This is a genomic window from Pseudomonas sp. 300, from assembly GCF_055803035.1.
Genome location: NZ_JAVLRV010000002.1, coordinates 2,009,372 through 2,057,164, shown reverse-complemented (window position 1 = coordinate 2,057,164; position 47,793 = coordinate 2,009,372). Strand labels below are relative to the sequence as shown.

43 protein-coding genes and 1 pseudogene are annotated in these 47,793 nt (G+C 60.1%); 20 read left to right on the top strand and 24 right to left on the bottom strand.

What is annotated here, in order from left to right; genetic code table 11:
* Positions 1-66: 66 nt before the first annotated feature.
* Both Q7W83_RS15825 and Q7W83_RS15820 read right to left on the bottom strand, forming a co-directional pair.
* Positions 67-3,159, bottom strand: coding sequence for a multidrug efflux RND transporter permease subunit (locus Q7W83_RS15825; protein WP_473656323.1), 3,093 nt, complete (start codon positions 3,157-3,159; stop codon positions 67-69).
* 15 nt (positions 3,160-3,174) lie between these two features.
* Positions 3,175-4,332, bottom strand: coding sequence for an efflux RND transporter periplasmic adaptor subunit (locus Q7W83_RS15820; protein WP_473656322.1), 1,158 nt, complete (start codon positions 4,330-4,332; stop codon positions 3,175-3,177).
* Positions 4,333-4,626: 294 nt separating this feature from the next.
* Here Q7W83_RS15820 and Q7W83_RS15815 point away from each other — a divergent pair, with 294 nt between their 5' ends.
* Both Q7W83_RS15815 and Q7W83_RS15810 read left to right on the top strand, forming a co-directional pair.
* On the top strand, positions 4,627-5,328 hold the full coding sequence (locus Q7W83_RS15815; protein ID WP_109631796.1) for a response regulator: 702 nt from the start codon (positions 4,627-4,629) through the stop codon (positions 5,326-5,328).
* A gap of 4 nt (positions 5,329-5,332) precedes the next feature.
* Positions 5,333-6,634 carry an ATP-binding protein gene (locus tag Q7W83_RS15810; RefSeq protein ID WP_150629794.1) on the top strand — a complete coding sequence of 434 codons (1,302 nt, stop codon included), beginning with the start codon at positions 5,333-5,335 and terminating at the stop codon, positions 6,632-6,634.
* 27 nt (positions 6,635-6,661) lie between these two features.
* On the opposite strand, the gene Q7W83_RS15805 is transcribed toward Q7W83_RS15810, so the two are convergent.
* The gene (locus Q7W83_RS15805; RefSeq protein WP_473656321.1) at positions 6,662-7,369 is read right to left on the bottom strand and encodes an RHS repeat-associated core domain-containing protein; all 708 of its coding nucleotides are present in this window, start codon (positions 7,367-7,369) and stop codon (positions 6,662-6,664) included.
* Positions 7,370-7,925: 556 nt separating this feature from the next.
* Here Q7W83_RS15805 and Q7W83_RS15800 point away from each other — a divergent pair.
* On the top strand, positions 7,926-8,204 hold the full coding sequence (locus Q7W83_RS15800; protein ID WP_150639018.1) for a hypothetical protein: 279 nt from the start codon (positions 7,926-7,928) through the stop codon (positions 8,202-8,204).
* A 122-nt stretch (positions 8,205-8,326) separates the two neighbouring features.
* Here Q7W83_RS15800 and Q7W83_RS15795 read toward each other — a convergent pair whose 3' ends face one another.
* The 3 genes from Q7W83_RS15795 to Q7W83_RS15785 are packed head-to-tail and all read right to left on the bottom strand — an operon-like array spanning position 8,327 to position 10,165.
* Complete coding sequence (locus Q7W83_RS15795; protein ID WP_150629790.1) at positions 8,327-9,094, bottom strand: anti-sigma factor family protein; 768 nt, start codon at positions 9,092-9,094, stop codon at positions 8,327-8,329.
* A complete protein-coding gene (locus Q7W83_RS15790) occupies positions 9,091-9,588 on the bottom strand; it encodes an RNA polymerase sigma factor (RefSeq protein ID WP_473657632.1) in 498 nt (165 codons plus the stop codon). Before Q7W83_RS15790 ends, Q7W83_RS15795 begins: the two co-directional genes overlap by 4 nt.
* 46 nt (positions 9,589-9,634) lie before the next feature.
* The gene (locus Q7W83_RS15785) at positions 9,635-10,165 is read right to left on the bottom strand and encodes a tetratricopeptide repeat protein (protein WP_150629788.1); all 531 of its coding nucleotides are present in this window, start codon (positions 10,163-10,165) and stop codon (positions 9,635-9,637) included.
* A gap of 173 nt (positions 10,166-10,338) precedes the next feature.
* Here Q7W83_RS15785 and Q7W83_RS15780 point away from each other — a divergent pair.
* A pseudogene (locus Q7W83_RS15780) lies at positions 10,339-10,587 on the top strand (class I SAM-dependent methyltransferase); the annotation flags it as partial.
* Between the two features lie 106 nt (positions 10,588-10,693).
* Here Q7W83_RS15780 and Q7W83_RS15775 read toward each other — a convergent pair.
* The 6 genes from Q7W83_RS15775 to Q7W83_RS15750 form a co-directional block, all read right to left on the bottom strand.
* Positions 10,694-11,647 (bottom strand): D-2-hydroxyacid dehydrogenase family protein, encoded by a 954-nt coding sequence (locus tag Q7W83_RS15775; protein ID WP_473656320.1) that lies wholly within the window; start codon positions 11,645-11,647, stop codon positions 10,694-10,696.
* Between the two features lie 13 nt (positions 11,648-11,660).
* Positions 11,661-12,686, bottom strand: a complete 1,026-nt coding sequence (locus tag Q7W83_RS15770) for an alpha/beta fold hydrolase (protein WP_473656319.1) — start codon at positions 12,684-12,686, stop codon at positions 11,661-11,663.
* 84 nt (positions 12,687-12,770) lie between these two features.
* The gene (locus Q7W83_RS15765) at positions 12,771-13,205 is read right to left on the bottom strand and encodes a YqaA family protein (protein ID WP_150629782.1); all 435 of its coding nucleotides are present in this window, start codon (positions 13,203-13,205) and stop codon (positions 12,771-12,773) included.
* On the bottom strand, positions 13,205-13,654 hold the full coding sequence (locus tag Q7W83_RS15760; RefSeq protein WP_150629780.1) for a DUF411 domain-containing protein: 450 nt from the start codon (positions 13,652-13,654) through the stop codon (positions 13,205-13,207). The genes Q7W83_RS15765 and Q7W83_RS15760 overlap by 1 nt, the downstream gene beginning before the upstream one ends.
* Positions 13,655-13,873: 219 nt before the next feature.
* Positions 13,874-15,865, bottom strand: a complete 1,992-nt coding sequence (locus Q7W83_RS15755) for a methyl-accepting chemotaxis protein (RefSeq protein ID WP_150629778.1) — start codon at positions 15,863-15,865, stop codon at positions 13,874-13,876.
* 180 nt (positions 15,866-16,045) lie between these two features.
* Entirely contained in the window at positions 16,046-17,041 is a 996-nt protein-coding gene (locus Q7W83_RS15750; RefSeq protein WP_150629776.1) for an aldo/keto reductase, read from the bottom strand.
* Between the two features lie 118 nt (positions 17,042-17,159).
* Between Q7W83_RS15750 and Q7W83_RS15745 the strand changes: the two genes are divergently transcribed.
* Positions 17,160-18,086: a LysR family transcriptional regulator gene (locus tag Q7W83_RS15745; RefSeq protein ID WP_473656318.1), complete on the top strand. Its 927-nt coding sequence runs from the start codon at positions 17,160-17,162 to the stop codon at positions 18,084-18,086.
* 333 nt (positions 18,087-18,419) lie between these two features.
* The gene (locus Q7W83_RS15740; protein WP_059405111.1) at positions 18,420-18,608 is read left to right on the top strand and encodes a hypothetical protein; all 189 of its coding nucleotides are present in this window, start codon (positions 18,420-18,422) and stop codon (positions 18,606-18,608) included.
* A gap of 19 nt (positions 18,609-18,627) precedes the next feature.
* On the opposite strand, the gene Q7W83_RS15735 is transcribed toward Q7W83_RS15740, so the two are convergent.
* Positions 18,628-18,999: a fe2+ zn2+ uptake regulation protein gene (locus Q7W83_RS15735; protein ID WP_150629772.1), complete on the bottom strand. Its 372-nt coding sequence runs from the start codon at positions 18,997-18,999 to the stop codon at positions 18,628-18,630.
* A gap of 227 nt (positions 19,000-19,226) precedes the next feature.
* Here Q7W83_RS15735 and pvdQ point away from each other — a divergent pair, with 227 nt between their 5' ends.
* Positions 19,227-21,572, top strand: a complete 2,346-nt coding sequence (gene pvdQ, locus Q7W83_RS15730; protein WP_473656317.1) for a bifunctional acylase PvdQ — start codon at positions 19,227-19,229, stop codon at positions 21,570-21,572.
* Between the two features lie 55 nt (positions 21,573-21,627).
* Here the strand turns inward: pvdQ and Q7W83_RS15725 are convergent, their stop codons facing one another.
* Both Q7W83_RS15725 and Q7W83_RS15720 read right to left on the bottom strand, forming a co-directional pair.
* Positions 21,628-22,629: a FecR family protein gene (locus Q7W83_RS15725; RefSeq protein WP_150629768.1), complete on the bottom strand. Its 1,002-nt coding sequence runs from the start codon at positions 22,627-22,629 to the stop codon at positions 21,628-21,630.
* A gap of 97 nt (positions 22,630-22,726) precedes the next feature.
* Entirely contained in the window at positions 22,727-27,583 is a 4,857-nt protein-coding gene (locus Q7W83_RS15720) for a dermonecrotic toxin domain-containing protein (RefSeq protein ID WP_473656316.1), read from the bottom strand.
* A gap of 183 nt (positions 27,584-27,766) precedes the next feature.
* Between Q7W83_RS15720 and Q7W83_RS15715 the strand changes: the two genes are divergently transcribed.
* A complete protein-coding gene (locus Q7W83_RS15715; protein WP_150629764.1) occupies positions 27,767-28,807 on the top strand; it encodes an Ldh family oxidoreductase in 1,041 nt (346 codons plus the stop codon).
* Between the two features lie 90 nt (positions 28,808-28,897).
* Here the strand turns inward: Q7W83_RS15715 and Q7W83_RS15710 are convergent, their stop codons facing one another.
* Positions 28,898-29,215 (bottom strand): ElaB/YgaM/YqjD family protein, encoded by a 318-nt coding sequence (locus Q7W83_RS15710; protein WP_150629763.1) that lies wholly within the window; start codon positions 29,213-29,215, stop codon positions 28,898-28,900.
* Positions 29,216-29,380: 165 nt separating this feature from the next.
* Here Q7W83_RS15710 and Q7W83_RS15705 point away from each other — a divergent pair, with 165 nt between their 5' ends.
* Positions 29,381-29,632: a hypothetical protein gene (locus tag Q7W83_RS15705; protein WP_007937833.1), complete on the top strand. Its 252-nt coding sequence runs from the start codon at positions 29,381-29,383 to the stop codon at positions 29,630-29,632.
* A gap of 9 nt (positions 29,633-29,641) precedes the next feature.
* On the opposite strand, the gene Q7W83_RS15700 is transcribed toward Q7W83_RS15705, so the two are convergent.
* On the bottom strand, positions 29,642-30,550 hold the full coding sequence (locus tag Q7W83_RS15700) for a LysR substrate-binding domain-containing protein (RefSeq protein ID WP_150629761.1): 909 nt from the start codon (positions 30,548-30,550) through the stop codon (positions 29,642-29,644).
* Positions 30,551-30,634: 84 nt separating this feature from the next.
* Between Q7W83_RS15700 and Q7W83_RS15695 the strand changes: the two genes are divergently transcribed.
* Positions 30,635-31,558 carry a carbon-nitrogen hydrolase family protein gene (locus tag Q7W83_RS15695; RefSeq protein WP_458377379.1) on the top strand — a complete coding sequence of 308 codons (924 nt, stop codon included), beginning with the start codon at positions 30,635-30,637 and terminating at the stop codon, positions 31,556-31,558.
* Between the two features lie 12 nt (positions 31,559-31,570).
* Here the strand turns inward: Q7W83_RS15695 and Q7W83_RS15690 are convergent, their stop codons facing one another.
* The 3 genes from Q7W83_RS15690 to Q7W83_RS15680 form a co-directional block, all read right to left on the bottom strand.
* Entirely contained in the window at positions 31,571-32,044 is a 474-nt protein-coding gene (locus Q7W83_RS15690; protein WP_150629757.1) for an LEA/WHy family protein, read from the bottom strand.
* Positions 32,045-32,101: 57 nt separating this feature from the next.
* Positions 32,102-33,574, bottom strand: coding sequence for a nucleobase:cation symporter-2 family protein (locus Q7W83_RS15685; RefSeq protein ID WP_150653453.1), 1,473 nt, complete (start codon positions 33,572-33,574; stop codon positions 32,102-32,104).
* Between the two features lie 103 nt (positions 33,575-33,677).
* Positions 33,678-34,571, bottom strand: coding sequence for a LysR family transcriptional regulator (locus tag Q7W83_RS15680; protein ID WP_150629753.1), 894 nt, complete (start codon positions 34,569-34,571; stop codon positions 33,678-33,680).
* A 101-nt stretch (positions 34,572-34,672) separates the two neighbouring features.
* On the opposite strand from Q7W83_RS15680, the gene Q7W83_RS15675 reads away from it, so the two are divergent.
* Positions 34,673-35,764, top strand: coding sequence for a polyamine ABC transporter substrate-binding protein (locus Q7W83_RS15675; protein ID WP_473656315.1), 1,092 nt, complete (start codon positions 34,673-34,675; stop codon positions 35,762-35,764).
* Between the two features lie 21 nt (positions 35,765-35,785).
* Positions 35,786-36,745 (top strand): agmatinase, encoded by a 960-nt coding sequence (gene speB / locus Q7W83_RS15670; RefSeq protein ID WP_473656314.1) that lies wholly within the window; start codon positions 35,786-35,788, stop codon positions 36,743-36,745.
* A 114-nt stretch (positions 36,746-36,859) separates the two neighbouring features.
* Here speB and Q7W83_RS15665 read toward each other — a convergent pair whose 3' ends face one another.
* Positions 36,860-37,912 (bottom strand): aldo/keto reductase, encoded by a 1,053-nt coding sequence (locus Q7W83_RS15665; protein ID WP_150629745.1) that lies wholly within the window; start codon positions 37,910-37,912, stop codon positions 36,860-36,862.
* A 202-nt stretch (positions 37,913-38,114) separates the two neighbouring features.
* Here Q7W83_RS15665 and Q7W83_RS15660 point away from each other — a divergent pair, with 202 nt between their 5' ends.
* The 5 genes from Q7W83_RS15660 to Q7W83_RS15640 all read left to right on the top strand — a co-directional run bounded on the left by Q7W83_RS15660 (position 38,115) and on the right by Q7W83_RS15640 (position 41,594).
* Positions 38,115-38,831 carry a helix-turn-helix transcriptional regulator gene (locus Q7W83_RS15660; RefSeq protein WP_150629743.1) on the top strand — a complete coding sequence of 239 codons (717 nt, stop codon included), beginning with the start codon at positions 38,115-38,117 and terminating at the stop codon, positions 38,829-38,831.
* A 52-nt stretch (positions 38,832-38,883) separates the two neighbouring features.
* Entirely contained in the window at positions 38,884-39,225 is a 342-nt protein-coding gene (locus Q7W83_RS15655; RefSeq protein WP_150629741.1) for a nuclear transport factor 2 family protein, read from the top strand.
* A 30-nt stretch (positions 39,226-39,255) separates the two neighbouring features.
* A complete protein-coding gene (zapE, locus tag Q7W83_RS15650) occupies positions 39,256-40,374 on the top strand; it encodes a cell division protein ZapE (protein ID WP_150653450.1) in 1,119 nt (372 codons plus the stop codon).
* 18 nt (positions 40,375-40,392) lie between these two features.
* Positions 40,393-40,974 carry a DinB family protein gene (locus Q7W83_RS15645; RefSeq protein WP_150639010.1) on the top strand — a complete coding sequence of 194 codons (582 nt, stop codon included), beginning with the start codon at positions 40,393-40,395 and terminating at the stop codon, positions 40,972-40,974.
* Between the two features lie 128 nt (positions 40,975-41,102).
* Positions 41,103-41,594 (top strand): GNAT family N-acetyltransferase, encoded by a 492-nt coding sequence (locus tag Q7W83_RS15640; RefSeq protein WP_150629735.1) that lies wholly within the window; start codon positions 41,103-41,105, stop codon positions 41,592-41,594.
* Between the two features lie 106 nt (positions 41,595-41,700).
* Here Q7W83_RS15640 and Q7W83_RS15635 read toward each other — a convergent pair whose 3' ends face one another.
* From Q7W83_RS15635 to Q7W83_RS15625, 3 genes are all read right to left on the bottom strand, one after another.
* A complete protein-coding gene (locus Q7W83_RS15635; protein WP_150629733.1) occupies positions 41,701-41,901 on the bottom strand; it encodes a hypothetical protein in 201 nt (66 codons plus the stop codon).
* Between the two features lie 180 nt (positions 41,902-42,081).
* Positions 42,082-43,821: a phosphoethanolamine transferase CptA gene (locus Q7W83_RS15630; protein WP_473656313.1), complete on the bottom strand. Its 1,740-nt coding sequence runs from the start codon at positions 43,819-43,821 to the stop codon at positions 42,082-42,084.
* 197 nt (positions 43,822-44,018) lie between these two features.
* Entirely contained in the window at positions 44,019-44,201 is a 183-nt protein-coding gene (locus Q7W83_RS15625) for a DUF6026 family protein (protein WP_150629729.1), read from the bottom strand.
* 270 nt (positions 44,202-44,471) lie between these two features.
* Between Q7W83_RS15625 and gnd the strand changes: the two genes are divergently transcribed.
* From gnd to Q7W83_RS15610, 3 genes are read left to right on the top strand one after another with little or no spacing between them, the layout of a single operon-like run.
* Positions 44,472-45,452 carry a phosphogluconate dehydrogenase (NAD(+)-dependent, decarboxylating) gene (gnd, locus tag Q7W83_RS15620; RefSeq protein WP_150629727.1) on the top strand — a complete coding sequence of 327 codons (981 nt, stop codon included), beginning with the start codon at positions 44,472-44,474 and terminating at the stop codon, positions 45,450-45,452.
* Positions 45,449-46,972 (top strand): glucose-6-phosphate dehydrogenase, encoded by a 1,524-nt coding sequence (gene zwf, locus Q7W83_RS15615; protein WP_150629725.1) that lies wholly within the window; start codon positions 45,449-45,451, stop codon positions 46,970-46,972. Before gnd ends, zwf begins: the two co-directional genes overlap by 4 nt.
* Positions 46,969-47,790 carry an HAD family hydrolase gene (locus tag Q7W83_RS15610; protein WP_473656312.1) on the top strand — a complete coding sequence of 274 codons (822 nt, stop codon included), beginning with the start codon at positions 46,969-46,971 and terminating at the stop codon, positions 47,788-47,790. Before zwf ends, Q7W83_RS15610 begins: the two co-directional genes overlap by 4 nt.
* Positions 47,791-47,793: the final 3 nt, after the last annotated feature.

The window sequence follows — 47,793 nt, the reverse complement described above, 5'->3', positions numbered from 1 at the left end:
AAGCCAACAGAAACGTAAAGGATGTCCCCGGTTTCAATCGTAAAGGATGTGTCCGTTTCTACACAGCTAGAGATGCCGTTTGCGGACGAGCTTCATCACCACCACAAAAAACACCGGCACAAACACCACCGCCAGTGTCGCGGTGATCATTCCGCCAATCACGCCGGTGCCAATGGCTTGCTGGCTCGCGGAGCTGGCGCCCGTGGCGATTGCCAGGGGCACGACGCCGAGGATGAACGCCAGGGACGTCATGACGATCGGCCGCAAGCGCAGGCGTGCGGCTTGCAGCGTGGCGTCAATCAGGTCGTGGCCTTCGTCGTACAGGCTCTTGGCGAACTCGATGATCAGGATCGCGTTCTTCGCCGACAGGCCGATGATGGTGATCAGCCCGACCTTGAAGAACACGTCGTTGGGCATCCCGCGCAAGGTCACGGCCAATACCGCACCGAGCACGCCCAGCGGCACCACCAGCAGCACCGAGGTCGGAATCGACCAGCTCTCATACAACGCCGCCAGGCACAGGAACACGATCAACAGCGACAACCCGAGCAGGATCGGTGCCTGACTGCCGGACAGTCGTTCCTGCAAAGACAGGCCGGTCCATTCCTGGCCCAGGCCTGCCGGCCCTTGCGCGACCAACCGTTCGATTTCCGCCATGGCTTCACCGGTGCTGTGACCCGGCGTCGGCTCACCGGAGATACTGATCGCCGGATAGCCGTTGTAACGGGTCAATTGCGCCGGGCCCTGGGTCCATTTGGCCTGGACGAAGGCGGACAACGGCACCATTTTCCCGTTGCTGTTGCGCACGTGGATCTTCAGCAGATCGGCGACCTGACTGCGTTGATCGCCTTCGGCCTGAACCACCACCCGCTGCATCCGCCCCTGATTGGGGAAGTCGTTGATGTACGCCGAACCGACCGCGGTAGACAGCACGCTGCCAATGTCAGCAAAGGAAACCCCCAGCGCATTTGCCTGTTTACGGTCGACGATCAGTTGCACCTGCGGCGCTTCGGCCAAGGCACTTTCGCGCACGTTCATCAGGATCGGACTTTTCTCGGCGGCCGCCAGCAACGCGGTGCGCGCCTGCATCAGCGTGGCATGCCCGAGGCCGCCACGGTCCTGCAAGCGGAACTCGAAACCGCTGGAGGTGCCGAGGCCGTCCACCGGCGGCGGCAGGACCGCGAACGCCACGGCATCCTTGATCTGGCTCAGTGCGATGTTGGCGCGGTCGGCAATCGAACTGGCCGAATCGTCGCTGCCGCGATCCGACCAGTCTTTCAACGTGGTAAACGCCAGCGCCGCGTTTTGCCCGCTGCCGGAGAAGCTGAAGCCGAGAATCACCGTGCTGTCACCGACGCCCGGTTCGCTGGCGTTGTGCGCTTCGATCTGCTCGACCACCTGCACCGTGCGATTCTTGCTCGCGCCGGGCGGCAGCTGAATGTCGGTGATGGTGTAACCCTGATCCTCCACCGGTAGGAACGAAGAGGGCAGACGACTGAAGCACAGCCCCAGAGCGACCAGCAGCACGCCGTAGATCAGCAGGTAGCGGCCGCTGCGTTTCAGCGCATAGGCGACCCAGCCCTGATAGCGCTCGGTCAGTTGCTCGAAGCGCCGGTTGAACCAGCCGAAGAAACCGCCCTTGGCGTGATGCTCGCCCTTGGCAATCGGTTTGAGCAGCGTGGCGCAAAGCGCCGGGGTCAAGGTCAGCGCGAGGAAGGCCGAAAACAGAATCGAGGTGGCCATCGACAGCGAGAATTGCCGGTACATCACCCCGACCGAGCCCTGCATGAACGCCATCGGAATGAACACCGCCACCAGCACCAGCGTGATGCCGATGATCGCACCGGTGATCTGCTTCATCGCCTTGCGGGTCGCCTCTTTGGGCGACAGGCCTTCGGTGACCATGATCCGCTCGACGTTCTCCACCACGACGATGGCGTCGTCCACCAGAATGCCGATGGCCAGCACCATGCCGAACATGGTCAGCACGTTGATCGAGAACCCCAGCGCGAGCATGGTCGCAAAAGTGCCCATCAATGCCACCGGCACAACGAGGGTCGGAATCAGCGTGTAGCGGATGTTTTGCAGGAACAGGAACATCACCGCGAACACCAGCACCATCGCCTCGACCAGGGTGTAAACCACTTTGGTAATCGACACTTTGACGAAGGGCGAGGTGTCGTACGGAATCTTGTATTCCACATTGGCCGGGAAGTAGCGCGCCAGTTCATCCATCTTCGCCCGCACCAGCGTCGCGGTGCTCAGGGCGTTGGCGCCGGGCGACAACTGCACGCCGACGGCGGTGGACGGCTTGCCGTTCAGGCGCGTGCCGAACTGATATTCCTGGCTGCCGATTTCGACCCGCGCCACATCACCGATGCGCACCGTGGAGCCGTCGGCATTGGCCTTGAGCACGATGTCGGCGAACTCTTCCGGGGTCGACAGCTGGCCTTTGACCAGAATGGTCGCGGTGATTTCCTGGGTGGTGCGGGTCGGCAGATCACCGATGCTGCCGGCCGAGACTTGGGCGTTCTGCGCAACGATGGCGGCGTTGACGTCGGCCGGTGTCAGGTTGAAACCGATCAGTTTCTGCGGGTCGATCCAGATCCGCATCGCCCGTTCGGCGCCATACAACTGGGCCTTGCCGACGCCGTCCAGGCGCTTGATCTCGTTCATCACGTTACGCGCCAGATAATCGCTGAGCGCCACGTCGTCGAGCTTGCCGTCAGTGGAAGTCAAGGTGATCAGCAGGAGGAAACCGGCGGAGACTTTCTCTACCTGCAAACCTTGCTGATTGACCGCTTGCGGCAGGCGCGACTCGACGACTTTCAGGCGATTCTGCACATCCACCTGAGCCATTTCCGGGTTGGTGCCCGGCTGGAAAGTCGCCTTGATCGTGGCGCTGCCGAGGCTGCTTTGCGACTCGAAATACAACAGATGATCGGCGCCGTTGAGCTCTTCCTCGATCAGGCTGACCACGCTTTCGTCCACGGTTTGCGCCGAGGCACCGGGGTACACGGCATAGATTTCGATCTGCGGCGGCGCGACATCGGGGTACTGCGCCACCGGCAACTGCGGAATGGCCAGGGCGCCAGCCAACAAGATGAACAGGGCAACCACCCAGGCGAACACCGGGCGATCAATAAAGAACTGCGGCATAGAAAAGCGTCCTGCTTACTGACCAGAAGCCTGGGCAAGTGGAAGAGGGGAGTCGTCGATCTGCACTTTCTCGCCGGGCTTGGCGTGTTGCAGGCCTTCAATGACGATGCGGTCGCCAGACTTGAGGCCTGCGGTGACGATCCAGCGATCGTTTTGCACGACGCCCAGTTCGACCGGTTGCTGGCCGACCCGTTGATCCGCGTCGAGCATCAGCACCTGCGCAACGCCCGCGCTGTCACGCTGGATGGCGCGTTGCGGCACGCTGATGCCTTGCTGATTCACGGCTTGTTCCAGGCGCACCCGCACGAAGCTGCCGGGCAGCAAATCGAGGTCCGGGTTGGGAAACTCGCTGCGCAGGATGATCTGGCCGGTGCCCGGGTCGACGGTGACGTCGGTGAACAACAGCTTGCCCGGCAGCGGATAGAGGCTGCCGTCGTCCTGAATCAGCGTGGCTTTGGCCTGCCCCTGACCGACTTCCTTCAACTGACCCGAGCGGAAGGCGCGGCGCAGGTCGTTGAGTTCGCGGGTCGATTGGGTGAGGTCGGCATGAATCGGATTCAACTGCTGGATCAGGGCCAGCGGTGTGCTTTCGTTCTGCCCGACCAACGCGCCTTCGGTGACCAGCGCGCGGCCGATGCGCCCGGAAATGGGCGCGGTGACGGTGGCGTAACCGAGATTCAATTTCGCTCGATCCACGGCGGCCTTATTGGCCGCGACGTCAGCGGCGGTTTGCCGTACGGCGGCCCGGGCGTTGTCGTAGTCCTGGCCGCTGATGGCGTTGCCTTCGATCAACTGGGCGTAGCGCTGCTCTTGCAGTCGGGCCTGGAAGGCGTTGGCTTCGGCCTTGCGCAGCGAAGCTTCGGCGCTGTCCAGGTCAGCCTTGAACGGTGCCGGATCGATGCGAAACAGCACGTCGCCTTTTTTCACGTCGCTGCCTTCGTGAAAAACACGCTGCAATACCACGCCGGCGACACGGGCGCGCACTTCGGCAATGCGTGGCGCGGCAATCCGCCCGCTCAACTCGCTGGTGATCGACAGGGGGCGGGCTGTGAGGGTCTCGATGCGTACGGTGGCCAACGGCGCCTGTTCTTCAGCGTTCGAGGACTTGTCACACGCGCTCAGCGTCAACGCCAGGGCAAGCAGGCTGAGCTTGGCAAGCAGGTTCTTTGACATGTAAATCCCCCAATAATGAACTCCCGCATCCTACGGGGAGCCGACGAGGGTAGCGGTGAAGCTTTGTTGGTGCTGTGTGAAATTGTGTAAGGGTTTTACTCAGGCATGGGTGAGGGCGTATATCCTTCACGGCTTGATTCTTTCAGCGCCTGTCATGCCGCCATCGCCAGCAGGCTGGCTCCCACAGTTGATAGGGGATGTTCACAAAATCTGTGCTCACATCAAACCCCTGTGGGAGCTAGCCTGCTGGCGATGGCGGCACAACAGGCGCCACTGCACTTTCTGGAAACACCCATGCCCAACATCCTCCTGGTCGAAGACGACACCGCGCTCTCCGAACTGATTGCCAGCTACCTGGAACGCAACGGCTATTGCGTCAGCGTGATCAGCCGCGGCGACCACGTGCGCGAGCGCGCGCGGGTCAATCCCCCCGACCTGGTGATCCTCGACCTGATGCTGCCGGGGCTCGACGGCCTGCAGGTCTGCCGCTTGCTGCGGGCGGATTCGGCGACGCTGCCGATCCTGATGCTCACCGCCCGCGACGACAGCCACGACCAGGTACTGGGCCTGGAAATGGGCGCCGACGACTACGTGACCAAACCCTGCGAACCGCGTGTATTGCTGGCCCGCGTGCGCACACTATTGCGCCGCAGCAGCCTCAGCGAACCGCAGACCGCCAACGACCGCATTCTCATGGGAAACCTGTGCATCGACCTGTCCGAGCGCACCGTGACCTGGCGCGAGCAACTGGTCGAGCTGTCTAGCGGTGAATACAACCTGCTGGTGGTGCTGGCCCGGCATGCCGGCGAAGTGCTGAGCCGCGACCAGATCCTGCAACGCCTGCGCGGCATCGAATTCAACGGCACCGACCGCTCGGTTGACGTGGCGATTTCCAAGTTGCGACGCAAATTCGATGACCACGCCGGCGAGGCGCGCAAGATCAAGACCGTGTGGGGCAAGGGTTACCTGTTCAGCCGTTCCGAGTGGGAATGCTGAAGCGATGTTCAGGATCCTCTTTCGCCTGTACCTGGTGACGATCATCTCGTACAGCGCCGCGATCTATCTGGTGCCGGACGTCGTGATCAAGGTCTTCCAGGAGCGCTTTGTCACCTACAACCTCGATTACTCGCGCGGCTTGCAGTCGCTGATCGTCAAGCAGTTTCACGCCGTGCCCGAAGCGCAGTGGCCGGCCTTGGCTGCCGAGTTGGACAAGGCATTCAATCCGCTGCACATCGTCCTGAGCCGCAATGACGATGACGGTTTGACCCTGGCGGAACAGAAGCGTCTCCAGCGTGGCGAGAACGTCGTGCGCATCGGCGATTGGGGCTGGCGCACGCTGGCGGTGGCGCCGCTGAACGCGCAAGTTGTCGTGCAAATGGTCGTGCCGCCGGACCCGCTGGACGTCAATTTGCTGTACTGGAGCATCAACGTGCTGATCGGCGCGACCCTGCTCGCGTGCCTGTTGCTGTGGCTGCGCCCGCACTGGCGCGACCTGGAGCGGCTCAAAGGCACGGCTGAGCGCTTCGGCAAAGGTCATTTGAGCGAGCGCACCCGGATCCCCGGCCACTCCAACATCGGTAGCCTGGCCAACGTGTTCGACACCATGGCTGGCGACATCGAAAAACTGCTCAACCAGCAGCGGGATTTGCTTAACGCCGTTTCCCACGAACTGCGCACACCGCTGACCCGACTGGATTTCGGCCTGGCCCTCGCGCTGTCCGATGATTTGCCCGCCTCCAGTCGGGAGCGGTTGCAAGGGCTGGTTGCACACATTCGTGAACTCGATGAGCTGGTGCTGGAGCTGCTGTCTTACAGCCGCCTGCAAAACCCGGCGAAAGTGCCGGAACAGGTCGAGGTGGCGCTGGATGAATTCATCGACAGCATTTTGGGCAGTGTCGACGAGGAGCTGGAAAACCCGGACATCGTCATCGACGTGCTGCTCCACGGCCAGCTCGAACGCTTCACGCTAGACCCACGCCTGGCTGCCCGCGCGATTCAGAACCTGCTGCGCAACGCAATGCGCTATTGCGAGAAGCGCATTCAGATCGGGGTGCAGGTCTGTGCGAAGGGCTGTGAAATCTGGGTCGATGACGATGGCATCGGCATTCCCGATGACGAGCGCGAGCGGATTTTCGAACCGTTCTATCGATTGGATCGCAGTCGGGATCGGGCGACGGGCGGGTTTGGTCTGGGGCTGGCGATCAGTCGTCGGGCGCTGGAGGCGCAGGGCGGAACGTTGACGGTCGAGGCCTCGCCGCTGGGCGGGGCCCGGTTTCGGTTGTGGTTGCCGTCGCTGGTTTGAACACGTCCCGCTGACCTTGCGGTGATTTCATCGCGACCGGGTGCGAATAGAATTGCCGACTGGTGCCAAATCCGATGCGCCGCTGGGTCTGGTGGTCGGCGTACCATTTGGCCCTTCAAATACAGGACTACCATTGGGTCGTTCGCCAAGGCGGTGTTGGGGCTGATTCGGATTTCTTGCTTCGGTTCGAAACGCAGGTGGGCGCTGGCTGAATCTGTTAAGGCCACGGTCGACCGGGGCAGGCGGGTTATAGGCGGGGGGCGAGCTCGGATTGCCTTGAGGAAGACTGTTCATTTGGATTGTGATTGAGGTGTTACCCCTCGGCTGGACGCTTCCACTCATCTGCGGTTGGCGGGCTTTTCTTAAGGGCGCTAACTTACTGCCAAGAGCAATGCCGCCTGCCAGCCCTGAAATCCCCGAAAGTATCAACCCCAGCGTCTCATCCTCTACATATAGTGATCCAGCAAAAGTACCCACTGCAACAACGGCGGAAACGTTGAAAATGCTGAAAACATTCGACAAGATAGAGAATTTGCCGTTCGGATCACTCCGATTAACCGGATCCCCCCCGCAATACGCATATGCATTCTTCCCACCGTCGCTGAACGGACTCAAGCTGTCCGGACTGTTGAACCGCATCAATACCGGGTTGAACTGCCGATAACCATTACCCAAATGATAATGCCCGGTCAGCGGATCAGGCCGTTCGCCATTGAACGCGAGCAGGCTGAGCAAGCCGTTTTCCGGAGGGCGGAGGGCGGTGGCCGTAGGGTGTGAGGGCGAGAGGGTGAGGCTCAGCAGCGTCGAGTGCGTTTATCACGGAACGTTGTTGGTCGGTCGCCAGAAGGGTGGTGTCGATCTTGCCGTTCTGGCGCAGTTGTTGCGCCAATAGCTGGTCGTCGTGCTGGAAGATGCTGCGGTGAACCGCGCCTTGAATTTCGTTAGCCAGGCGCGTTTTGCAGTAAAAAACGCTGGAGCCTGCCTGTTGCGGACGGGGCGCAATCAACCTGACGGTCCAGCGGATCATAACCATAGCGACACAGCACGGTACTACTCGAGGAAAGTGGCATCGAAGCAGCTCCATGCACAATTGGACAACTGGGGCGTTAGTGTCGGACATCCGTCAATCGTTGGCCACTATCAGAACTGCTAGGGCTTTTACTGACAAAAGGCCCCGTTTTGTCGCAGTCATGGGCTGAAACTGTAAAACCTGACAGTAGTCATCCTCGCCACTTAAGCGTTTCATTGTCTCTTCGCAGTCCGACTTCGGCGGCAGGGCAGGAGGGCCGGCATGGGTGATCAAATAACCAAAAGAAACGGTGAGGGCACGATCAACGCGATCAGGACAGTCTGGGTTGATACAACGTCGACGAAGTTCGCCATGGTCACCCCTGATGATGGTTTTCGTTCCAGGCTGGCAATCCGCGTAGGGCCCAATACCACGGCGGGTGGCGATGACTATTTTCTCGTCGGTGACAAAGTGAAATACACCGTGCTGATGGGACCGGCAGGAGAATGTGCAGGCGCTCAGGACCTGGTGAAATTCACAGCAGGCGCCTCGGTCAATTGATGAATTCTGATGTAGCAGTTGCCGAGCCTGCAAGGCTGCGTTCGGCTGCGCAGCAGTCGTAAATTCAGGCAGCGAAATTTATCAGGCCGACCGCAGAGGCACGCTCCGCAGCTGCTACGGATCTACGCGTTGATTCGACTCCGTAGCAGCTTGGCCATGTCCTCCAACTCCGCCGCCGGGTTATGCCCGATCAGCATCCATGCATGTTCCATGTCTGCCCAATAGACGATGTTCATTCCATGCCGGCGTTCCCGGGCGAAATCCCGGCTGCCGCTGTTGGAGTGGGTGACGCACAGCGCCATCGGGCCGTGGACCGGGTCCAGATAGGTGATCTGGGCGATGGCCACGCCATCGTATTCGAGGATCTGCGCACGCTTGAACTCGGGACGCGGCAAGGTCAGTTGCGCGGGCATGAGGTTCAGGCCCAGGCGCGTATCGATGGTCCGCAGTTGCATGCGTTGGGCGGCTTCGTCTCTGGGCAAATGTTCCAGGGTTTGCGGCACGTAGAGGGACATGTAGTCGGCGACTAATCCGCGCCAATTGTTTTCCTCCCTACTCGATTGCCAGCCGAGGAATAACCGGTCCGCCAGCACGCCGCTGACCACCAGGCTGGCGGCCGCCGCGAGGAACCAGCGCCGGTTCATCCCAGGGCGTTCAGGCGAGGGCAAGGTGTCGAGCATGGATTGCAAGCGATCCACCGGAGCTTGCCGAGTCAATTCCTCGAAGGCCACGTTGAACGGCAGGCTGCTGCGAGCCAGCCATTGCAGGCGCAGGTTGAGCATCGAATCCTGGGCAATGGCCGCGTCGATGCGGGCGCGTTGTTCGGTGTCGAGCTGGTCGTCGAGGTAGGCGACCAACTGCTCATCCGAAGGTATCGCGTGATCGTTCATCGACGTTCTCCAGTGTTAGGGTTCGGCACGGCCTGCAACGGCGGATGCTCGGCCAGTTTCCCCCGGGCGGCGGCGAGGCGGCTCATGACCGTGCCGATGGGCACCTGCAGGACCTCGGCGACTTCGCGGTAGGACAAGCCCTCGACGTAGGCCAGAAACACGGTTTCGCGCTGGGCCTCGGGCAACGCATCGACGCGCCGGATCACCTGCGCCGCGAGGACGTGGGTCTGCGCCGCGTATTCACCGTCAAACGACAAGGCATGGTCGGCATCCACAAGCCCCTGACCCTGACGCACCCGTCGCGAGCGCACTTCGTTGAGCCAGATCGAATGCAGAATGCTCAACAGCCAGTGGTCCATGCGGCTGCCGGGGACAAATTGCCCGGCACGTTCCAGCGCCCGGACGCAGGTGGCTTGCACCAGGTCTTCGGCGACATGCCGCTGCCGGGACAGCAGCAGGCCGTAGCGCCATAAACGCGCCAGGTGCTGGCCCAGCTCTGCCCGTATTGCCTGATCGCTGGCGATGGCGACCTCCGTCCCGTCAGGTTTTCGATGAATCGTGAATGGCTTCGGCCAAGTCCTGGTATTCCTCGCAGGTGCTGCCACAAATCGATTTTATCTGTTGCAACTGCTCTTGGGCGAGGTCCAGTCGACCCTTGACCACATAAGCCTCCCCGAGGTACTCGCGAACTTGCGCGTATTGCGGATCGAGCTTCACCGATTGCAGGTAATAACCAATGCCTTCGTCGGTGCGCCCCAGTTTGCGCGTGGCGTATCCGCGATAGTTGAGCGCCTTGGCGGTGTTGGGCTGTTTCAGGGTGTCGAGCAGTGCCAGGGCTTCTTCGTAGCGACCGTCTTTGGCCAGCCGATAGGCGTAATCAGTGCGGTCGGCATCGGGCACCAGGCTGCTGGTCTGCCTCACGCACTTTTGCGACCTGGTGTCGAAAACCTGGCCTTTTGGACAATTGGGTTTGGCCGGCGCGTCATCCTCACCATTGGCTAATGCGAGGGAAGCGGACAACGCAAAGGCAAGCAGTAGCTGGACGGTAAAAACAGCAAGACGGGTATTCATGGATGATCTCCACAGGTTTATTCGTTTCAGTTCAACCACGCCACGGCCGGAATCACGATGGCCAACGCCATTTGTTCGGCCCGGCGAAACAGGAAACCCGATACGATCAGGCTCAACAACAAGGCATGCAACGTGAACACCGCAGGGTGAACAATTATTCATTTCTTTCTGCCGAAACCGGCGTGAGTTGGGTGCCGAAACAGGATGCGATCGTCACTGCGCTGGAGGGAGACATCCCGCGTTTCTACAATGGAGCCGGGCGCCGGGCGTTTTCGCATGCGGCATTCGGACCGTTGCAAGAGCAGCAATTCAACCATGGACACACGGGCTCGCCGGAATTGCCGCCGAGCCCGAATTGCGGGGCAAAGCCGTGGTTACGGTGCCTTGCGACGGCGGCGTTTGTGGCGGTGAACGTCAGTTAGATCGGTGGTGCGGCTATCGCTAGCAGGCTAGCTCCCACAGTGGATCTCCAGTGTTCACGAAATCCCTGTGGGAGCTAGCCTGCTAGCGATGAACGATGACGCGATATCAGCTTAGAAGGCGAATCGGCGTTCCAGCAGACCAGGCCTGAATGTCCTCGATCATCTGCGAAAAGAACTGATGGTAATTCTGCTGGCTGACGTACCCGACATGCGGCGTTGCCAGCACATTCGCCAGCGTCCTGAACGGGTGATGAGCCGGTAAGGGTTCTTGCTCGAACACATCCAGCGCCGCACCGGCCAGGCGCTGTTTCTGCAGTGCCTTGATCAGCGCCGCCTCATCGACAATCGGGCCGCGAGCCGTGTTGACCAGCAGTGCGGTGGGTTTCATCCAGTCCAGTGCCTGCGCGTCGACCAATCCGCGGCTGCGGTCGCTGAGCACCAGATGCACCGACAACACGTCGGCCTGTTCGAACAGTTCCTGCTTGCTGACGTAGGTCACGCCCACTTCGGCGGCGCGTTCGGCCGTGAGGTTTTCGCTCCAGGCGATCACCCGCATGCCAAACACCTGGCCGAACTGGGCGACTCGCTGGCCGATGCTGCCCAAACCGAGAATCGCCAGGGTCTTGCCGTGCAGGTCTCCACCCAACCCCTGTTGCCAATGCCCTGCGCGCAGGGCGTTGGCTTCCGCGACCAGATTGCGGGTGGCGGCCATGATCAGCGCCCAGGTCAGTTCCGGCGCGGCGTGTTTGTAACTGTCGCTGCCGCTGACCTGAATGCCGAGCGCGGCAGCGGCTTTCAGGTCGAGGGCGGCGTTGCGCATGCCACCGGTGACCAGCAGCTTGAGTGCCGGTAGCCGACGCAGCAGGTCCTCATCGAACCGGGTGCGCTCACGCATCACGCAAATCACTTCAAACCCGGCCAGCCGAGTTGCCAGCGTTGCGTTATCGGCCGGGTAGTCATGCATGAAACTCACCTGCCCGATGGCCTCCAGCACCGACCAGTCCACCACCTGCCGCGCCACATCCTGCCAGTCATCGAGTACCGCAATCTGCACAGCCATCCGCCTTACCTCATCAATGAACGGGGTTGGTGTTGTTCAGCCAGGCGAGCAGGGCCTGGTGGAATTTTGCCGGTTCTTCCATTTGTGGCGCGTGGCCCATGCCGGGGAATTCGACCAGCGTCGAGTGAGGAATCAATTTCGCCACCTGTTTGCCGAGTACGTCGTAGTGCCCGATTTTCGCTTTGACCTCGGGCGAGGCGATGTCCTTGTTGATGGCCGTGGAGTCGGAAGTGCCGATCAGCAGCAGCGTCGGCACCTTCAGGTTCTTGAACTCGTAGTACACCGGTTGGGTGAAGATCATGTCGTAGATCAGCGCCGAGTTCCACGCCACCTGGCTCTTGCCCGGGCCTTTGGCCATGCCCGAGTACATGTCTACCCAACGGTCGAATTCGGGTTTCCAGCGGCCGTCGTAATAGGTGCTGCGCTGATAGTCGTGAATGCCTTGTGCCGTCACCTTGAGCTCACGCTCGTACCATTGATCAACCGTGCGATACGGTACGCCGAGGGCTTTCCAGTCTTCAAGGCCGATGGGGTTGACCAGTGCCAGTTGCTCGACCTGCTCGGGATACTGCAGCGCATAGCGCGTAGCGAGCATGCCGCCCGTGGAATGCCCGAGCAGGCTGGCTTTCTGGATACCGAGGGCCTTGAGCAGTTGTTGGGTGTTGGCCGCGAGTTGCTGGAAGCTGTACTGATAATGGTCCGGTTTGCTGGAGGTGCAGAACCCGATCTGGTCCGGCGCGATGACCCGGTAACCGGCGTCGCTCAAGGCCTTGATCGAAGCATCCCAGGTTGCGCCGCAGAAATTCTTGCCGTGCATCAGCACGATGCTGCGCCCGTTGGCCTTGCCGTGGGCAGCGACGTCCATGTAGCCCATTTGCAGGGACTTGCCCTGGGACTCGAAAGCGAAATGCTTGACCGTATAGGGGTACTCGAAGCCTTGCAGTTCAGGGCCATACGCCGGACCTTCGGCAGCGATCGCCGGCAGTGCGGCGGTCAGCAGCAGCAGACAGGGTAGCCAGCGGGAGCGTGCGAGGGACATGGGTAGACTCCAGAGGAAATCGGCGATGCTGGATCGGCATGATTAGGGCGACATTAAACACAGGCAATCGCGGCGGGTGATGGTTCAACCGATCCAGCCCAACGTCGCCACGGCCAGTACGCCGTAACGGGCGCCTTTGGCGAGCGTCACGATCAGCAGGAAGCGCCCCAGCGGTTCGCGCATGACGCCGGCCACCAGGGTCAGCGGATCGCCGATGACGGGCACCCAACTCAACAACAGTGACCAATGGCCGTAGCGCTGATAGTGGATGCGGGCCTTGTCCAGATGACGTGGGTTGACCGGAAACCAGCGCCGGTCGCGGAACCGCTCGATACCGCGTCCCAGCCACCAGTTCAGCAGCGAGCCGAGCACATTGCCCAGCGTCGCAACGGCCAGCAGCGACCAGAGCCCATACTGCTCGCTGAGCAACAGCCCCACCAGCACCGCTTCGGACTGCAACGGCAGCAGGGTCGCCGCACCGAATGCAGCGAAAAACAGCGCGATGTACGCAGCAGACATCAATGGGCGGCGGGGTAGTCCGCCACCACCACGTCAGCGCCGTCCCTTTTCAGGCCGATCACCTGATAAGCGTCGCTCATGCCGTCCATTTCCATGCCGGGCGAACCCATTGGCATGCCGGGCGCGGCCACACCCAGCAGGTCGTCACGCTTGCTCAAGGCCAGCACCTGATCGGCCGGGACATGACCTTCGACGAATTTGCCATTGATCAAACCGGTGTGGCAGGACGCCAGACGTGGCGGCACGCCGTGCTGTTGCTTGAATTCGCTCATGTTGGCTTCGACGTGATCCTCGACCTTGAAGCCATTGGCCTCCAGGTGGCTGATCCATTTTTTGCAGCAGCCGCAGTTGGCGTCGCGGTGGACTTCGATGGGGATGAGGTCGGCAGCCTGGGCCAGGGATGAAATGAACAGGGCGCTCAGGGCGACCAGACGCAGGTGGGTTCTCATGGAGGGGTCTCGACTCGGATGGCGGTCAAAAAAAGGCATTTTGACTAGTTTAGCCGGCAACGAGGCAAGAGATTGTTTCGAAGTGATACGGGATTAAGGACAGCACCTGTGGGAGCGGGCTTGCCCGCGATGAGGTCAGCGTAGCCAACAATGATATCGACTGTTACACCGTCATCGCGGGCAAGCCCGCTCCCACAGGGTTCTACATGAGCAACGAGATCATCGGACTTTGAAGCGCCCCATGATCGCGCTGACGCGTGAATTGGCTTCCAGCAACTGCCGCGTATTGAGCTCACTGGCCTGACCGCTTTTCACCAGTTCATCCACCATGTGGCGGATCTGCACCATGCTGCGGTTGATCTCTTCAGTCACCGCACTTTGCTGTTCGGCGGCGGTGGCGATCTGGGTGCTGAGGCTGTTGATGTGGCTGACGGAGCCGGCCATTTCGTCCAGTCCGGTATTGACCCGCGCGGTGGCGTCGGCTGCTGACTGGCAGCTGGCCTGGGTGTTTTCCATGGCGCTGACCGATGAACTGACGCCTTGGGTCAGGCGCGTGAGCATCTCGTTGATTTCCGAGGTGCTGGCCTGGGTGCGAGCGGCGAGGGCGCGGACTTCGTCGGCCACCACCGCAAAACCGCGACCTTGCTCACCGGCACGTGCCGCTTCAATCGCCGCGTTAAGGGCCAGCAGGTTGGTTTGCCCGGCGATGGCGCCGATTACCCCGAGGATTTCGGTGATGCGCTGGGCGTCCTGTTGCATGCTTTCGACTTTATGGGTGGCGCTGGCCACTTCGTCGATCAACGCAATCACACTGCTGGACGCTTCACCCACCACGACCCGCGAACGGTCGGCATTTTCGTTGGCGCGTTGAGTGAAAGCGGCGGTTTCGGCCGCGTTCTGCGCCACGCTTTCGGCGGTCGAACTCATTTCGGTAATGGCGGTGACGGTCTGATCGGTTTCCGAGGCGTGGCGCACCAGAATCTGGCTGGTGTGGGCGGAGGTGCGTTGCAGGTTATCCAGGCTGGACGCCATGGCGCCCGTGGCCTGGGTGACTTCGCCGATCATGTTTTGCAGGTAAGCGATGAAGGCGTTGACCGAGTGGCCGATGGCGCCCAGTTCGTCTTCGGCGCGAATGGTGATGCGTTTGGTCAGGTCGGCGTCACCGGCGGACAATGCATCGATATTGGCCTTCAGGGCTTTCATGCGCTGGATCAGTTGGCGGATCGCATAGATTTGCAACAGCACCAACAGGATCACCATCGGGATTTGCAGCAGGCTCAGCGTGCTGAGCACGTCGTCACGCTGCGCGGTGATCAACTGGGTCGGCAGGGCGGTGGCGAGAAACCACGGCGTGCCTTCGATGGGGCGCATGAAGAAGGTGCTGGCTTCGCCGTTGTTGTCGAACTCGACACGCTGCGCCTGATCACGCTTTTGCAAGCCGGCCTTCACTTGGCTGGCGAAGGGTGAGTTGCCAGCCAGTTCGCTGATGTTCTTCAGCACGATCGGCCCGCTGATGCGCGAGCTGTTGCTGATGATCTTGCCGTCGGCCTCGACGATCAGCATTTCGGCGCCGAGGTCTTTTTCCTTGCGCGCCACCAGGTCGTTGAAGAAGCCCAGGGTTACGTCGATGGTGGAGACGCCGTACGCCGCGCCGTTTTTCTGGATGGCCATGGCGCAGTTGGTGCGCGGTTCGGCGCTGGCGTCATCTTTATAGGCTGCGGCCCAGGCGCATTGCCCGCGTGGGGTTTGCATGCCGCCCTTGTACCAGGTCTGGTCGTAATAGTTGGGCGCCGCGTCGCTATTCCAGAAGGTGTTGACCGTCAGTTTGCCCGAGGCATCGCGATGCCAGAAGGTGCTGAACTTGTTGCGCCCGGCTTCACGCTGGCCGGGCAGGGGCCAGATACCGCCGCCGAAGACTTTCAGTTCGCCGTACTGATCGACCAGGCCTGGCAGGACCGTGTCGATGGCGGCGCTGTCGAGCAGGGGGATGGTTTGCGTGATGCTGCGTTGTTGCGCCTGAACCTTGTTCAGTTCGCCCTGGATTTGCTCGGCGACTTCGGCGATGCGATTGAGCGCGACTTGTTCTTCGGTATGGCGCAGTTTTGGCGCGACCAGTTGACTGATGCCAACCACGGTGAGAATGAACAGCAGCAGAATGAACAGGACCAGAAACAGCGTGTAGCGAGCCTGAATAGTGCGGAATGCGGGCATGGAGCCGGGTCCTTTTTAGCAGCGATCTTATTGTGGGTATCGGTATGAAATTCGGCGCTTCAAAGGGGCTATCGGCTGGCTGGGGACGAGCTTTAGGTACGTTCGTGCAAGAACGGCGGGAGGTGACGGACGGCTCGATTGCGCTGGCCCGCTCAGGCATTTGAACGGGCCAGACGCGGGTTAACGGTCGAGCAACTCCAGGACTTCTTCCGGGTAGCGCAAGCCGACAGGGGCATTCGCCGGGAAGATCGCTTCCAGCGCGTGCAACGCTTCGCGGCCAAGTTTTACCTCCAGCGCTGCCACGTTTTCTTCCAGGTATTTACGCTGTTTGGTCCCGGGGATCGGGATCACGTAATCACCCTGGGCCAGCACCCATGCCAGCGCGAGTTGACCCGCCGTCACACCTTTTTCTGCCGCCAGGTCCTGTACTTGCTGCACCAGCAACAGATTTTTCGCGAAGTTGTCACCCTGAAAACGCGGGCTGAACCGACGGTAGTCGTCTGCCGCAAAATCGTCCGGGCTTTTCAGTGCACCGGTCAGAAAACCCCGGCCCAACGGGCTGTAAGGGACAAAGGCAATGCCCAGCCGCTGGCACGCGGCCAGGCAGCCATTGTCTTCCTGATCCCGGCTCCACAAGGAGTATTCGCTTTGTAGCGCGCTGATCGGATGAACCTGGTGCGCCCGCTCCAGCGTTGCCGCCGAGGCTTCGCTCAAGCCCAGGTATCGCACTTTGCCGGCCTTGACCAGTTCGGCCATGGCGCCGACGGTTTCCTCGATGGCCACTTGCGGGTCGACGCGGTGCTGGTAGTACAAGTCGAGGGTTTCGACACCGAGCCGTTTGAGGGTGCCGTCGATGGAGGTACGGATATATTCCGGACGTCCGTCGACCCCGCGTGCGGTCGGGTTCGAAGGATCGCGAACAATGCCGAACTTGCTCGCCAGAAACACTTGATCGCGCTTGCCGGCGATGGCTTTGCCGATCAGTTCTTCATTGGTGTGCGGGCCGTACATGTCGGCGGTGTCGAGCAGGTTAATGCCCAATTCGAGCGCGCGATGCAGGGTGGCTGTGGCTTCGCGGGTGTCGGTGCCTGTGGTGTAGAAATCGGACATGCCCATGCAGCCCAGACCGATCGCGCTGACTTGCGGACCGTTCTTACCCAATTGACGTGTTTGCATGAAATCAGCTCCCTGTGAATGTGAATCCCATTGTTAACCTCGACAGAATCCAGATAAACCGGCTAAAACTGCTATCACTATTAGTAATTTCTAAATAATCAGTCAGCCCGAGAGCACAATGGATCGATTCAACGCCATGCGCGTATTCACACGGATCGTCGAGCTGGGGGGCTTTGCCAAAGCGGCAGACAGCCTGCAATTGCCCCGCGCCTCCGTGACTATTCTGATCAAACAGCTGGAGGCGCATCTGGGCGTGCAGTTGCTGCAACGCACCACCCGGCAAATCAGCCTGACCCTCGACGGCGCGGCCTACTACCCGCGTTGCGTGCGTTTGCTGGCGGATCTTGAGGAAACCGAAGCGGTGTTTTCTGCCGCACGCCACAACCCCAAGGGTTTGCTGCGCGTGGAAATGCCGGCGGGGGTGGGGCGCCTGATCGTGATCCCTGCTTTACCGCAGTTCACGGCGCGCTATCCGCTGATCGAGCTGGAAATCGGTTTGAATGACCGGCCGGTGGACCTGATTCGCGAGGGGGTCGATTGCGTACTGCGCGGCGGTTCGGCACTGGACGATTCTCTGGTAGCGCGGCCACTGCTCATGCTCGATCAGATCACCTGCGCCAGCGCGGGTTATCTGCAACACCACGGGACGCCGCAGTGCCTGGCCGATCTGGAGGGGCATGAAATGGTGGAGTACGTTTCCAGTCACAGCGGCAAACGTTTCGGACTGGAGTTTGTAGTCGATGGCCAGATACAGCCGATCAATCTGCCCAAACATGTGGCGGTCAACAGCGCCGATGGATATCTGGCGGCGTGTGAGGCAGGGTACGGATTGGTCCAGGCCCCGTACTATCACGTGGCCAGGCAGTTGAAGGAAGGCCGTTTGATCGAGGTACTGAGGCAGGTGCCGCCACCGGGGATGCCGTTGACGGCGCTCTATCCTCCTCACCGTCAACTATCGCGGCGGGTGCGGGTGTTTGTCGACTGGATGGTTGAGCTGTGTGCGCAGCCGGGAAATGACTTTCGCAGAGAGCATTCAGGTCACTGAAAAAGACCTAGCGATGTGGGTAGTATCCCGGCCCGCCTCGGTCGTAGTGGTGGCCGCCGTGCCATCCGCCGTGGGGGAAAATAATGCAGCCGCTCAGGGAAAGGATGGCCAGCAGGGGAATCAGCAGTGTGATTCGACGGAACATTTCAAAATCCTCATGGTTATCGCCGCTATGAAGCCAAAAGGCTTCATCGGCTGTAACATGAGACCCCGTTTGCAGCGCCCCATCCCCGGAAAACGGTAGTGGCTTGGCATGCATTCGGATACAAACCGGATACATCTTTAAGGTTCGCGTTCGCTTACGTTTAAGCTTTTTGTTTGAGGAAAAGGGCCATGACCCAGTCGCAACGTTTGAAATACTCGATTCTGATTTCCCTGGTGGTGCTGGGAATCATGTTTGGCCTTTCGTATTTGCAGAATACCGGCGTCATCAGCGAAAAACTGTTCCAGTACATCGCCATTGGCGTGGCGGTGATCGTGGTGGTGGTCAATGGCGTGATGCGTCGCAAGGTCAAGCCCTGAACGACGCGCCGGGGTCAGGTTATTCGCCGTGCAATGCGGCGAATGCCTGCGGGTGCAAGCGGTAGCTTTTGTCCGGGTTCAGGGTGATCACGCCTTCGCTGCACAAACGTTTCAACACTTCGCGCACACTGAGAAAGGACAGCGGAATATCCAGGTCCAGCAGGTGGCTGTGGACGCCGCGCACACCGAGGCTGCGATCGCTTTCGGCGGCGGTCAGCAAGGCGTCGATGACTTTCAGGCGGATCAGGCTGGTGCGCAGGCCGAAGCTCTTGAGCAGAACCCGGATCCGTTCGTTGCCGTGACGTTCGGTTCGCTGATTGAACAGGCCCGAGCCCATGGAGGAGCCCATTGGCGCAGTGCTACCGTCCGTTGGCAGTTGCGAGTTGTACATGCAAAATCTCCTTTTCAGAGCCTGAACCGGATAGATGTGTTGGGTGCTCTTACTCAGTAAGACGTACGAGCTACTCAAATCATGAAGGCTCAGATGTAGAAATTTTGTCGCCATCACGTCACAAGCGTGTAAATCCCCGCAGAAACGCCCTCCAGCGCTCTAAATTTTTCTCGTGAATTTCGTTCCTACATGACGGCAGCACTATGCCTATTGGATCAGGAGCGAGCGTGATTATGACCAGGCAGTTAACCCGATTGAGCCTTGCCGCCGTGTTGGTGGGCTTGAGTCTTGCGGCAAACGCGCGCAGCCAGCCGGATTCGGCGACGGCCGACATCCGCCGGACCAGCTTCGGCGTGCCGCATATCCGCGCCGACAACGAACGTGGCCTCGGCTATGGCATCGGCTACGCCTACGCCCAGGACAATCTGTGCCTGTTGGCCAATGAAATCACCACGGTGAACGGCGAGCGTTCACGCTATTTCGGCCCGGAGCAGTTCACGGTCGAAGAGCGCGAAAACCAGGTCAGCGACGTGTTTTTCAGCTGGCTGAACACCCCGCAAGCCGTCGCCGCTTTCTGGCAGGCGCAAACCCCGGAAGTCCGCGACCTCATCGAGGGTTACGTGGCGGGGTACAACCGCTCGCTGACAGAGCGTCGCGCGCAAGGTTTGCCGCAGCAATGCCAGGGCGACTGGGTGCGCGAGATTACCGCCCAGGACCTGGTCAAGTTGACCCGGCGCCTGCTGGTCGAAGGCGGCGTCGGGCAGTTTGCCGAAGCACTGGCCGGTGCCACGCCGCCCAAAGCCGTCGCGCAGAACACCGCGGCCTCGGCGCAGTTTCAGGTGGCTGCTGCGCGCATTCAACGCTTCGCACTGGATCGCGGCAGCAACGCCGTCGCGGTGGGCAGTGAGCGTTCGTTCAATGGCCGTGGCATGTTGCTGGCCAATCCGCATTTCCCGTGGGTCGGCGGGATGCGCTTCTATCAGATGCACCTGACCATTCCCGGCAAACTCGATGTGATGGGCGCCGCGTTACCGGGTCTGCCGATGATCAACATTGGCTTCAACCAGCACCTGGCCTGGACCCACACCGTGGACTCGTCCAAGCATTTCACCCTGTATCGCCTGCAACTCGATCCGCAGGATTCGACCCGTTACCTGCTCGACGGCAAGTCGTTGCCGATGAAGCAGCAGACCGTGACGGTGAAGGTGAAGCAACCTGACGGGCAGACCCGCGAGGTCTCTCATGTGGTCTACAGTTCGCCGTTCGGCCCGGTTGTGCAATGGCCGGGGAAACTGGACTGGGATAACCAGTTCGCCTACAGCCTGCGCGACGCCAACCTCGATAACGACCGGGTTCTTCAGCAGTGGTACGCGATGAACCAAGCAGTCAGCCTCGAGGAATTGCAGGCGTCGGTCCACAAGATCCAGGGCATCCCGTGGGTCAACACCTTGGCGGCGGACGATCAGGGGCAGACGCTGTACATGAACCTGTCGGTGGTGCCGAACGTCAGTGCCGACAAACTGGCCGCGTGCAGCGATCCACGGATCGGATTGGAGCTGATCGTGCTCGACGGTGCCAACAGTGCCTGTGCCTGGGATATCGACCCGACGGCGGCGCAAAAAGGCATTTATGCGGCGGACAAATTACCGCAGTTATTGCGCAAGGATTTTGTGCAGCACTCCAACGATTCGGCGTGGATGGCCAACCCGGCACAACCGCTCACCGGTTTCTCGCCATTGATCAGTCAGGACAGCCAGCCGTTGGGCCTGCGTTCACGCTTTGCCCTGGATCGCCTGGGCACACTGAACAAGGCCGGACCGATTGCTGCGGCTGATCTGCAACGGATGGTGATGGACGATCAGGTGTACCAGGCGACTCAAGTGATGCCGGACCTGTTGCAGTTCTGCGCGGCGGACCTTAGGGCCGATGCGCCAACGCTCATACCGCTGTGTGCCAGTCTGAAGGCCTGGGACCGTAGCGCGAATCTGGACAGCGGCTTGGGGTTTGTCCACTTCCAGAACGTCATGGAAGCGCTACAGGAAACGCCGGATGTCTGGCGTGTGGTGTTTGATCCGAAAGACCCGCAATACACACCGCGCGGCCTGGCGGTCGATCGCCCGGAAGTCGCCAAGGCGGTGCGCGAGGCGATGCTGGCGTCGGTGGCATCGGTCAACACGTCGGGGCTCAAGACGGACAGTCGCTGGGGCGATATCCAGGTGGTCAGCAGCGGTGGCCGGCAGACGCCGATTCACGGCGGGCCAGGCACGCTGGGCGTGTACAACGCGATTCAGAGCGTGCCGAGAAGCGACGGAAAACGCGAAGTGGTCAGTGGCACCAGTTATTTGCAAGTGGTGACCTTCGACGACAAAGGACCTCAGGCCAAAGGGCTGCTGGCGTTCTCGTTGTCCAGCGACCCGGCCTCCAAACATGCCAACGACCAGACGCTGGCCTTCTCGAAGAAACAGTTGAGCGTGTTGCCATTCACCGAGCAGCAGATCACTTCGGACCCGCAGTACCAGGCACAGACGATTCGCGAGCAGGATGACAAAGCCGCGAAGGTGGCCAAACAGTAAATCGAGCAGTGTTTGAGTGCACAAAGAAGGCCGCACCCCGCAAGGGTTGCGGCCTTCAGCTTTTAGGCGGTTGCTGCGGCATGGAGTTTAGGACTGGATTGCCGTCCCTGTTGCGGGTCAGGTAGACCGGCAACACCTTGGGCAACGTCGCCACAAGGTTGTTGAGTTCCTTGATGTTGTAGATGCCACCGAGGCGAATTGAGCCGGTGCTGCTATCGGCGACCATCACCGGGGTGTTCAGATAACGATTGATCAATGGCAGGGCTTCGGACAGCGCCAGGTTATCGAGCACCAGTTTGCCGTGACGCCAGGCCAGTGAGCTGTCGTTGGCGTAGGTCTGGCTGATTTGTGGTGTGAAGTCGCCTTGTTTGTAGCGCGCCTGCATCGATGGCTCAAGCCGCAGGCCATCACCCGGCAGGTCATTGTTGCTACTGACCAGTACCGAGCCTTCAATCAGATTGACGCGCACCTGATCCTCGTACATCCAGACATTGAACTGGGTGCCGGTGACCCGAATTCTGCCGTCCGCCGCCCGGACGACAAAAGGGTGGTTCGTGTCGTGACTGACGTTGAAGAAGGCTTCGCCTTTTTCCAGCCTGACGCGACGCTGATCCTTGTAATTGCTGTAGGTCAGCTCGGTGCCAAGGTTCAGTTCGACCTGACTGCCATCGCTCAATGTGACCTGACGGACCGTATTGCCGGCTTCGAAATGCTGGTACGAGTTCGGAATCCAGCCCAGGTTCCACCCGCTGTAAGCCGCCAGTGGCAACGCCAGTGCACACACGGCGGCAGCGATGCCGAACGTGCGCCAGGGCGTTGCCGGTTGTAGGCGAGCGACGGGCATGACAGCTTCGGGACGAGGCAAATCTGCCGCGACATCCCAGATCTCCAGCATGGCCTCGTATTCGAACGCATGCAGCGGATCAGCATCAAGCCACTGTTCGAATGCATGCCGTTCCTCGGCCGTGCAGTCGGTGGCGTGCAAACGCATGCACCAGTGCGCAGCGGCATCGGTGATGGCGTCATATTGGGCTTGGGAGAGAGGGCTGTCGGTCATTGACTCATCCTGATTTCCCGCATTCTAACCTTGAGGGCAGTCTGCGAGAACAGCCGTCATGGCATTTGCCCATCAAACACCTGTTTATTTTCTGCAATCAGGGTATATCGACGTGTAACCGGCGTCCGAGATGACTGATTAACCAGGCCACGCTGTCGGCATTGCCGAGTTGCACCGCCAGGCGAGTCAGGGAGTCTTTTTTAAAGGTTTCGCGAGCACCGCTCAGGTTTTCTGCGCCGGTCAACGTCAGAATGTGCTCCTTTACCCGAACGGTATTTACAAAAGCAGTACTTCCCGGGTCTTCCCACACGCCGGTGTCGGGATCCTGGGTCATGAATAGTTGTGTGTAAGGTGTCTTGATGGACAATGCGTTGTCCTGAATGTTGGTCAGTGCATTCTTGAGATTAGTGGCACTCACGCTGGTCGTACCGATCAGGTCAGCGAAGGGTCTGACAGCGCTCAGATAGGCAATGTCCTCGGTGTTACAGGCAAGGTGCGAAAGCTCATGCAGAAGGGTCAGCGCCCGGGCATGTGTGCTGATCGGGAAGGTCTTGTCGGAAAGGTGTTCGCGGTAGTGGTCGAAACCGGGAGTAAAGAATTTTTCTGCCAGATAGATGCTCTTCTTTGCTTGCTTCGGTACGACAAAGCCGAATGTATTTTCTGGCTCTTGGAACATCGTTCCGATGATAAAGCGATCGGATTTGGTCTTTCTGAGCGTAGGGTCCAACAGTGCGGTAAAGATGTCGCCCACGACTTTTTCCAGTTTCTCGACATGCGCGGGCAACACTTGCGGCACATCTATGAAACGCTTGATGAGTTGATGCACAGGGGTTTCTGTGTCATCGGATGTTTTCAGCAATTGCAGGTTTCGAAAGCTGTTCCAGGCATAGGTCGTTGCCAGGTCCAGCGCTTCGTCGATCTGACGAGCTTTTTGCGGAAAAAACCGTCGTATCTGCGGCATTCCCCGGGCGTCAATGTTCATGTCCTTCCAGGCAATTACCGCCGCTTGCAGCCGATCCACGAAGCTGAATTGCGGCGTCGGTGTATTCCGGTCGAGCACCCATTGTTTCGATGGGTTTTGACGCAGATAAGGGCCGAGTGTCTGTGTATCGGCAATGCGCCAGCGGCTGCCGCGTTTTGTCACCGGAAACACTTTGCCTTCAACCGGCGCGTAAAGCTGTTTCGACGTCGGATGCGCGTAGAGCCCGGGCGTTGAGTCGGGCTTCAGCGAATTCAGGTCGACATGCAGGCTTTCATGACGCTTCAAGCCTGTGCGCTCGGGGGCGGTGACCTTGATGTCCTGCCATTTGCAGGTGGCGTCGGGGTTTGCTGGTGCCGGTGCGACTGGCGTAGAAGTCGGTGGCGCGTGGGTGTCCAGCGATTGGCGCAATGAAGCGAGTTGTGCGATCCCGCTAATGAATTCCCTGATGGCCGCGCCCCATTTGTGCGTCTGCAGGTCTTCGGCGGATTGCTTGATGTCCCGGTAACTGTTCCACACCGTGACGGGGTAGGCGAGTTTGCCCATGAAAAACGAGTACGCCTCGTGCAGGTCTTCGCCCAGTACGTGCTTGATGGTTGCCCACTCACTCTGCTTCTTGTCATCGGACTGACAACCGAGCAATCGGCCGAGCAACGCGGCATTGTCACGGAACAATTGCCCGAACAGGTGCCCCTTGACGGGATTGGACGCCAGTGTGACCTCGGCATCGTTATTGCCTGCGGCTTGCGACGCGGCTCTTGTTACCCGGTTAGTGCGCGTCGCCATGCGGGTCTCCAGCATGATCCGGTCAGGATTCTCCAGGTTCATCAGGACCCAGTCGAGCAGTCCGCCGCGCGTCTTCAGTTCTGCCAGCAGCTGTGTTTCGCTTTCGTATTCTTTTATCCCATGCCGAGGACTGTGAGGTGCGAGGAGCACCTGCGGCGACGTGCTATCGACCGATGAACCGATCAGATAGACGCCGGGTACCTTGACTGTTTGCCCGCTCCTGACGCCGAGGAACTCCAGGGGCCGGATGATTGCGTGGGCACCGTTGACTGCCGCACGGGCGATGGCGTCGGGCATGTCCATGACCTGGCGAATCAGATCAAACCCGGTTTCGCTCAGGCGCTCCTGCAGTTTCTCCACATGGGCGTGGTGCATCAGTTGCCAGGGCAGCTGTGTGTAAAAACGCTTCCTGCGGTCCGCGTTCGCCGAGGTGTCTGCCAGGGCGGCGCTCACTATCTTCTGTTGATGCTCACCCGGTTTCAGATCGCGTATCAGGTCTTTGAGGTAGCGTTCGTCCATGCCCTCTGGAATGACTGTGTTATCCAGCGACGTCAGTGTGAGATAGACAGCGTCCAGGTCCTTGAGGTGAGTCAAGGCAAAGTCGGTCAGGGTTTGGGTGCTGGACGCAGACCTCGGGCTCGCTCTGATCTCGACCTGGACCTTGTCCGGATCAATGTTGAAGTCGTCTGCCTTGAGTTGTTTTTCCAGTTCATGGTGGGCGGTGCGCTGCAATGAGCGGATGCCGGTGAGGTAATCCCGGTCGTCTTGGACGTTGTGAAGGTATTGCTGAAGCAGTTCGCCATGCAGAATCAGCTCTTTGAGCGGCGCCTTGGCCAGCCACGCCGGCAGTTTTTGCTGGGTGGTCAGTGACTCGGCAATATCGGTCGCCCGGCGCAGTCCGGTCATCGGTTCGCGCAGGGCCACCAGATTCAGCAGACTGGCCAGCGGTTCGGGGGAGAGCGGGGTGACCAACGCCTGGGTGACACAGGCCTGGTCCAGATCGACAAAGGGCTTTTGCAAGTAATCGAGAAAATGCCCATGGACCCGTTGCAGTGGCGCCAGCGTGTAAGCCTTGCCTGGCGACCGCTCGCTCCGGCCGAGGTTTTCCAACAGCATGAAACGATGGTTCTCGTCTTTAAGGCGCCGTTCGAGCTCGTCCTTTAGCGGCGCCAGTGCCTTGAAGGCTTCAAATCCCAGTGCCGGCGTCCACAGAATGGCCTTGCCCGAGTGCACCGGGTCCAGTCCGCCCCGTTCAGTGAGGACAAAACAACTGGCCAGTTTCAGCGGAGTCGCCGTGGTGCCGGCCTTCAACGCCAGGGAAAAGACCTCCGGCAAAAAACCGTTCAATGCCGCTCGTTGCAGGTGTATCGGGGTATCGAGCACGGTTTTGATGATCGATTGTTCCGTCGCCCCCAGGGTGCGCGACACGGCGCGAAGCTTCAATTCGCTGCGCAGTGCCGTTGACAGGGTATGGGTAAAACTCGATTGCAAACCTGCCAGCGATAAATTGACGAGACTTTGCGCGTCGGTGAACGTGCGGGTCCTGGGGGGAATGGCCGGGTGTTTTTCAAGGCGTTGATCAAGTGCCTGTTCGACCGAGTTCAGCAGCGACAACTCGTGTTTGGCCAACTCGGCGCGGACGGTGGCCGGTCGGGCGTTTACGCGGCGGTCCGGGCGCGTGCTCCAGCGACCTTCGACATCAGCCAGGAGCAGGCGGTGATCGATCAATCCCCGGACGTCCAAGGCATTGTCGAGCAAGGCGTGAGGGTCCAGCGTGCCTTCGCTATCACGGTAGCGGCTCAAGGCGTGGCTGAGGTTTTGCCGTTGTTTTTCAACGACGTCGGCCATCACGCGTTCGAACACCGAGCCGATGACCGGCTCTCCCACGACCACCCGATCGTCCGGTTCCATCCCAAGAAAAGTACCGCGTTCGTCCAGCGTCATGAAATTGAGCAGCGTGTCTTCATGCCCCTCGCTTTTGAGCATTTGCAACACGATTTTTTTCACTGCGGGCAGATTGCTGGTGGCCTCGATGCCTCGGGACGGGCTGTATAGAAAACTCAGGGTGCTGGTGCCCCCGATCATCAGGGTCGAGGCAAGCTCGGCGAAATGTTTGAACAGGGTGGTGACCCGCACTTTTTCGATGTGAAGGGGATTGCCCGTGGCAGGGGCGAGGCTGACGTTCATCAGTTGCAGATATTCCTGCGTCGTTAAAGTGCCCTGCTGGCGTTGATGTAAAAGCCGCGTGTGAAACGTGTCGCGTATGCCGTCGGTGAAAAAATTCAGGCGCGACAGGCCATTGCTCATGGGCGTGTTCCAGAACGTCTCAAGCAGGCTGTGCAGGTGAGGCGTAAAACTTTGCGCGACTTCTTTTACGGCGCTTTCCCATGTCTGGTTGTCGGTATCGCTGCTGACGCTGTGCTCGGGATGGGTAAACACCCTGGAGTCGCCCGTCGGCCACTGGTTCGAAAGGTAAAAATGCAGGAGGGCCTCGCTCAGTGATATCGAGGACATCGTATGGGCCGTTTCGTGGTCATCGAACGCGGAACCCGTACTGACAAAACTCTTCAGCCGAGTCAGGCGTTGGTCCAGTTTGGGGAACGGTTTGTACAACGCGTGCTTGAGTGTGTCGTCCAGCATCGATTGCAAGGTGGGCATCTTGACCAGTTCGTCCGCCATCGCCTTGATGTTTTGCTCCTGCTGTTGCTTCAGGACGAATTCCTGGTCTTCGAACACCGCCCCTTCGATGTCAGTGGTGGAGATGTCGAGTGCCGTGGCAGCGGCCAAAGGCAGGCGTTGTTCGATGGAGAGAAAACGCAACAACTCACGTTTTCCAGTGGCCTGCGCCAACCACTCCTTGAGTTTGCTTTTGAGGTCGTCCATGTCGGCGAATTTGATCAAGCCCTTCCACGGTGTGTAGAGCGTGACCTCGCCATCGTTGGGCCGGCTCATGGCAAAAGCGCCGGCCAACGGGATGCCGGCCTTGCCTGGCAACGACAACAGCAGCCGGTAGGCCTGCATCGGTTTCACCTGTGTTTTGCGGGCTGACTGGGTCGGTAGATAAACGGCCTTCAGCCAGTTCAGATCATCCAGGCTAAAGGTCAGCGCGTGTTCTTGCTCGCCGGATTGCCTGGCAGCGGATGCGCGTTCCGCTTCGTCAAAAAAATACGGCAGTGCAGGTGTTGTCATGATGTTTCCTCGAAGGGCTGCGACGGTGTTCAGCGCTGGTCGTTGGGTCGAGGGGCAACAATAGGGGCCGGGAAAAGGCGGGGGGCGGTACATATTGCTTGCGCGAGAGACTTGACAGGACGCCGGTAAAAAAGCGCTTAATCGACCTGTCGCCCGTCTCTAAAAATAAAACTGGAGCTTCAGATGACCGCTTCGCCTGAAATGGCAGTCAGTTCGGCCAACTCAACCCTGGATTTTGATTCTCTCGTCCTTTTGCTCGAACGCATTTTCGTTCGTCACGGCACCTCTGCCGAAGTCGCCAGGACACTGGCCCTCAACTGCGCCGGTGCCGAACGCGATGGCGCCCACAGTCATGGCGTGTTCCGCATTCCCGGTTATGTGTCGACGCTGGAGAGTGGCTGGGTCAATGGCCAGGCCGTGCCGGTGGTAGAGGACGTGGCTTCGGGTTTTGTCCGGGTCGACGCCGGCAACGGCTTCGCCCAACCGGCGCTCGCCGCCGCTCGCCCCTTGCTGGTGGAAAAGGCCCGCAGTGCCGGGATTGCGGTGTTGGCGATCCGCAACTCCCACCACTTTGCGGCGCTGTGGCCGGACGTCGAACCGTTCGCCTACGAAGGGCTGGTGGCGTTGAGCGTGGTCAACAGCATGACCTGCGTGGTGCCGCACGGTGCCGATCGCCCGCTGTTCGGCACCAACCCGATTGCTTTCGCCGCCCCGCGCGCGGACGGTGATCCGATTGTCTTCGACCTGGCCACCAGTGCCATCGCCCATGGCGATGTGCAAATCGCCGCCCGCAAGGGTGAGCGTTTACCCGCAGGCATGGGCGTGGACAGCCTCGGTCAACCGACCCAGGACCCGAAAGCGATTCTTGAAGGCGGGGCGTTGTTGCCGTTTGGCGGGCATAAAGGTTCGGCGCTGTCGATGATGGTGGAGCTGTTGGCGGCGGCGTTGACCGGCGGCAATTTCTCTTTCGAATTCGACTGGAAAAATCACCCCGGCGCCAAAACACCGTGGACTGGCCAATTGTTGATCGTGATCGACCCGAGCAAGGCCGCCGGGCAAAACTTCGCCGAACGCAGCCAGGAACTGGTGCGGCAGATGCACGGTGTGGGACTTAAACGGTTGCCAGGTGATCGACGCCACCATCAGCGGGCCAAATCCAGCGCGGATGGCATTCCGCTCGATGCGCAGACATTGGCGAACCTGCGAGAGTTGGCAGGGATTTAGCGTCGAAACACGGATTCTGCAGGAGCCGGCATGCCGGCTCCTGCAGTGAAATGCGTTTAGCCAGTGTTCTCGTAAATTAAACGGGACCGGTTAACGACGACCCAGCAACAACCCGACAACCAACCCGAACCCGGCGGAAATGGCCACGGTCTGCCATGGATGCCCGCCAATATAGGTTTCTGTGGCTTCGACCGCGGGCAGGGTCCGGTCACGAACGCTGGTAACCGAATCCCGTGCCTGCTGGAGTTTCTGGGCGATTTGCCCACGGAGCGTCTCGGCTTCCTCACCGACCAGTGAGGCACTGCTTTTCAGCAGTTTTTCCGACTCTTCGATCAGCGCCTGAAGCTCGCTGAACGCTTGATCCTTGATTTGGTCTTCGGCGACTTGTGCGGTGGTTTTGCGGGCCATTGGGTTACTCCTTGCAGGTGAATGGGCAGTGAACAATGGAGTCTGCGACGATTGAAAAAGTTGCAGCGATTTTGCCTGTGGAGGCCATCCAGTCGAAAAATCCTGCGCAGGACATTTCTTCCTACAGTGTAAGATGTCGCCTATTTACGCAGCAGGTAACTCCCCATGAGCTTCAATCTGGCCGACAAACCCCTTGCCGAGCGCGCAGCGCTTGAAGATGAGAAATCCCGTCTGTTCGAACTCTGGCAGAACAACCTGGGTAAAGCCAAAGGCGAGGCCGCACGCTTGTTCGGTGAGCGCGCCAAGCGCAAAGGCAAATGGGCCGAATGGGTCCGTTCCGAACTCGACGGCATGTCGCCTCCGGAATTTGCCAACATGGTGCGCAGTGAAGTCAATCGCTTGATGGCAGCCAAGTAAGGCTGAACCTTACGCAAAAATCGCGACAATTGCCTCACGCACTTTCAACACCACCGGGTCGAGTTGCGTGCTGGTGCGCCAGCCCAGTTCGATCGGGTAACGGGGCAACGCCAAAGGGCAGGGCAGCAGCGCCAGCCCGGTGAGCGCTGCAAGGCTTCGAGCGGCATGCGCCGGAATGGTTGCCACCGCCTGACTGCCCTTGAGCAGATGCGGCAACGCTGCGAAATGCGTGGTCGAAGCGCATACCCGTCGGCTCCGTCCCAACGCGGCCAGCCCTTCGTCGGTGATCCCGATAAAGCCACCCGATGACACCAGAATATGTTCACGGGTGACGAATTCCTCAAGGTCTATGGTTTTCTGTCCCGCGACCAGACTGGTTGGGTCAACCAGACACAAGTAATCGCCTTCCCCCAGTACCTGACGGCTGAGCAACCGTTCGGCGAACCCTCCGGCCGTGATCGCCAGATCGATGCTGCGTTCCATCAACGCCTGCGCGACGATCTGACTGTGAGTCTGGCGGAAGATCAGCCGCAGCTTTGGTGCGGCGCGAGCAATCTCCTCGATCAAACGGCGCCCGTAGGCGATTTCGAAATCATCTGACAAACCGACCGTGACCGAACGGCCTTCGTAGTGATGGGCGGCCGGATCGACCATCGCCAGACTTTGCCGGCATTTGTTCAGTGCGTCGCTGACCACCGGTTTCAACTGATTGGCCTTGAGCGTCGGCGCCAGGCCTCGGCCGGTGCGCACAAACAATTGATCGCCGTACACCTCGCGCAGCCGGCGCAATGCCGCGCTGACCGCCGACTGCGTGACGCCCAGACGCAATGCCGCACGGCTGGCGCTGGACTCTTCATGCAAGGCTTCGAAGACTTTGAGCAGGTTGAGATCGACGGTGGCGATATTCATGGGGTTCATATCATTCAGCAGCGAACGGGGCTTTATTCATGATCCGGTAGCGCCTGAGAATGAGCAACACCCGATTCGAATGGAGTTATTGCGATGCCCAAGTCAATCGTTGCTGCACTGCAAATCGGCGCACTGCCCGGCGGCAAGGCCGACACCCTGGAGCAGATCCTCTCGTACGAAAACGCGATCCTTGAAGCCGGCGCGGCGCTGGTGGTCATGCCCGAAGCAGTGCTCGGCGGTTACCCGAAAGGCGAGGGGTTCGGCACGCAACTGGGTTATCGACTGCCGGAAGGTCGAGAAGCATTTGCCCGGTATTTCGCCAACGCCATCGACGTGCCTGGCGCAGAAACCGAAGCGCTGGCCGGGTTGTCGGCGCGCACCGGGGCCAACCTGGTTATGGGCGTCATCGAGCGCGCCGGCAGCACCTTGTATTGCACCGCGTTGTATTTCGATCCGCAGGTTGGACTGGTCGCCAAGCACCGAAAACTGATGCCCACGGGCACCGAACGGTTGATCTGGGGCAAGGGCGATGGCTCGACGTTGCCGGTGATCGACAGCCAGGTCGGGCGGATCGGTGCGGTGGTGTGCTGGGAAAACATGATGCCGTTGCTGCGCACCGCGATGTACGCCAAAGGCGTGGAGGTGTGGTGCGCACCAACGGTGGACGAGCGGGAGATGTGGCAGGTCAGCATGCGCCACATCGCCCATGAAGGTCGCTGCTTTGTGGTCAGTGCCTGTCAGGTTCAGGATTCACCGCAAGCCCTGGGTGTGGAGATCGCGAACTGGCCGGCGGACCGGCCATTGATTGCCGGCGGCAGCGTCATCGTCGGCCCGATGGGCGATGTTCTGGCTGGCCCGCTACGCGGCGAGCGTGGACTACTCACCGCTGAAATCGACACTGACGACCTGATCCGCGCGCGCTACGACTTCGACGTCGTCGGCCATTACGCGCGCCCGGATGTGTTCGAGTTGACCGTGGATGAGCGCGCCAAACCCGGCGTTCGGTTCAACGCATGACCAAAACTGAAGTCACCAGGTGCCGACTGTCGACCCCGGCAAGCTGAGCCTGCCACTGTCGGTGAATCGCATCGTGCCGAACAAGCCCCCGGCCAGTTTGCCGCGCAAGACATAAGGCAGGTTGTTCAGCGTTTGGGTCTGGCTCAGGCCCAGTGTCTGGCGCAGCACCGAGAACGCCGAAACACTTACAGGAACGGTCAGTACTGTCTCGGAAAAGCGCGCAATCGAGCCCGACTGATCACTGACGCCGGAGGCGAGGGGCTGGCCGTTGACTGACAGGTCCAATGCCACGCCGTTGTAGGTGATCGCGGTTTCATTGGGATTCTGCACGCGGATTTTTACCGCGAAACGCACTTCCATGTCCTGGCTTTGCAAGGGTTCGAAACCGACCACGTTGATGTTCAGCGGGTCGCGATTGGGCAGCAGGGCGCAGGCGCTCAGCGAGAGCAAAAGGAGGGAAAGGACAACGGCGTGGACGCGGCGCATGGACATGCTCTCTTGAAGAAAAAGGCCGAACCACCAGTGGCTCGGCCTTGAGCCTGTCTAGCGGTTCAACTGTGCGACAACGGCGGGCGTGGCGGGTTCACCTTTGGCCGGCACATCCGGGTTTTCCATGACCTGGAGGATCGAGGCTTCCGGATCGAAATCATCTTCTTCCAGCTCGATGAATTCTTCGGGCAGGAAGATGTTCAGCACGATAGCGCACAAGGCACCGACGGTGATCGGCGATTCGAAGATGTTATGCAGCGCCTTGGGCAACTCGCGCAACACCTCTGGCACGGCCGCCACGCCCAGGCCCATGCCGAGGGAAATCGCCACGATCAGCATGTTGCGCCGATGCAGGCCGGCTTCGGCGAGGATCTTGATGCCGGCCACCGCCACGGTGCCGAACATCACCAGTTCAGCGCCACCGAGCACCGGTTTGGGCATCAGTTGCAGCACCGCGCCGATCATCGGGAACAACCCCAGCACCACCAACAGACCGGCAATGAAAAACGCCACGTAGCGGCTGGCCACGCCGGTCAGTTGAATCACGCCGTTGTTCTGCGCGAAGGTCACCATCGGCATGCTATTGAACACCGCCGCCATGGCCGAATTGAGACCGTCCGCCAGCAGACCGGACTTGATCCGGCGGATGTAGATCGGGCCTTTGACCGGCTGCCGGGAAATCATCGAGTTGGCCGTCAGATCACCGGCGGCCTCCAGCGGCGACACCAGGAAAATCACCGCGACCGGGACGAACGCGACCCAGTCGAAGTTGAAACCGTACTTGAACGGCACCGGCACGCTCATCAGCGGTACGTCAGGCATGCTGCCGAAATCCACGTGGCCCATGAGCCAGGCGACGACATAACCGAAGGTCAGGCCGATCACGATCGCCCCGAGGCGCAGGAACGGCACGTCCACCCGGTTCAAGACCACGATGGTGCCCAGCACCAGCGCCGCCAATGCCAGATGACTGGCCGCGCCGAGGTCCGTCGCGCCGAAACCGCCGGCGATATCGGTCATGGCGACTTTGATCAGCGACAGCCCCATCAGCGTGATGATCGTCCCGGTCACCACTGGCGTGATCAGCATCCGCAGTTTGCCGATGAACTGGCTCAGCACCACTTCAATAAACGCGGCGAAAAAGCACACGCCAAAGATCGTCGAAAGGATTTCATCGGTGCCGCCACCGCGAGCCTTGACCATGAAACCGGCGCTGAGGATCACGCTGATGAACGAAAAGCTGGTGCCTTGCAGGCACAGCAAACCGGAACCGATCGGGCCGAACTTCCGCGCCTGGACGAAGGTGCCCAGGCCCGAGACAAACAGCGCCATGCTGATCAGGTAGGGGATTTCGCTTTGCAGACCGAGGGCGCTGCCCATGATCAGGGTCGGGGTGATGATGCCGACGAAACTGGCGAGTACGTGTTGCAGGGCGGCGAAGACGGTAGCGGTCAGATGCGGGCGGTCGTCGAGGCCGTAGATCAGGTCGCTGTGGCGCGGGGCAGGGGCTTTTTCAGAGGCGGTCATGGTGGTTTGCGTGCCGAAGGGCGGGCCGGGTCAGAAAATGGAGGCGCAGGATGCCAGAAAATTCATCGACTTACACAATCCCACAGGGGGATTACGGAGACCTCTAAGCAAATGCCGCAAGCAAATCCTCTTCAAACGCCTTTTGCGCATCCCCCGGCACTTGCGCCCGGTGGCGGGCCAGATGAAACGCCACGTCGAAACTCATGTCGCTGCGGCGCACGGCCCTGAGCAATCCTTTGTCTTCCCAACTGCGGGCAAAGTGGCTGGGCAGATAACCGACATGCTTGCCGGAAAGGATGAAGGCGAGGGTGCCTTCGACCTGTTCCGAACGCGCCGAACACCGCTTGCCCTGGAAGGGCTCGTCGCTGCGCAGGAAACGGTAAGGGTGATCCACCCGGTCGCACGCCTGCAACGCTTGATCGTCCGGTGCATCGTCGGTGAACAACGGATGGCCGGAGGCGCAGTACAAGTGCTGGGTTTCCGTGAACAGTTCGCGGTAGTCAAACGCGCTTTGCACCTGTGAGAAATAGCCGATCGCCAGGTCCAGCCGTTGTTGCAGCAGCAAGCGCTCCATCTCACCAGGCATGGCGCTGATCAGCTCGATACGCACCGACTCATCGCGCTCGCGAAAACGCCGGATCGCCTCGGCCACCCGTTGCAGCACCGATTGATCCACCGCTTCGGACAGCCCCAGGCGCACCTCGCCGATCAGCCGGCCGGCCACGCCATTGGATTGATGACGGAACGCCTCGATGGACTCGAACAGTCCGCGCGTCGCGGTCAGCAGTTGTTCGCCTTTGGGGGTGATCCTGAATCCGCTCTTGCCGCGACTGCACAGCCGATAGCCGAGCCGGGTTTCGAGCCTGGCCATTTGCTGGCTGATGCTCGATTGGCTCAGGCCCAGCTCACCCTGGGCCGCGCTGAAACCGCCGCATTCCACCACGCTGACGAACAGACGCAGCAATTGCAGATCCACATCGTGAAGCTGGCCGAGCATCAAACATTACTCCGCAATAAAGTCAGGGTAACTGACTTGGTATTTTTCCAATGTATCCGACGACGCATGCTGCGGCCACTTCCTCTGGTCAGGTGTTCGTCATGGCTCCCTCATTCAAGCTGTGTTTACCCGCGTTGTTCCTTTCCATGGCGGTGTCGGCTCAGGCCGAGGAAAAGGTCGTCAATCTCTACAGTTGGGCCGATTACGTGGCGCCGGAAACCTTGCAGCGCTTCGAGCAGGAAACCGGCATTCACGTGCGCTACGACACCTTTGACTCCTCGGAAGTCCTGGAAACCAAGCTGCTCACTGGCGGCAGTGGTTATGACGTGGTGGTGCCGTCGTCCAGCGTGCTGGCGCGCGGGTTGGCGGCCGGTGCGCTGAAGGCGATTCCCCACGAAGGCCTCAAGGGCTACGCCAACCTCGATCCGGACTTGCTGGGAAAACTCGCCGCGGTCGATCCCGGCAACCGTTATGGCGTGCCTTATACCTGGGGCACGCTGGGGCTCGGGATGAATGTGGAGGCGGTGAAGAAACGCTTGCCGGATGTGCCGCTCGACAGCCTCGATCTGCTGTTTAAACCGGAATACGCCAGCAAGCTGAAAGAGTGCGGCGTGGCGATCATCGATTCGCCGCAGGAGGTGATCGGTCTGGCGCTGCACTATCTGGGTAAAGATCCCTACAGCACCGACAAGTCCGATCTGTCAGCCGCCGAGGCATTGTTGCATCAGCTACAGCCGAATGTGCTGTACGTCGCCAGCGGTCGGCAGATCAACGATCTGGCAAACGGCAGCGTCTGCCTGGCCTTGACCTACAACGGTGACGCCAGCATGGCGGCCGATCAGGCGCGCAAGGCCAACAAACCGTATGAAGTGGCGTACCGGATTCCGAAGGAGGGCACGCTGGTCTGGCAGGACAACCTGGCGATTCCCAAGGATGCACCGCACCCCGAAGCTGCCCGCGCCTTCATCGAATTCATGTTGCGCCCCGAATCCGTGGCGGCGCTGACCAATACGCTGTTCTTTGCCACCGCCAACCAGGCCGCCACACCGCTGGTGGATGAGGCGGTGCGCACCGATCCGGACATTTTCCCCCTCGCCGATGTGCGCGAACGGCTGTACGCCGACCGCAGCATGAGCCTCAAGGACATGCGTCAGCGCACCCGTTTGTGGACCACTTTCCGTACCCGCCAGTAATTCAATAAGAAGGAGCACCTGATGGACGTCCCAGTGCAAAACGATCAGGCCATGACCCGCGACAGTCTCTACGGGACTGCCGCCGAAAGTACCTACGCCGGTATCACCAGTTTCATGCGTCGTCGTTACAGCCGCGACTTGCGCGGCGTCGACGTGGCGGTCAGTGGTGTGCCGTTTGATACCGCCACCAGCAACCGCCCCGGCGCGCGTTTCGGACCTCGCGGCATTCGCGCGGCGTCCACCGGGATCGCTTGGGAACGCCATTGGCCATGGACGTTCGACCCGTTCGATCATCTGGCGGTGATCGACTACGGCGATTGCGACTTCGATTACGGTTCGCCGCAGTCGGTGCCGGAAAGTATTGAAGCCCATGCCGAGCGCATTCTGAATGCCGGTTGCGCCATGCTGACGTTCGGCGGCGATCACTTCATCAGTTACCCGCTGCTCAAGGCGCACGCCCGTAAACATGGAGCGCTGTCGCTTATCCATTTCGACGCGCACAGCGACACCTGGCCGGATGAAGAGGGCAAGCGCGTCGATCACGGCACGATGTTCTGGCACGCGGCCAAGGAAGGTCTGGTGGACCCGTCGCGCTCGGTGCAGATCGGCTTGCGCACCACTAATGACGATCATCAGGGGTTTCAGGTGCTGGATGCCCGGCAGGTGCATCGTCGAGGGGTGGACGCGATTGTCGAGGCCATTCGGGCAAGGGTCGGCGACAACCCGGTGTACCTGACGTTCGACATCGATTGCCTCGATCCAGCGTTCGCACCCGGCACCGGCACGCCAGTGTGTGGCGGTTTGAGTACGGTGCAAGCGCTGGAAATCCTCGGCGGTTTGCGCGGGATCAATCTGGTGGGGATGGACGTGGTGGAAGTGGCGCCGGCCTACGACAGTGCGGACATTACCTCACTGGCAGCGGCGACGTTGGCGATGGAGATGCTGTGTTTGTATGCGGCTAAACATAAGGTGGGTCGGTAATCCACAAACCAATGTGGGAGCGAGCCTGCTCGCGATAGCGGACTGACATTCAACATCTTTGTTGACTGACGGGGCCCCATCGCGAGCGGGCTCGCTCCCACAATTGTATCTGCGTCAGGCCACCGGGATTATCGGCAGATCCAGAGTTTCGCCACCGCTAAACCGCGCAACAGAACCGGCAATGGACTCATGCGGTACACCCTTGGCCACTTCGCTGACGCCATCCAGTCGCGACACCTGATCGGCACTCAACTGCACGTTCAAAGCGCCCAATGTCGCATCCAGTTGCTCACGCGTGCGTGAACCCAGAATCGGAATCAACGCCGTGGTCGAGCGTTTGGCTTTGTCCCGCAGCCAGGCAATGGCCACGTGCGTCGGGCTGGCGCCTAGCTCCGCCGCGACCGCGAGCAAGGTGTCGAGCAGGGCGGTTTCGCGGGCACTTTTCTCGGCGTGCACCAGCATGCCCAGTTTGGCGGCACGGTTGTTCTCGTCACCGGAGCGGTATTTGCCGGTGAGGAACCCGCCACCCAGCGGCGACCACAAGGTCGCGGCCAGCCCTAACGCTTCGGCCATCGGCAGTTGTTCACGTTCAGCCGTACGCTCGGCGAGGCTGTACTCGGCCTGAATGGCGGCAATCGGCGCAAAACCGCGCACTTCAGCCAACAGATCGGCACGGGCGATGCGCCACGCCGGGAAATTCGACAGGCCGGCGTAATGAATCTTGCCGGCGCGCACCAGATCATCAAAACCACGAAGGATTTCTTCCATGGGCGTGACGCCGTCGCTCATGTGCGCCCAGAACAGGTCGATGTGATCCGTCTTGAGCCGTGTCAGGCTTTCTTCCACGGCGCGAACCATGTTCTTGCGATTGTTGCCGGTGTGGGAAATGCCTGCGGCCGGCGTAGTCCCCAGCGTGTATTTGGTGGCGATGACCAGACGATCGCGCTCGGTGGCGATGAACTCGCTGAGCATGGCTTCCGACTGACCACCCTGATAGCCGTTGGCGGTGTCGATGAAATTGCCGCCGGCCTCCAGGTAGCCATCAAAAATGCGCTTGGCTTCATCGCGTTCGGCGCCATGGCCCCAACCGGTACCAAAGTTGCCGGCACCCAGCGCCAATTCCGCAACACGCAAGCCGGTTTTTCGGCCGAACACTTTGTAATGCATGGGATGACTCCTGCAGGAAGACGCTGTGATTGAGTATAGATGTCGTAAAACATGTATTTAAGATGATGCCAATAATGTATTTGGTCAAGACGCTTTTTCATGAGGAGCAAAAAGGCCGACCATCGGGCTCATCGCCACTGCCACTTTCTGACAGGGGCCTCTGCTAATCTCCGACATCTTTTCCGCACAGAGCCTGCCGATCGTGTCTCGTACAACGCGTTTACTGACCTTGTTGCAAGTGCTTCGCGGCAAAAGCCGCCCGGTCACGGCGGCGACACTTGCCCGCGAGCTCGAGATTTCCGAGCGTACGCTCTACCGCGACATCGCGGAACTCACCGCACTCGGCGCGCCGATCTACGGCGAGGCGGGCATCGGTTACGTGTTGCGCAGCGGTTTGTTCCTGCCGCCTCTGATGCTCAACGCCGACGAAACCGAAGCCATCGTGCTGGGGTTGCGTTACGTGGATCAGCGCGGCGATGAGGTATTGAGCAAAGCGGCCGCGAACGCGTTGGCCAAGATCGCTGCGGTGCTGGCGCCCGAAGCGCTGGACGCCTTGCACAATCCAACCGTGCTGCCGGGCCCGCCCGGTTACGGCTTTGCGCCCAACGCCGTGCCGCTGACGGTGTTTCGCCAGGCGATCCGCGATCAGGCCAAGTTGCACATCGACTATGCAGACGCCCAACAAGTCCCGAGTCAGCGACTGATCTGGCCGTTGGCCCTGGGGTTTCTCAACGAGGTGCGAATCATCGTCGCCTGGTGTGAGTTGCGCGGCGCCTATCGGACGTTCCGCACCGACCGGATCTCAGCGGCGAACGAGCAGGGCGAGCGTTATCCGGGGCGGCGCAGCGACCTGTTGCGCACCTGGCGCAAACAGATGCAACTGGATGAATCGGGGCGTTTCACTCCTGACAAGAACTGACACAGGGGTGTTCTAGCATGGCGTCAGAACCAACCCACAAGGAGCTGTCACCATGTCCCATCCTGCCTCTGCACTGGCGCCCGCCATCGCCGCTTACATTGCTGCCGCCAATACCGGCGACACGTCGAGGGTCGCCAGTTTTTTCGCTGAGGACGCCAATGTGTTCGATGAAGGTCAGCACCGGATTGGCACCCAGGCCATCGCCCAATGGATGCAAGACACCGGCCGGCGTTACCAGCCCAAGGTCGAAGTGCTCGACGTGCAACAGCGCACCGGCAAGGTGCTGGTGCACAACCTGATCTCCGGGACGTTTCCCGGTAGCCCGCTGGAGTTGCGTTACATGTTTCGCCTGAACGAACAGGGCAAGATCGCCCGGCTGGACATTTCACTGTAGACGTCGCGTTGCGATGGCATACTGCCGCGCATGAATCTCGACTCCCCGTTAAGCGCCTGGCAACACGCCATTGAACAGAAGGGCTTCGTCCAGGACGAAGCCCAGGAACATGCCGTCTGGGCGCTGCAAAAATGCTACGAAGCGCTGCATGAAGGTCGCACCCCGGTCATGGGTGTGTACCTGTGGGGCCCGGTCGGGCGCGGCAAAACCTGGCTGATGGATCAGTTTTACCAAAGCCTGCAGGTCCCGGCCCGGCGCCAGCACTTTCACCATTTTATGGGGTGGGTGCATCAACGCTCGTTTCAACTGACCGGCACCGCCGATCCGCTCAAAGCCCTGGCCCGCGAGCTGAGCGAAGCAGTACGCGTGCTCTGTTTCGACGAGCTGTTCGTCAACGATATTGGCGACGCAATCATTCTCGGGCGCTTGTTTCAGGTGATGTTCGAGGAGGGCGTGGTGGTGGTTTGCACGTCCAACCAGCCGCCAGACATGCTTTACGCCGATGGCTTCAATCGCGACCGCTTCGTGCCCGCCATCGAGGCAATCAAGCGTCACATGCAGGTGATTGCGGTGGATGGCGGCGAAGATCATCGCCTGCATCCCGGCGCCGGTTTGCAGCGCTATTGGGTCGCCGCGCCCGGACAGCCCAGTGCGCTGGGGGAGGTGTTCAAGGCACTGAGCGCCGGTCAGTCGGTGTCCAGTGAGCCGATCGAGGTTGGCTACCGTTCACTGAACGTGGTGCAGGCCAGTGCAACGGTGCTCTGGTGCCGATACGCCGACCTCTGCGAACAACCCTTTGCCGCCATGGATTTCATGGCGCTGTGCGACACCTTCAAGGCTATTCTGTTAACTGACGTGCCCAACCTCAGCGCGCAAAAACGCGCCGGTCGCATTGCCCGTGGCACCGAAGACGGGGTCGAGCGGGTAGTGGCGGGGGATCGCGAATTGCCGCAATTGTCGGTGCACGACGACGGTGTGCGGCGCTTCATCGCGTTGGTGGACGAATGCTATGACCGCAAAGTGCCGTTGTACCTCGAAGCTCAGGTGCCGATGGAGTCGCTCTACACCGACGGCTATCTGGAATTTCCGTTCCGCCGCACGCTCAGTCGCCTGCAGGAAATGCAGCTGCAACGTTTCGCCGACGCTTGAACCCAAGGAGCCGCGAACATGATTCAGCCCTTGTCCCATCATTTGCTGACCATGGCTTATCAGAACGCCTGGGCCAATCATCGACTGGCCAAGGCCTGGAGCCAATTGAGCGCGCTGGAGCTGACGGCGCCCCGCGTCAGCTTTTTCCCCAGCCTGCGGGCAACCCTCAACCACATCCTGACCTGCGACTGGTTTTACGTGGATGCGCTGGAACGGGAATTACGCGGCGATGTTCCGCATCCTGAGTGCACTGTGTTTTTCAACAAAGACGAGCCGTTCACCGCCGCCGCAGATCTTCAGCGCGAACAGGCCCATGTGGATCGCCGGTTGATCGCTTACTGCGAGCAGATGCGCGACGCCGACCTGGGCAAGATCGTGACCATCGCCCGAGACACACCGCAACACGATAGCCGATTACGCCTGCTGTCCCATCTGTTTGAGCATCAGATTCATCATCGTGGGCAGGTGCACGCGATGCTCAGCGGTACGTCGGTTGAACCGCCACAACTGGACGAGTTTTTCTGTACCGGGGAATCGGGTTTGAGGGCTGCGGATTTCGCCGAACTGGGGTGGACCGAAGCGTTGATCTGGGGGCATTGAAAGCTGCTTTTCCCCTGCAGGAGCGAGCACGCTCGCGATGGACGTCAACGATAACGCAGGCTTGCTTTTTAAACGCGGTGCTTTCAGGCTCATCGCGAGCAAGCTCGCTCCCACAATCGAGGATGGAAATGGAATCCGCAGAAATTCTTGTGCTTCAGGCCAGTTACACCAATCCGGTGCATGCCGAGGCTGTGCGTCTGGTGTTGAATCATTACGCCGAGGACCCGATGGGGGGTGGTCATTCCTTGCCTGCCGAGGTGCTGGAGCACCTGCCAGAGGAGCTGGCCAAGCGTCCTCATGCGTTCAGCGTGCTGGCCTTCGTTGGTGGCGAGCCGGCAGGGCTGGTCAATTGCTTTGAAGGGTTTTCGACGTTCGCCTGTCGACCGCTGATCAACGTGCATGACGTGGTGGTAGTGAAACAGTTTCGTGGGTTGGGCCTGAGCCAGAGGATGCTGCAAAAGGTCGAGGAAATCGCCCGCCAGCGCGGCTGCTGCAAAATCACCCTGGAAGTGTTGGAAGGCAATGCCGTGGCGCAGTCGTCCTACGCCAAATTCGGCTTTTCCGCCGGCATGTTCGATCCGGCGCACGGCCAGATGCTGTTCTGGATCAAACCCCTTTAACCTCGCGATCTGTTTTTCGTAGGAGCCAGCTTGCTGGCGATGGCCATTTTGATGACGCCATCGCCGGCAAGCTGGCTCCTGCATATCCGAGTTTTCCTGATTCGGCTTAAAGTTTGTAATGTTCCGTCACTTGCGCCGTTTGATCGTCCGGAACCCGTACCTCAGCGGTTTGCTGACGTTGATTTTCCTGTTGGCTGAGCCGCAGGCTTTCGTAGTAATAGCGCATGCGTTCTGCGCCACCTTCGGCAAACGCGCTGACCGAAACGAACGTCATCAGGCCAGCAACGATCAAGGGTGTACGTTTCATGGTTCGCCTCCCACAACGGATATCGGGTGCCTTTCATCCATGAAGCAATGTTGAAAGGCAATAGTTGGCCGATTCCGTTAAACGAGAATTAACTGCGTACGGGATTTTTGATTGTTGCGGCTGACCGCGTGCGAGCGGATGGCGCAAGAAAAAGGGGCCGGAACCGGCCCCTGGACGGGATTACTTCTGAACGATTTCCGCCGGCTTCGGCTTCGGTTTGATCAGGCTGAAGTCGATCAGCGCCTTCTGCTCACGCTCATAGGGATTGCCGATCATCAAGGGACGCGGCTTGAAACTGTCGCTGACCAGGCTCTTGCTGCGATCGAGTTCATCGAAATTCAGGCCCGCGAGATCGGCCCAGGTATGGATCAGGTGCGAGCTGCTGTACGGCCGCCCCAGATCTTTGGCAAAGCTCCAGTCATGGCTCTCACGCCATTTCGGTGAAGCCCAGGCCATGAACGGAATGGTGTACATCGGCGCTGTCGGCTTGGCCTCGTTGCGACCCAGTGTGCTGTGGCCGGGGGAGTCGAAAACGTCTTCGCCGTGGTCGGACAGGTACAGCAGGAAACCGTTCGGATCGGACTTGGCGTAGTCCTTGATCAGGCTCGATACCACGAAATCGTTGTACAGCACCGCGTTGTCATAGCTGTTGTAGGTCGGCAGCTGATCGTCACGCACGCCGTCCGGAACGCCTTTGCGATCCTTGAACTTGTCGAACGTCGAGGGATAGCGGTACTGGTAGCTCATGTGCGTGCCGAGCAAGTGCACGACGATCAACTTGCGCGGCGCTGCGTCGGCCAGGGCCTTGTTGAACGGCGCGATCACATCGCCATCGTATTGCGCGGCGTTCTGGTTGCGATTGTTGTTGAGGTACACCTGCTCATCGGCCTGTTCGGAGAACGTCGTGAGCATGGTGTTGCGCTTGGTCATGGTCTGCTGGTTGGTGATCCAGAAGGTTTTGTAGCCGGCCTGTTTCATCATGCTGACCAGCGACGGTGTGGACAGGTACAGCTCCGGGTTCTCTTCGTCGGCGAAGGTCAATACCTGCTGCAACGCCTCGATGGTGTAGGGGCGCGGGGTAATGACGTTGTCGAAGACCGCCAGTTGATCCTTGAGTTTGTCCAGCTCCGGGGTGGTTTCCCGAGGATAGCCGTACAGGCTCATGCGCTGACGGTTAGTGGACTCGCCGATCACCAGCACCAGGGTGGCCGGTTGATTGGCCGTTGAATCCTTGAAATTGTGCAAAGGCGGGATTTTGCTGGCGCTGTCGAGCATGTCCTGCATGCCGGCCAGGGTGTCGAGGTAGCGGTGATAGGCCACGGCCATCTGCCATGGGACAGCAGGCTCGATGCGGGTTTCGAACTTCTCGAAACCACTGGCGAAACTGCCGGTGCGCAGGGTCTGTTTGACCAGCGGATAACCGATCACCGCCACCAGAATGGCGGTCGCCGCCACCAGTGCGCGGCCACGAGGCATGTACACCGGACGCAGACGAGTCCAAAGGAAGTACGCGAACAGCGTGTGTGCGAGGAACGCCGCGATCATCCACCAGGCGAAATACTGGGTCATGTACTCGCCCGCTTCAGAGATGTTCGACTCGAACATGATGAAGATGACGCTCTGGGAAAATTCCTGCTGATAGATGAAGAAATACCCGAGGCTGGCCATGGAGCAGGCCCACAGCACCACGCCGATCAGTGCGGCCATAACACGCGTCTGACGGGGAAACAGCAGCATCGGCGCCAGCCAGATAGCGCTCATGATGAAGGCCTGGCGGAACCCGCTAAACCCGGAAGTGCCCGTCAATTGGATCAGTAGTTGGGTAATGCCGGAAAAATACCAGAAGAACAGGAACAGCCAGAAAAACCCTGCCCAATCAAACCTGCCCGCAGTCGAACTGCTGCGTTTATACAAAGCCATTGCTTGCTCCAGCCAGAAGTCACTTCCACCGCCGGGACGTGAAAATCGCCGACGAACAGGCGCCGCGCGGATACCGGACGGCCATAACGGGCCGGAGTATCAACAAGGACGTGTGAAAGTTTTGTGAGCTGCGAGTGCGGGCGAATCATGTGGCGTATCGGAAACAGCGAGGCTGCTTCCGATTCAGGCGGGGGAGATCAGGCGTGGGGAGCGCGCAGGGTGACGGGCGTTGACTGAACCTGGATTCCTTGCGTCAGCAGGCGCAATTGCTCGACTTCCTGCTTGAGCTGGTCGCGCTCGTCTTTCAACTGGCGCAGTTCGTCGCGACGGATCGTGACGTAAAGGGTTTGTGCTGGCCGTGCTGCTTGTACTGTGCCCATTGCTCACCTCGCAAATGGCTGTCTCAACTGTAAATCCGCCCCGACATCGGTGCTTATTTACTATCGGCACTGATTTTGATTTCTTTTGCCCCGGAAGGGAACTTTTTTATTTTTTACGGTCGTTGTGTCTTCGACACGATTCCGGACGTTATCAGTCAGGATCGGGCACAATGCCCGGAAACTTCACGCCAACGCTCTGGACTAACCCACATTAGTCGCGTTGGGCTATAACCTTTGACACACTTTATTTGTAGTAGGGAGCATCAGCACATGCAACTCGGGATTATTGGACTGGGCCGCATGGGCGGCAATATTGCACGGCGCCTGATGCTCAACGGGCATACCACCGTTGTTTACGACCGCAATACCGCCTTCGTCGATACCCTGGCCGCTGAAGGCGCCAAAGGCGTCATCGACCTGCCGGCCCTGGTCGCTGGCCTGGCCAAGCCACGAGCGGTCTGGGTCATGCTGCCGGCCGGCGTACCGACCGAAGAGACCATCGATACCCTCAGCAACCTGCTCGAACCCGGCGATACCATCATCGACGGTGGCAACACCTTCTATAAGGACGACATCCGCCGGGCAAAAACCCTGTCGGAAAAAGGCCTGCACTACGTCGACGTCGGCACCTCCGGCGGCGTCTGGGGCCTGGATCGCGGTTACTGCATGATGATCGGCGGCGAAGCCGAAGTGGTGAAACGCCTCGATCCGCTGTTCGACAGCCTGGCCCCGGGCATGGGTGATATCCCGCGCACCAAGGACCGCAAGTCGGACGACGATCGCGCCGAGCGCGGTTACATCCACGCCGGTCCCGCAGGCTCAGGCCATTTCGTGAAGATGATTCACAACGGCATCGAGTACGGAATGATGCAGGCCTTCGCCGAAGGCTTCGACATCCTCAAGACCAAGGCCAGCACCAACCTGCCGGAAGATCAGCGCTTCGACCTCAACGTCGGCGACATCGCCGAAGTCTGGCGTCGCGGCAGCGTCGTGTCCTCCTGGCTGCTCGACCTGACGGCTGACGCCCTCGCGAGCGATCCGAAACTCGATGGTTACTCCGGTTCGGTGGCTGACAGCGGTGAAGGTCGCTGGACCATCGAAGCCGCCATGGAGCAATCGGTGCCCGTACCGGTGCTGTCGAACTCGCTGTTCTCCCGCTACCGTTCGCGCGGCCAAGGCACTTTTGGCGACAAGATTCTCTCGGCTCAGCGCTTCGGCTTCGGCGGTCACGTGGAGACTGCGAAAAAATGACCCGTTTGATCCGCAATAAATCCAAGGCAGAACCCGCACCACCGACCACGCTGTTCCTGTTCGGTGCCCACGGTGACCTGGTCAAGCGCTTGCTGATGCCGGCGCTGTACAACCTGAGTCGCGACGGTCTGCTTGGCGATGGACTGCGGATCATCGGCGTTGACCACAACGCCATCACCGATGAGGCCTTTGCCCAAAAACTCGAAGACTTCATTCGGGCGGAAGTGGCAAGCAAGGTCGGCAAAGGTGATCAAGCCCTTGACCCGGCGTTGTGGGCGAAGTTGGCCAAAGGCATCAGCTACGTCCAGGGCGACTTCCTGGATGACAGCACGTATCAGGCGCTGGCAGCGAAAATCGCCGCCAGCGGCACCGGCAACGCGGTGTTCTATCTGGCCACCGCGCCACGGTTCTTCAGCGAAGTGGTGCGTCGTCTCGGCGCCGCCGGTTTGCTGCAAGAGACGCCGCAAGCGTTCAGAAGGGTAGTGATCGAAAAACCGTTCGGCTCCGACCTGCACACCGCCGAAGCCTTGAACGCGTGCTTGCTCAAGGTCATGACGGAAAACCAGATCTACCGGATCGATCATTATCTGGGCAAGGAAACCGTACAGAACATTCTGATCAGCCGGTTTTCCAACAGCCTGTTCGAAGCGTTCTGGAACAACCATTACATCGACCACGTCCAGATCACCGCTGCGGAAACCGTCGGCGTGGAAACCCGTGGCAGTTTTTATGAGCACACCGGCGCGCTGCGAGACATGGTGCCCAATCATCTGTTCCAGTTATTGGCGATGGTAGCCATGGAACCGCCAGCCGCTTTTGGCGCTGATGCAGTGCGTGGCGAAAAGGCCAAAGTGGTGGGGGCGATCCGTCCCTGGACCACCGAAGAGGCACGGGCCAATTCGGTACGCGGCCAATACGCCGCCGGCGAAATCGACGGCAAACCATTGCCGGGTTATCGCCAGGAAAGCAACGTATCACCCGACAGCTCGACCGAAACCTATGTCGCGCTCAAAGTCATGATCGACAACTGGCGCTGGGTCGGCGTGCCGTTCTACCTGCGCACCGGAAAACGCATGAGCGTGCGCGACACCGAGATTGTCATCTGCTTCAAACCGGCGCCTTACGCGCAGTTCCGTGATACCGAGGTCGATGAGCTGCAACCGACCTATCTGCGGATACAGATTCAACCCAACGAAGGCATGTGGTTCGATCTGTTGGCCAAGCGACCTGGTCCGGCGTTGAAAATGGCCAATATCGAACTGGGTTTTGCCTACAAGGATTTCTTTGAGATGCAGCCGTCCACCGGCTACGAGACCCTGATCTACGATTGCCTGACCGGTGATCAGACGCTGTTCCAGCGCGCCGACAACATCGAGAACGGCTGGCGCGCTGTGCAGCCGTTCCTCGATGCCTGGCAGCAGGACGCAAGCGTGCAGACATACGCGGCGGGCGAAGATGGGCCGGCAGCGGCAGAAGACTTGCTGACCCGCGACGGTCGCGTCTGGCATAGCCTCGGATGAGTGACGAAACGCAACAACCCATCCGTTTTTTGCTCAGTGACATGGACGGCACGTTGTTGCTGCCCGATCACAGCCTCAGCCAGCGCACCATCGAAACGGTCCGTTCGTTGCGCGAGGCGGGCGTGCTGTTCAGCCTCGCCACGGGCCGGCCGCCGAAAGCCATGCTGCAGCAGATCGAAGCGCTGGGCGTCGACTTGCCGACGGCGGCATTCAATGGCGGCACGATCGTCAATCCCGACGGCAGTTTGCTGGTCGCGCATTATTTGCCGGCAACGGCCGCGCTGACCACGTTGACGCAGTTTGCCGATCTGCCGGACATCGAGGTGTGGGTATTCAGTGGCGGCGATTGGCTGGTGAAAGACCCAGGCGGGCCGATGGTGCCTCGGGAGCAGCATGGCCTGGGGTATCCGCCCGTTATGGTGGAGAGTTTCGAACCGTATCTGCAACGCATCGACAAGATCGTCGCGGCCAGCAACAACACGCAATTGTTGATTGAGCTGGAGGCGCAGTTGCTGCCCAGGGTCGAGGGCCAGGCGCAGGTGTCACGTTCACAGCCGGTGTACCTCGACGTGACCGCGATGCAGGCGAACAAGGGTGACGCCTTGGCGACACTGGCCGAGTTCCTCGGCGTGCCGCTGGCCCAGACCGCCGCCATGGGCGATGGCGGCAATGACCCGGCGATGTTTCATCGCGCCGGATTGTCGATTGCCATGGGGCAGGCGGAGGAGGCGGTGAAGCGTCAGGCCGACGTCGTGACCGGCGCCAACACCGAAGATGGCGCGGCGCAGGCGATCGAGCGGTACATCCTCCCTCGCTAGCGA

Coding starts and splice junctions, on each gene's coding strand:
- Q7W83_RS15825 (WP_473656323.1), bottom strand. CDS start 3,159: ATGCCGCAGTTCTTTATTGATCGCCCGGTGTTCGCCTGGGTGGTTGCC.
- Q7W83_RS15820 (WP_473656322.1), bottom strand. CDS start 4,332: ATGTCAAAGAACCTGCTTGCCAAGCTCAGCCTGCTTGCCCTGGCGTTG.
- Q7W83_RS15815 (WP_109631796.1), top strand. CDS start 4,627: ATGCCCAACATCCTCCTGGTCGAAGACGACACCGCGCTCTCCGAACTG.
- Q7W83_RS15810 (WP_150629794.1), top strand. CDS start 5,333: ATGTTCAGGATCCTCTTTCGCCTGTACCTGGTGACGATCATCTCGTAC.
- Q7W83_RS15800 (WP_150639018.1), top strand. CDS start 7,926: ATGGGTGATCAAATAACCAAAAGAAACGGTGAGGGCACGATCAACGCG.
- Q7W83_RS15795 (WP_150629790.1), bottom strand. CDS start 9,094: ATGAACGATCACGCGATACCTTCGGATGAGCAGTTGGTCGCCTACCTC.
- Q7W83_RS15785 (WP_150629788.1), bottom strand. CDS start 10,165: ATGAATACCCGTCTTGCTGTTTTTACCGTCCAGCTACTGCTTGCCTTT.
- Q7W83_RS15775 (WP_473656320.1), bottom strand. CDS start 11,647: ATGGCTGTGCAGATTGCGGTACTCGATGACTGGCAGGATGTGGCGCGG.
- Q7W83_RS15770 (WP_473656319.1), bottom strand. CDS start 12,686: ATGTCCCTCGCACGCTCCCGCTGGCTACCCTGTCTGCTGCTGCTGACC.
- Q7W83_RS15765 (WP_150629782.1), bottom strand. CDS start 13,205: ATGTCTGCTGCGTACATCGCGCTGTTTTTCGCTGCATTCGGTGCGGCG.
- Q7W83_RS15760 (WP_150629780.1), bottom strand. CDS start 13,654: ATGAGAACCCACCTGCGTCTGGTCGCCCTGAGCGCCCTGTTCATTTCA.
- Q7W83_RS15755 (WP_150629778.1), bottom strand. CDS start 15,865: ATGCCCGCATTCCGCACTATTCAGGCTCGCTACACGCTGTTTCTGGTC.
- Q7W83_RS15750 (WP_150629776.1), bottom strand. CDS start 17,041: ATGCAAACACGTCAATTGGGTAAGAACGGTCCGCAAGTCAGCGCGATC.
- Q7W83_RS15745 (WP_473656318.1), top strand. CDS start 17,160: ATGGATCGATTCAACGCCATGCGCGTATTCACACGGATCGTCGAGCTG.
- Q7W83_RS15740 (WP_059405111.1), top strand. CDS start 18,420: ATGACCCAGTCGCAACGTTTGAAATACTCGATTCTGATTTCCCTGGTG.
- Q7W83_RS15735 (WP_150629772.1), bottom strand. CDS start 18,999: ATGTACAACTCGCAACTGCCAACGGACGGTAGCACTGCGCCAATGGGC.
- Q7W83_RS15725 (WP_150629768.1), bottom strand. CDS start 22,629: ATGACCGACAGCCCTCTCTCCCAAGCCCAATATGACGCCATCACCGAT.
- Q7W83_RS15720 (WP_473656316.1), bottom strand. CDS start 27,583: ATGACAACACCTGCACTGCCGTATTTTTTTGACGAAGCGGAACGCGCA.
- Q7W83_RS15715 (WP_150629764.1), top strand. CDS start 27,767: ATGACCGCTTCGCCTGAAATGGCAGTCAGTTCGGCCAACTCAACCCTG.
- Q7W83_RS15710 (WP_150629763.1), bottom strand. CDS start 29,215: ATGGCCCGCAAAACCACCGCACAAGTCGCCGAAGACCAAATCAAGGAT.
- Q7W83_RS15705 (WP_007937833.1), top strand. CDS start 29,381: ATGAGCTTCAATCTGGCCGACAAACCCCTTGCCGAGCGCGCAGCGCTT.
- Q7W83_RS15700 (WP_150629761.1), bottom strand. CDS start 30,550: ATGAACCCCATGAATATCGCCACCGTCGATCTCAACCTGCTCAAAGTC.
- Q7W83_RS15695 (WP_458377379.1), top strand. CDS start 30,635: ATGCCCAAGTCAATCGTTGCTGCACTGCAAATCGGCGCACTGCCCGGC.
- Q7W83_RS15690 (WP_150629757.1), bottom strand. CDS start 32,044: ATGCGCCGCGTCCACGCCGTTGTCCTTTCCCTCCTTTTGCTCTCGCTG.
- Q7W83_RS15685 (WP_150653453.1), bottom strand. CDS start 33,574: ATGACCGCCTCTGAAAAAGCCCCTGCCCCGCGCCACAGCGACCTGATC.
- Q7W83_RS15680 (WP_150629753.1), bottom strand. CDS start 34,571: ATGCTCGGCCAGCTTCACGATGTGGATCTGCAATTGCTGCGTCTGTTC.
- Q7W83_RS15675 (WP_473656315.1), top strand. CDS start 34,673: ATGGCTCCCTCATTCAAGCTGTGTTTACCCGCGTTGTTCCTTTCCATG.
- speB (WP_473656314.1), top strand. CDS start 35,786: ATGGACGTCCCAGTGCAAAACGATCAGGCCATGACCCGCGACAGTCTC.
- Q7W83_RS15665 (WP_150629745.1), bottom strand. CDS start 37,912: ATGCATTACAAAGTGTTCGGCCGAAAAACCGGCTTGCGTGTTGCGGAA.
- Q7W83_RS15655 (WP_150629741.1), top strand. CDS start 38,884: ATGTCCCATCCTGCCTCTGCACTGGCGCCCGCCATCGCCGCTTACATT.
- zapE (WP_150653450.1), top strand. CDS start 39,256: ATGAATCTCGACTCCCCGTTAAGCGCCTGGCAACACGCCATTGAACAG.
- Q7W83_RS15645 (WP_150639010.1), top strand. CDS start 40,393: ATGATTCAGCCCTTGTCCCATCATTTGCTGACCATGGCTTATCAGAAC.
- Q7W83_RS15640 (WP_150629735.1), top strand. CDS start 41,103: ATGGAATCCGCAGAAATTCTTGTGCTTCAGGCCAGTTACACCAATCCG.
- Q7W83_RS15635 (WP_150629733.1), bottom strand. CDS start 41,901: ATGAAACGTACACCCTTGATCGTTGCTGGCCTGATGACGTTCGTTTCG.
- Q7W83_RS15630 (WP_473656313.1), bottom strand. CDS start 43,821: ATGGCTTTGTATAAACGCAGCAGTTCGACTGCGGGCAGGTTTGATTGG.
- Q7W83_RS15625 (WP_150629729.1), bottom strand. CDS start 44,201: ATGGGCACAGTACAAGCAGCACGGCCAGCACAAACCCTTTACGTCACG.
- gnd (WP_150629727.1), top strand. CDS start 44,472: ATGCAACTCGGGATTATTGGACTGGGCCGCATGGGCGGCAATATTGCA.
- zwf (WP_150629725.1), top strand. CDS start 45,449: ATGACCCGTTTGATCCGCAATAAATCCAAGGCAGAACCCGCACCACCG.
- Q7W83_RS15610 (WP_473656312.1), top strand. CDS start 46,969: ATGAGTGACGAAACGCAACAACCCATCCGTTTTTTGCTCAGTGACATG.